Origin of the sequence: Kamptonema formosum PCC 10802, assembly GCF_000332335.1 — a bacterium.
GTDB lineage: Bacteria > Cyanobacteriota > Cyanobacteriia > Cyanobacteriales > Oscillatoriaceae > Oscillatoria.
Map to the genome: position 1 here is coordinate 6,028,644 of NZ_KB235948.1, position 53,356 is coordinate 6,081,999.

At 54.9% G+C, this 53,356-nt stretch carries 55 protein-coding genes, 1 tRNA gene and 2 pseudogenes (1 of these 58 running past the window's edge); 25 read left to right on the forward strand and 33 right to left on the reverse strand.

The window, feature by feature from the left end; all coding sequences use genetic code 11:
* The 6 genes from OSC10802_RS51145 to OSC10802_RS0126525 form a co-directional block, all read left to right on the forward strand.
* On the forward strand, nt 1-52 hold the 3' portion of the coding sequence (locus OSC10802_RS51145) for a hypothetical protein (RefSeq protein ID WP_155968407.1). It extends 149 nt beyond the left edge of the window; the window shows 52 of its 201 coding nt (coding positions 150-201); the start codon falls outside the window, past its left edge; the stop codon is at nt 50-52.
* Nucleotides 53-145: 93 nt separating this feature from the next.
* Nucleotides 146-370 carry a hypothetical protein gene (locus OSC10802_RS41915; protein WP_017719800.1) on the forward strand — a complete coding sequence of 75 codons (225 nt, stop codon included), beginning with the start codon at nt 146-148 and terminating at the stop codon, nt 368-370.
* A complete protein-coding gene (locus OSC10802_RS41920) occupies nt 363-671 on the forward strand; it encodes a hypothetical protein (protein WP_044170205.1) in 309 nt (102 codons plus the stop codon). Before OSC10802_RS41915 ends, OSC10802_RS41920 begins: the two co-directional genes overlap by 8 nt.
* Nucleotides 671-829 (forward strand): hypothetical protein, encoded by a 159-nt coding sequence (locus OSC10802_RS51150; RefSeq protein WP_155968409.1) that lies wholly within the window; start codon nt 671-673, stop codon nt 827-829. Before OSC10802_RS41920 ends, OSC10802_RS51150 begins: the two co-directional genes overlap by 1 nt.
* 586 nt (nt 830-1,415) lie before the next feature.
* Entirely contained in the window at nt 1,416-2,480 is a 1,065-nt protein-coding gene (locus OSC10802_RS0126520) for a succinate dehydrogenase/fumarate reductase iron-sulfur subunit (RefSeq protein ID WP_026098838.1), read from the forward strand.
* Nucleotides 2,481-2,549: 69 nt separating this feature from the next.
* Nucleotides 2,550-2,741 carry a CAB/ELIP/HLIP family chlorophyll-binding protein gene (locus OSC10802_RS0126525; protein WP_017719803.1) on the forward strand — a complete coding sequence of 64 codons (192 nt, stop codon included), beginning with the start codon at nt 2,550-2,552 and terminating at the stop codon, nt 2,739-2,741.
* 94 nt (nt 2,742-2,835) lie between these two features.
* Here OSC10802_RS0126525 and OSC10802_RS0126530 read toward each other — a convergent pair whose 3' ends face one another.
* From OSC10802_RS0126530 to psbX, 6 genes are all read right to left on the reverse strand, one after another.
* Nucleotides 2,836-4,281: a trypsin-like peptidase domain-containing protein gene (locus tag OSC10802_RS0126530; protein ID WP_017719804.1), complete on the reverse strand. Its 1,446-nt coding sequence runs from the start codon at nt 4,279-4,281 to the stop codon at nt 2,836-2,838.
* 333 nt (nt 4,282-4,614) lie between these two features.
* Complete coding sequence (locus tag OSC10802_RS55880; RefSeq protein WP_255349177.1) at nt 4,615-4,746, reverse strand: hypothetical protein; 132 nt, start codon at nt 4,744-4,746, stop codon at nt 4,615-4,617.
* Between the two features lie 105 nt (nt 4,747-4,851).
* Complete coding sequence (locus OSC10802_RS0126535) at nt 4,852-5,370, reverse strand: TolB family protein (RefSeq protein WP_017719805.1); 519 nt, start codon at nt 5,368-5,370, stop codon at nt 4,852-4,854.
* A 402-nt stretch (nt 5,371-5,772) separates the two neighbouring features.
* The gene (locus tag OSC10802_RS0126540) at nt 5,773-6,324 is read right to left on the reverse strand and encodes a TolB family protein (RefSeq protein WP_017719806.1); all 552 of its coding nucleotides are present in this window, start codon (nt 6,322-6,324) and stop codon (nt 5,773-5,775) included.
* Between the two features lie 71 nt (nt 6,325-6,395).
* The gene (locus OSC10802_RS0126545) at nt 6,396-7,196 is read right to left on the reverse strand and encodes a Ycf66 family protein (protein WP_017719807.1); all 801 of its coding nucleotides are present in this window, start codon (nt 7,194-7,196) and stop codon (nt 6,396-6,398) included.
* 233 nt (nt 7,197-7,429) lie between these two features.
* Nucleotides 7,430-7,549 (reverse strand): photosystem II reaction center X protein, encoded by a 120-nt coding sequence (gene psbX / locus OSC10802_RS0126550; RefSeq protein ID WP_017719808.1) that lies wholly within the window; start codon nt 7,547-7,549, stop codon nt 7,430-7,432.
* A 318-nt stretch (nt 7,550-7,867) separates the two neighbouring features.
* Here psbX and OSC10802_RS0126560 point away from each other — a divergent pair, with 318 nt between their 5' ends.
* Entirely contained in the window at nt 7,868-8,155 is a 288-nt protein-coding gene (locus OSC10802_RS0126560) for a YggT family protein (protein ID WP_017719810.1), read from the forward strand.
* Nucleotides 8,156-8,323: 168 nt separating this feature from the next.
* Here the strand turns inward: OSC10802_RS0126560 and accC are convergent, their stop codons facing one another.
* Nucleotides 8,324-9,670, reverse strand: coding sequence for an acetyl-CoA carboxylase biotin carboxylase subunit (gene accC, locus OSC10802_RS0126565; RefSeq protein WP_017719811.1), 1,347 nt, complete (start codon nt 9,668-9,670; stop codon nt 8,324-8,326).
* Nucleotides 9,671-9,807: 137 nt separating this feature from the next.
* Here accC and OSC10802_RS51155 point away from each other — a divergent pair, with 137 nt between their 5' ends.
* Together OSC10802_RS51155 and OSC10802_RS0126575 are read left to right on the forward strand one after the other, a co-directional pair.
* Nucleotides 9,808-10,017 (forward strand): hypothetical protein, encoded by a 210-nt coding sequence (locus OSC10802_RS51155; protein WP_155968413.1) that lies wholly within the window; start codon nt 9,808-9,810, stop codon nt 10,015-10,017.
* A gap of 47 nt (nt 10,018-10,064) precedes the next feature.
* Nucleotides 10,065-10,144 (forward strand) — tRNA-Leu (locus OSC10802_RS0126575).
* A 172-nt stretch (nt 10,145-10,316) separates the two neighbouring features.
* On the opposite strand, the gene OSC10802_RS0126580 is transcribed toward OSC10802_RS0126575, so the two are convergent.
* A complete protein-coding gene (locus tag OSC10802_RS0126580; protein ID WP_017719812.1) occupies nt 10,317-15,716 on the reverse strand; it encodes a RecQ family ATP-dependent DNA helicase in 5,400 nt (1,799 codons plus the stop codon).
* Between the two features lie 219 nt (nt 15,717-15,935).
* On the opposite strand from OSC10802_RS0126580, the gene OSC10802_RS0126585 reads away from it, so the two are divergent.
* Together OSC10802_RS0126585 and OSC10802_RS0126590 are read left to right on the forward strand one after the other, a co-directional pair.
* Entirely contained in the window at nt 15,936-16,781 is an 846-nt protein-coding gene (locus OSC10802_RS0126585) for a DUF4351 domain-containing protein (RefSeq protein ID WP_017719813.1), read from the forward strand.
* A 141-nt stretch (nt 16,782-16,922) separates the two neighbouring features.
* Complete coding sequence (locus OSC10802_RS0126590; RefSeq protein WP_026098840.1) at nt 16,923-17,516, forward strand: chorismate lyase; 594 nt, start codon at nt 16,923-16,925, stop codon at nt 17,514-17,516.
* Nucleotides 17,517-17,717: 201 nt separating this feature from the next.
* Here the strand turns inward: OSC10802_RS0126590 and purF are convergent, their stop codons facing one another.
* Together purF and purL are read right to left on the reverse strand one after the other, a co-directional pair.
* A complete protein-coding gene (gene purF, locus OSC10802_RS0126595; protein WP_017719815.1) occupies nt 17,718-19,241 on the reverse strand; it encodes an amidophosphoribosyltransferase in 1,524 nt (507 codons plus the stop codon).
* A gap of 220 nt (nt 19,242-19,461) precedes the next feature.
* The gene (gene purL, locus OSC10802_RS0126600) at nt 19,462-21,789 is read right to left on the reverse strand and encodes a phosphoribosylformylglycinamidine synthase subunit PurL (protein WP_017719817.1); all 2,328 of its coding nucleotides are present in this window, start codon (nt 21,787-21,789) and stop codon (nt 19,462-19,464) included.
* Between the two features lie 979 nt (nt 21,790-22,768).
* Here purL and OSC10802_RS51165 point away from each other — a divergent pair.
* The gene (locus OSC10802_RS51165) at nt 22,769-22,924 is read left to right on the forward strand and encodes a hypothetical protein (protein WP_155968417.1); all 156 of its coding nucleotides are present in this window, start codon (nt 22,769-22,771) and stop codon (nt 22,922-22,924) included.
* 36 nt (nt 22,925-22,960) lie between these two features.
* Here the strand turns inward: OSC10802_RS51165 and OSC10802_RS0126605 are convergent, their stop codons facing one another.
* Nucleotides 22,961-23,335 carry a helix-turn-helix domain-containing protein gene (locus tag OSC10802_RS0126605; RefSeq protein ID WP_017719818.1) on the reverse strand — a complete coding sequence of 125 codons (375 nt, stop codon included), beginning with the start codon at nt 23,333-23,335 and terminating at the stop codon, nt 22,961-22,963.
* A gap of 132 nt (nt 23,336-23,467) precedes the next feature.
* Nucleotides 23,468-23,827 carry a helix-turn-helix domain-containing protein gene (locus tag OSC10802_RS0126610; protein ID WP_017719819.1) on the reverse strand — a complete coding sequence of 120 codons (360 nt, stop codon included), beginning with the start codon at nt 23,825-23,827 and terminating at the stop codon, nt 23,468-23,470.
* A 450-nt stretch (nt 23,828-24,277) separates the two neighbouring features.
* Between OSC10802_RS0126610 and OSC10802_RS0126615 the strand changes: the two genes are divergently transcribed.
* A complete protein-coding gene (locus tag OSC10802_RS0126615; RefSeq protein WP_017719820.1) occupies nt 24,278-24,526 on the forward strand; it encodes a DUF2281 domain-containing protein in 249 nt (82 codons plus the stop codon).
* Nucleotides 24,523-24,945 carry a type II toxin-antitoxin system VapC family toxin gene (locus OSC10802_RS0126620; RefSeq protein WP_017719821.1) on the forward strand — a complete coding sequence of 141 codons (423 nt, stop codon included), beginning with the start codon at nt 24,523-24,525 and terminating at the stop codon, nt 24,943-24,945. The genes OSC10802_RS0126615 and OSC10802_RS0126620 overlap by 4 nt, the downstream gene beginning before the upstream one ends.
* A gap of 118 nt (nt 24,946-25,063) precedes the next feature.
* Here the strand turns inward: OSC10802_RS0126620 and OSC10802_RS55885 are convergent, their stop codons facing one another.
* The 3 genes from OSC10802_RS55885 to OSC10802_RS51175 all read right to left on the reverse strand — a co-directional run bounded on the left by OSC10802_RS55885 (nt 25,064) and on the right by OSC10802_RS51175 (nt 26,134).
* Nucleotides 25,064-25,192 carry a type II toxin-antitoxin system RelE family toxin gene (locus tag OSC10802_RS55885; RefSeq protein ID WP_017719822.1) on the reverse strand — a complete coding sequence of 43 codons (129 nt, stop codon included), beginning with the start codon at nt 25,190-25,192 and terminating at the stop codon, nt 25,064-25,066.
* Nucleotides 25,185-25,346 (reverse strand): hypothetical protein, encoded by a 162-nt coding sequence (locus tag OSC10802_RS0126630; protein WP_017719823.1) that lies wholly within the window; start codon nt 25,344-25,346, stop codon nt 25,185-25,187. The genes OSC10802_RS55885 and OSC10802_RS0126630 overlap by 8 nt, the downstream gene beginning before the upstream one ends.
* Nucleotides 25,347-25,975: 629 nt before the next feature.
* Nucleotides 25,976-26,134, reverse strand: a complete 159-nt coding sequence (locus OSC10802_RS51175; RefSeq protein WP_155968421.1) for a hypothetical protein — start codon at nt 26,132-26,134, stop codon at nt 25,976-25,978.
* Between the two features lie 446 nt (nt 26,135-26,580).
* On the opposite strand from OSC10802_RS51175, the gene OSC10802_RS0126640 reads away from it, so the two are divergent.
* From OSC10802_RS0126640 to OSC10802_RS41935, 3 genes are all read left to right on the forward strand, one after another.
* Nucleotides 26,581-27,978, forward strand: coding sequence for a transporter family protein (locus OSC10802_RS0126640; RefSeq protein ID WP_198525199.1), 1,398 nt, complete (start codon nt 26,581-26,583; stop codon nt 27,976-27,978).
* 12 nt (nt 27,979-27,990) lie between these two features.
* Nucleotides 27,991-29,853: a hypothetical protein gene (locus OSC10802_RS0126645; RefSeq protein ID WP_017719826.1), complete on the forward strand. Its 1,863-nt coding sequence runs from the start codon at nt 27,991-27,993 to the stop codon at nt 29,851-29,853.
* Between the two features lie 166 nt (nt 29,854-30,019).
* Nucleotides 30,020-30,502 carry a hypothetical protein gene (locus OSC10802_RS41935; protein WP_198525200.1) on the forward strand — a complete coding sequence of 161 codons (483 nt, stop codon included), beginning with the start codon at nt 30,020-30,022 and terminating at the stop codon, nt 30,500-30,502.
* A gap of 77 nt (nt 30,503-30,579) precedes the next feature.
* On the opposite strand, the gene OSC10802_RS54880 is transcribed toward OSC10802_RS41935, so the two are convergent.
* From OSC10802_RS54880 to holA, 4 genes and pseudogenes are all read right to left on the reverse strand, one after another.
* Nucleotides 30,580-30,876, reverse strand: coding sequence for an Rpn family recombination-promoting nuclease/putative transposase (locus OSC10802_RS54880; RefSeq protein ID WP_017719828.1), 297 nt, complete (start codon nt 30,874-30,876; stop codon nt 30,580-30,582).
* Nucleotides 30,869-31,388: pseudogene (locus OSC10802_RS54885) on the reverse strand (Rpn family recombination-promoting nuclease/putative transposase). The gene OSC10802_RS54880 and the pseudogene OSC10802_RS54885 overlap by 8 nt, the downstream one beginning before the upstream one ends.
* Before the next feature lie 384 nt (nt 31,389-31,772).
* Nucleotides 31,773-32,273 (reverse strand): DUF4168 domain-containing protein, encoded by a 501-nt coding sequence (locus tag OSC10802_RS0126660; RefSeq protein WP_232731760.1) that lies wholly within the window; start codon nt 32,271-32,273, stop codon nt 31,773-31,775.
* A 386-nt stretch (nt 32,274-32,659) separates the two neighbouring features.
* Nucleotides 32,660-33,640, reverse strand: a complete 981-nt coding sequence (gene holA / locus OSC10802_RS0126665) for a DNA polymerase III subunit delta (protein ID WP_017719833.1) — start codon at nt 33,638-33,640, stop codon at nt 32,660-32,662.
* 139 nt (nt 33,641-33,779) lie between these two features.
* On the opposite strand from holA, the gene OSC10802_RS0126670 reads away from it, so the two are divergent.
* The 3 genes from OSC10802_RS0126670 (at nt 33,780) to cbiE (ending at nt 37,134) form a co-directional block, all read left to right on the forward strand.
* The gene (locus tag OSC10802_RS0126670) at nt 33,780-34,568 is read left to right on the forward strand and encodes a DUF1868 domain-containing protein (protein ID WP_026098843.1); all 789 of its coding nucleotides are present in this window, start codon (nt 33,780-33,782) and stop codon (nt 34,566-34,568) included.
* A gap of 402 nt (nt 34,569-34,970) precedes the next feature.
* Nucleotides 34,971-35,606 carry a cobalt-precorrin-8X methylmutase gene (locus OSC10802_RS0126675; protein WP_017719835.1) on the forward strand — a complete coding sequence of 212 codons (636 nt, stop codon included), beginning with the start codon at nt 34,971-34,973 and terminating at the stop codon, nt 35,604-35,606.
* Nucleotides 35,607-35,850: 244 nt separating this feature from the next.
* The gene (cbiE, locus tag OSC10802_RS0126680) at nt 35,851-37,134 is read left to right on the forward strand and encodes a precorrin-6y C5,15-methyltransferase (decarboxylating) subunit CbiE (protein ID WP_017719836.1); all 1,284 of its coding nucleotides are present in this window, start codon (nt 35,851-35,853) and stop codon (nt 37,132-37,134) included.
* A gap of 322 nt (nt 37,135-37,456) precedes the next feature.
* Here cbiE and OSC10802_RS0126685 read toward each other — a convergent pair whose 3' ends face one another.
* From OSC10802_RS0126685 to OSC10802_RS51190, 4 genes are all read right to left on the reverse strand, one after another.
* Nucleotides 37,457-38,317, reverse strand: coding sequence for a CPBP family intramembrane glutamic endopeptidase (locus tag OSC10802_RS0126685; RefSeq protein WP_017719837.1), 861 nt, complete (start codon nt 38,315-38,317; stop codon nt 37,457-37,459).
* A 123-nt stretch (nt 38,318-38,440) separates the two neighbouring features.
* Complete coding sequence (locus OSC10802_RS0126695; protein ID WP_017719838.1) at nt 38,441-38,902, reverse strand: AbrB/MazE/SpoVT family DNA-binding domain-containing protein; 462 nt, start codon at nt 38,900-38,902, stop codon at nt 38,441-38,443.
* Nucleotides 38,903-39,595: 693 nt separating this feature from the next.
* A complete protein-coding gene (gene lpxD / locus OSC10802_RS0126710) occupies nt 39,596-40,654 on the reverse strand; it encodes a UDP-3-O-(3-hydroxymyristoyl)glucosamine N-acyltransferase (RefSeq protein WP_017719841.1) in 1,059 nt (352 codons plus the stop codon).
* Nucleotides 40,651-40,788 carry a hypothetical protein gene (locus OSC10802_RS51190; RefSeq protein WP_017719842.1) on the reverse strand — a complete coding sequence of 46 codons (138 nt, stop codon included), beginning with the start codon at nt 40,786-40,788 and terminating at the stop codon, nt 40,651-40,653. Before OSC10802_RS51190 ends, lpxD begins: the two co-directional genes overlap by 4 nt.
* Nucleotides 40,789-40,817: 29 nt before the next feature.
* Between OSC10802_RS51190 and OSC10802_RS51195 the strand changes: the two genes are divergently transcribed.
* Complete coding sequence (locus OSC10802_RS51195; protein ID WP_155968425.1) at nt 40,818-41,030, forward strand: hypothetical protein; 213 nt, start codon at nt 40,818-40,820, stop codon at nt 41,028-41,030.
* On the opposite strand, the gene OSC10802_RS0126720 is transcribed toward OSC10802_RS51195, so the two are convergent.
* Complete coding sequence (locus OSC10802_RS0126720; protein ID WP_017719843.1) at nt 41,023-41,340, reverse strand: YkvA family protein; 318 nt, start codon at nt 41,338-41,340, stop codon at nt 41,023-41,025. The genes OSC10802_RS51195 and OSC10802_RS0126720 overlap by 8 nt on opposite strands.
* A gap of 364 nt (nt 41,341-41,704) precedes the next feature.
* Here OSC10802_RS0126720 and OSC10802_RS51200 point away from each other — a divergent pair, with 364 nt between their 5' ends.
* Nucleotides 41,705-41,992 carry a hypothetical protein gene (locus OSC10802_RS51200; protein WP_017719844.1) on the forward strand — a complete coding sequence of 96 codons (288 nt, stop codon included), beginning with the start codon at nt 41,705-41,707 and terminating at the stop codon, nt 41,990-41,992.
* A gap of 286 nt (nt 41,993-42,278) precedes the next feature.
* Here the strand turns inward: OSC10802_RS51200 and OSC10802_RS0126735 are convergent, their stop codons facing one another.
* Both OSC10802_RS0126735 and rlmD read right to left on the reverse strand, forming a co-directional pair.
* Entirely contained in the window at nt 42,279-42,968 is a 690-nt protein-coding gene (locus OSC10802_RS0126735) for a hypothetical protein (RefSeq protein WP_017719846.1), read from the reverse strand.
* Nucleotides 42,969-43,085: 117 nt separating this feature from the next.
* Nucleotides 43,086-44,465: a 23S rRNA (uracil(1939)-C(5))-methyltransferase RlmD gene (gene rlmD, locus OSC10802_RS0126740; protein WP_017719847.1), complete on the reverse strand. Its 1,380-nt coding sequence runs from the start codon at nt 44,463-44,465 to the stop codon at nt 43,086-43,088.
* 216 nt (nt 44,466-44,681) lie between these two features.
* Here rlmD and apcD point away from each other — a divergent pair, with 216 nt between their 5' ends.
* A complete protein-coding gene (gene apcD, locus OSC10802_RS0126745; protein WP_017719848.1) occupies nt 44,682-45,167 on the forward strand; it encodes an allophycocyanin subunit alpha-B in 486 nt (161 codons plus the stop codon).
* Nucleotides 45,168-45,312: 145 nt separating this feature from the next.
* Here the strand turns inward: apcD and OSC10802_RS0126755 are convergent, their stop codons facing one another.
* Entirely contained in the window at nt 45,313-45,906 is a 594-nt protein-coding gene (locus OSC10802_RS0126755) for a tetratricopeptide repeat protein (protein ID WP_017719850.1), read from the reverse strand.
* A 281-nt stretch (nt 45,907-46,187) separates the two neighbouring features.
* Between OSC10802_RS0126755 and OSC10802_RS51205 the strand changes: the two genes are divergently transcribed.
* Nucleotides 46,188-46,382 carry a hypothetical protein gene (locus OSC10802_RS51205; protein ID WP_155968429.1) on the forward strand — a complete coding sequence of 65 codons (195 nt, stop codon included), beginning with the start codon at nt 46,188-46,190 and terminating at the stop codon, nt 46,380-46,382.
* 25 nt (nt 46,383-46,407) lie between these two features.
* On the opposite strand, the gene OSC10802_RS41945 is transcribed toward OSC10802_RS51205, so the two are convergent.
* On the reverse strand, nt 46,408-46,956 hold the full coding sequence (locus OSC10802_RS41945; protein ID WP_052334330.1) for an FHA domain-containing protein: 549 nt from the start codon (nt 46,954-46,956) through the stop codon (nt 46,408-46,410).
* Nucleotides 46,957-47,103: 147 nt separating this feature from the next.
* Here OSC10802_RS41945 and OSC10802_RS0126765 point away from each other — a divergent pair, with 147 nt between their 5' ends.
* Nucleotides 47,104-47,439 (forward strand): hypothetical protein, encoded by a 336-nt coding sequence (locus tag OSC10802_RS0126765; RefSeq protein ID WP_155968431.1) that lies wholly within the window; start codon nt 47,104-47,106, stop codon nt 47,437-47,439.
* Nucleotides 47,440-47,512: 73 nt separating this feature from the next.
* Here OSC10802_RS0126765 and OSC10802_RS54895 read toward each other — a convergent pair whose 3' ends face one another.
* The 5 genes and pseudogenes from OSC10802_RS54895 to OSC10802_RS41960 form a co-directional block, all read right to left on the reverse strand.
* Complete coding sequence (locus tag OSC10802_RS54895) at nt 47,513-47,686, reverse strand: hypothetical protein (RefSeq protein ID WP_155968433.1); 174 nt, start codon at nt 47,684-47,686, stop codon at nt 47,513-47,515.
* 541 nt (nt 47,687-48,227) lie between these two features.
* Complete coding sequence (locus OSC10802_RS44850) at nt 48,228-48,926, reverse strand: Sll1247 family protein (protein ID WP_017719854.1); 699 nt, start codon at nt 48,924-48,926, stop codon at nt 48,228-48,230.
* Nucleotide 48,927: 1 nt separating this feature from the next.
* Entirely contained in the window at nt 48,928-49,362 is a 435-nt protein-coding gene (locus OSC10802_RS57225) for a hypothetical protein (protein ID WP_512699234.1), read from the reverse strand.
* Nucleotides 49,363-49,378: 16 nt separating this feature from the next.
* Nucleotides 49,379-51,169 (reverse strand): annotated as a pseudogene (locus OSC10802_RS41955) (AAA-like domain-containing protein); the annotation flags it as partial.
* Between the two features lie 346 nt (nt 51,170-51,515).
* The coding region (locus OSC10802_RS41960) for a WD40 repeat domain-containing protein (RefSeq protein WP_017719857.1) at nt 51,516-53,356 on the reverse strand (1,841 nt) is incomplete at its 5' end.

The following is a 53,356-nucleotide window of genomic DNA, read 5'->3' on the forward strand; positions in this document are numbered from 1 at the left end:
CGAGCTTAATTGTGGGGTGGGTTACGCTAGCGCTAACCCACCCTACAGATAGTGGCGCAAGCGTAAGTCCTGCAGATAACATCTCTGTTTTGCTGTGAAAGTCCCTTCAGGGAGATAAAATAGTGATGTGATTGGGTAAACAAACGTGGCCAAGGAAAAAGAAACGACGCTCGTTAGGGCAGGAGTATATATGGAACCGGCACTCAAGGAGGCGGCAGAGAGATTGGCTAAGCGCCAGCGTCGCTCCCTGTCGGCGCTGATTTGCGTCCTTCTTGAGAAGGCAATCGCAGAAGCTGAGGCGCGGGGAGAGATTGAGGCGAGCTTGCCGGTGGGTGTTAGGGCAAGTCATGGGGGTGCCGGTGATGAGTGACGGTGACACAGAAGCCCACTTAGAGGCGTTGGAAGGGGAAATAGAGCAGATCAAGTCCCAGTTGGGCCAGTTGAGCGTGCACGGCAAGGCTATAGAATCGTTAGCGGGGCTGGCGTCGGACTTACTGCGGCTGACGCGGCTAAGCCAGCGCAGCGCTGACGAAGACCGGGCCATCATGCGGGAGATGCAAAGCGAGATGCGAGAGATGCAAACCGAGATTCGGGGGCTGCAGGCGGAAAATCGCCAGATTTTGGAGTACCTGTTTGGCCAGCAACGCAACAATGGGGGTGGGAGCCGGTGATGGCAGAGGAGTGGAACCTGCCAGCAGCTGACAGCGCTCGGCGGCTCAATCCTTGCAGCCGGTTGAAAGTCAGTCTTTTTCTAGCACTAGCCACATTGGGAACGCACATCAGACTTTGGGGTCACAAAGAATGCCTGCCCTACGGATATAAGGCGTAGGACAGGCGTCCCGCCTGTCCCAGTGCTCTAATTAAAGTGGCTACAGCTATACCAGCAAACAGAAAGCCGGTCTGATTGAAGAAAGGGGCTGGGGTCCCTTTCCCGTTCAGGACTTACGCAGCGACACTTAATGTGGTTTGGGGTGGGTTACGCTTCGCTAACCCACCCTACGGATAGAGGGTTTGCGTAAGATTTGCCGGTTTCGGGGTGCCGGTGGTTGAGACTGGACCTCTGAGCTCGAACGATGGACCTCTGAGCTCGAACGATGGAGCTCTGAGCTCGAACGATGGACCTCTGAGCTCGAACGATGGACCTCTGAGCTCGAACGATGGACCTCTGAGCTCGAACGATGGACCTCCGAGCTCGAACGATGGACCTCAGAGCTCGACTGATGGACCTCAGAGCTCGAACGATGGACCTCAGAGCTCGAACGATGGAGCTCAGAGCTCGAACGATGGAGCTCATCCACCGGCAGCCTCCCAAAAACCCACCCCCGAAAGGGTTGGGGGCAGGGGTTCAGCACCGGCACCCCCAAAATCGGCCTAAAATGGTTTATGCACTCCCTGTAGGGGAATCGGTAGCACGCATGCAAGTCCGTTTTAAGGTCATTCGACAAAATCAAGGCGCAGCGCCTCGGGTGCAAACCTACACCCTAGACGCCGAACCGGGCAACACCATCCTGGATTGCCTCAACCGCATCAAGTGGGAGCAAGACGGCACCCTGGCATTCCGCAAAAATTGCCGCAATACCATCTGCGGCAGCTGTTCCATGCGCATTAATGGCCGGTCCGCGCTAGCCTGTAAGGAAAATATCGGCAGCGAAATCGCCAGACTGCAACAGATCGCCGCCCAAGCTGCAGAAACCCAGCTCGCACAGGGCGGACAAAACGCCCCGCCGCCGGCACCGGCAGACTCTATCCCAGAAATCACCATCGCCCCAATGGGCAACATGCCGGTGATTAAAGACCTGGTAGTGGAGATGGCCAGTTTCTGGGACAATCTGCAAGCCGTTGATCCCTATGTGAGCACCGGCGCGCGAAACATCCCCGAACGCGAATTCCTCCAAACCCCACAAGAGCGAGAGAAGCTCAATCAAACCGGCAATTGCATCCTCTGCGGCGCATGCTATTCCGAATGCAACGCCCGCGAAGTCAATCCCGATTTTGTCGGTCCGCACGCCCTCGCCAAAGCTTACCGCACGATTGCAGACTCCCGCGACGCCGAAACCGAAAGCCGGCTGGAAAAATACAACCAAATCTCCTCCGGCGTTTGGGGCTGCACCCGCTGCTACTACTGCAATTCCGTCTGTCCGATGGGCGTCGCCCCCATGGATCAAATTGGCAAAATCAAAGAGGAAATTCTCGAACGCAAGGATGCCAGTTCCAGCCAGCCGGTGCGCCACCGCAAGCTCTTGCTCGATATCGTCAAAGAAGGGGGCTGGATTAATGAGCGCCAGTTCGCTCTCCGCTTATTTAACCACTCTTTCAAGGGATGGAAAGAGCTAGCCAAGATGGGCCCGCTAGGCTTGCGCATGCTGATGCGAGGGAAGGTTCCTATGGACTTTGAGCCTTCGGAAGGCACTGAGCAAGTTCGCGCGCTGATTGAAGCGGTGCAAAAGTTAGAGCATCCCTCTGCCGGCAAAAATAAGTAAGCAACAGCCTTGACAGAGCCCTTATATTGTGATATAATGGCGCGTTCTTCACGGAGGTAAAATAAAACAGTGAAACCAGAAACTCCCGCCTCACCGGCACCCCCAGAAACCCAACCTTACACCCCGCCAGAACCGGCCTTTGGCTGGACTCCCTACGCCGAACAAATCAACGGGCGATTTGCCATGCTCGGATTTGTGGCGCTGCTGGTTCTGGAATTTTTCACCCGTCAGGATTTCTTCACCTGGCTGGGTTTGCGCTAAATTTTCCCTCGGAATGCCTCGTTCCCAGTATGAGCGTTGCGTATTCCCTCGTTCCCAGGCAGAGCCTGGGAACGAGGGAATTTTGTCTCTCTCCCTAGCGGATAGTCAGAGTGTACCGGCCACGCCCATCCCTGTCAGAGGCGTTGACAATCACCCGGTAAACGCCGCTGCGGGGCAGTGTGGCTGTGATAGCAGAATCTGTGGTATTATTACTAGAATTGTTATTTTCTTTGAACACCTTGCCATCGGGAGATAGGAGCACTAAATAAGTGTCAAAATCCGGACTTTCGAGGGTAATGGTAACCGTCTGGCCGGCACGCCCTGTAAAGGCAGTCATGCGGTACAGACTGCCGTCTGAGGGAAGCACAGAGGCACCGGGACCCAAAACGCTCTGAATGGTGACGTTCATGGTTCCCTCCGGGCCAGGGTCGATGCCGGCACCGGCAGCGCTACCGGCAAACGCTCTCAAGCTGTAAGCCCCGGATTCCCCCGCCTGAGAGGAGTTGGCAATCACCGTGTACTTGCCGGTGGCGGGCAGTGTGGCCACAATGCGGGCGCTGTTGCCACCGCCGCCGTCGTTATCTTGCGCCACATCCCGCCCGCGAGGGTTGAGCAAAATCAGAAATGGGTCAATTTCCTGGCTGGTCATTTCCAGCGTCACCCGCTGTCCCGCCCGCCCTTCAAAGGTGTAAATGTCGAAAAAGCTGCTGTCCGCCCGCAAGGTCAGGGAACCGGGACCGAGTTTGCCGGCCACCGGCTGTCCGTTGAGGGAGAGAGGTTTGGGGGCGAAGGTCCGCGCTGCCGGTGCGGAACTCCGCGATGCGGTGCGGGGGGCGCGACCCTCTCGCACTGCACTCAGGAAAGGTCGCACCCGATCGGTTGATATGGCAAAACCGATGCCAATGTTCCCTCCCTGGCGAGCGGTAAAAATGGCTGTGTTGACGCCAATCAGCTCGCCCTGGCTGTTTAAAAGCGGTCCGCCGGAGTTGCCGGGATTGATGGCGGCGTCTGTTTGGATTAAGCCGCGCTGCCGGTCGATGCGGCTGACGATTCCCACGGTGAAGGTTCCCTGAAACCGTCCGAAGGGGTTGCCGATGGCAAAGGCTCGCTGGCCCACTTGTGCGGAACTCGCCGCGATCGGAAGCGCCGGCAGGTTGCTCTGGTTGGGAATCCGCAGCATGGCGAGGTCTAGACCCCTCTCCCCAAAGGCAATCACTTCTGCAGGCAGGCGTCTGCCGTCGGCGAGGGTGACGCTGACGCTGCCGGTGGCGCTGGCTACGACGTGGGCGTTGGTTAGGACTAGACCGTCGGAGCTTACAATGCTACCACTGCCGGTTTCCTTGCCGGCGCTGACGGACACGACAGCGGGGCTTGCCTTCTGGTAGACGCGAATGTTGATTTGCTCATCGGCATCCTGGGCTATTGCGCGGCTGTTGTGCGGCACACCGGCAGGGGTGAGGGCGTCTCCCACTACCGTGCCGGTGACTGTTCCCACCGTGAGAATCCCTGATGCTGCCAGACGCAAGAGCTTAGTATTCATCTTTTAACTCCTAAGATTTACGCTAAATAAATGACTTTATTTATTGACGCAAAGTTCAGGGGAGCAAGATATAGCAGTAGCCACTTAGATTAAGACATTAGACCTTCAGGGCAGCCAGACGCTGGCCTACGTCTATAGTGCATACTGCTATAACCCATATGACTGCTGCTATAAAAGCTACGCAAAAGGTCAGTTTACAATCCAATTACAGGCTTGCCCCCAGGAATAGTTTACATAAGCTTTCATGTGGATAAGATCCTGGGCTTTCTTTTCGGGGCTCGCAGAACCGCCAATGACTCGTTCCCAGCCCCACCAGACAATTGAGTAAAGCCTCTATCTGTAGTGCCGGTTAGCGCAAGCGTAACCAGAATTGTTTGCTTTCGGAACGGGTTGGCTGCCAGCAGCACCGGCAGCAAGCCGGCGGGATTGGAACGCCAGATATCGCCCATCTCCACTAACGATCATACCGCGCACCGGCGTCAAGAAACCGAGTTTATTTGAGAAACCGGGGTTCTGGGGGGGAGTTCACCTGCGCCCGTCGGGGGTGAAAAATCCCGACATCCCGGCAGTTCAGGGAAAGCCGGCAGGCAGGTTGAGCGGTCGCCCAGAGGTGTCTGTTACCATAATATTCCACTTGCCATTGAAACCGGCTTCAAAAGCAATCGTGCTGCCATCGGCGCTGATGGTGGGGTTGCGCACTTCTGCCCTGAGGTTTTCCGTCAGGTTGCGCAGCTGGCGAGTGGGCTGGTTGTAGAGGTAGATGTCCGCGCGCCCCTGCCGGCTGCCGGCGAACACAATGTAGCGCCCGTCTTCAGCGATCGCAGGGTCAGAGGCGATCGCATCGAGGGAGTTGAGTCCCGGCAAGTCAACCATGCGCCGGGCGGCGGCGTCGTAGAGGTAAACGTCTTGACGCCCCTGCCGGTCGGAGACAAAGACAATATAGCGACCGGCAACTTGAGGGTTCATTTCCGCTGCGGGGCTGTTTAAACTCCGCCCCCCCGGATCGAAGGGAAAGTTGAGGATGCGGGGGTAGCCGGTGCAGCCGGTGAGGGTGAGGGCAATAGCGGAGAGAATGATAGAGCGCTTCACAGACTGAGAAATCCCTGGCAGGTATAGATTATATAGCAGTATTCACTTGGGTTAAAACATTAGACCTTCAGGGCAGCCAGACGCTGGCCTACGTCTATATCCCAGTAGTAATATGGGTTAGGACAATAGGAGCCGGAGTGCGGGGGTGCAAAAGAGGCCGAAATGTACGAACCTAAGTGCCTACTGCTATAATTATACCTTATGGGGCCAGGGATTGCGGTTTGCAGTAGGGCTTTAGCCCAACCTGTGACCCGACTTGTTAGAGATAAAAATTGCGCTTTCCCCAACAAGCCGGTTAAAAACCTAACAGCTTATTCCCATGAGTGGGGTGAGTTCGCCAAGGGAAACGCACCCTACTTTCTAGGCGTCCCTTCACGGGGGCGGTTTATCACCACCCATCTTCTAAGGTGCCGGTGCGGGAGAGGAACCGGCAGGCGGGCCATCAAGCCGGTCCAATTCAATCAGCGGTCCCCGGTCGATGACTTCAATGTCCCACTGACCGCGCCGGCCCGTTTCAAAGGCAATATACCGGCCATCGGGACTGATGCTGGGGTTGCGCACCCAGCCCATATACCCGCGCGTCAGGATTTGCGACTGTCCGCTAATCCGGTCATAGAGTTCAACTTCGGGCCTGCCGGTGTCGCTGGCGATGTAGACAATGTAGCGGGCGGTGTTGCTGATGCTGGGGCTGTCGGCGACGGCATCGCGCCGGTTCAAGTAGGGCAAATTGACAAACTGGCGCTGCTGCAAGTCGTAGAGGAGAATATTGCGGCTGCCTTCCCGGTTGGAGACAAACGCCAAAAAGCGACCGTTGCCACTCAAGGCCGGCTTTTCGTCAGTGTAGCGGCTGTTGATGGCAACGGGCTGTGTGGGGAGATTGGCAGGGCTGCAGGCGACAGTAAAGCTAGCTGCACCGGCAGCCAGCCAGGGATAAATTGACCTTATGGGAGACAATCTGTTCACCGGGAGGCAAAGCAACTGGGCGTGGGGAAATCGGGAACGGGTTAGCCGGCACTGCTGAGTGACTAGCGGTCGAAATTGCCTGAATTGTCTTCTTCCTCATCGGGATCGCCGACCGGCTTGTACTCCACATAGTCAGCTGGGGTAGCTTCTTGGTCATAGGAACTGGGCCGGCTAGGGGCCTCTTGCGGCGGACGAGTCCGTTTCGGTCTGGAGGGATCAGCGGGTTTGCGACCGGCACTACCTCTGGCAGAGCTCGGGCGCGGGGGCGCTTCTTCTTCAGGAGCCGGTGAGTCCCACTGATCGGACGGCGCAGTTGGGCGCTCGCTGGCGGGGCGGGGGCGGCGCTTGCGCGGCCCTTCTTCTGGCCCGTAGCTGTCCTCACTGCGGTTGCGGCTGCTGGGGGGACGCCGGCGCACTTCTTCCTCATAGCCCTGGGTTCTAGAATAGCGCGATTCCTGAGTTCCCCGAATCCGCCTTCTCGGAGGCAATTCCTCTTCTGGCTCTAGTGAGTTGTCGAGTTCAGCTTCCACGTAGTCATAGACTCTGCTGACCGGTCGCTCATCATCGACAATGGGCGCGCTCCGCTTCGCTTGCACTGCAGTGACGCCCCGCAGGCGGACGCTCTCCACCGCGAAAAAGATAGAGGTGCCGGTGAGCAAGAACTGGCCGAACTGCAAGATTGGGTCTTGCCGCCAGCCTTGGAAAAATAATATACCGCCGCAGAGTAAACCCACTGCTGCGAAGAAAATATCGTGGTCGCGGGCGAGGCGGGGCTGCACTGAGCGCAAAAAGTAAAGTGCCGCTCCCGCCACCACCAGCACAATGCCCAGCAAACTGCTCCAGCTAAATCCGACGTTTACCATTTCTTCTCTCCTGTGTCAGTCCTATTTTAGCGACTGGCGCTTCAAATCTCAAAGTCCTGCATTAGAGCACGGGCACAGAAGGAGCGCAACCGGAGGCGTGCGGCTTAAAGCTTACTGAGTTGTGTCTGTGAGGCGAAGTTGGTTTGATATAGCGAAACCCCAGTTGAGCGCAACGGGGCAATTTTCAGTGCTGCCCCTTGCTTTAACTGAGGTTTTCCTGGAGCGTTAAGGCTCTAGGAGCGCTGGATCTTGTCCTTCTGGCTGATAAAGATCAGACCCACGGTGGCGGGGATGAGGACAATTACAGCACCCCACAGCAGGCTCCACAGAAAGTTCGCGAGTGATGGCGTCATAGTTCCCGGTTCCTTTTTTACAACAATTTGTTGAGTTAATTTTAATATTCTGTCACACCGTTGAAAAGTGGGGGCGGTCAGCACCGGCACCTTCTGGCGAAACTGGGCAGGCGTTACTGGGCAGGCGTTACTGGGCAGGCGTTACTGGGCTCGCCAAACTGGGCTCGCCAAACTGGGCTCGCCAAACTGGGCTCGCCGGGCAGCCCCACGAATGGGGGGAGCGGGGCGCAGCCGTGCCGGCAGCTACAGCCCCGCTCCTCTGCCACTGTACAATAAAAATGAGTGTTTTTTACAAAAAATTACATTTCTTAACAAGCCATGACAGCTGCGACGCTCGCCACCTGGATTTTGGGCCCCGCCCTGGGGGTGATGACCTTTTTGTTTATCTTCCGGATTGTCCTGACCTGGTATCCGCAGGTGAATCTCAACCAGCTGCCGTTCAATCTGGTGGCTTGGCCAACTGAGCCGTTTTTGGTGCCGGCGAGGAAGTTCGTCCCTCCCCTGGGCGGCGTGGACATCACTCCGATTATCTGGGTGGGGATTTTCAGTCTGCTGCGGGAAATTCTCCTCGGACAGCAGGGCCTGCTGACCATGCTGAGGGGGTAATGGGGCACGCTTGCATTGGGCATTGGGGATTGGGCACGATCGCATTGCTGTTAATCTTCTCCATACCCCATGCGCCATGCGCTATGCCCCATGCGCCATGCGCCATGCGCTATGCCCCATGCCCCATGCGCCACGCCCCACGCCCCACGCCCCATGCCCCATGCCAAGTTATTTGCGCATCATTTGCTCGACGAAATTAGTGTAGACATCCCCCTGCAAAAATGCCGGTGTCTCCAGAATCTTTTGATGAAAACTAATAGTTGTGGGCAAGCCGGTTATTGCGCACTCGCGCAGCGCCCGCTTCATGCGGCGGATCGCACCGGCACGGTCGGGAGCCCATACAATTAATTTGCCTATTAAAGAATCGTAATAGGGGGGGATTTCGTAATCGGTGTAGACGTGGGAGTCCATGCGGACGCCGGTGCCGCCGGGGGGGAGGTAGCCGCTGATGCGCCCGGGACTGGGGCGGAAGTTGTGGTCGGGATCTTCGGCGTTGATGCGGCACTCTATAGAATGACCGTGCAGCTTTACTTGGTCTTGGGTGAGGTGGAGTTTTTCCCCCTGGGCGACTCGGATTTGCTCGGCAATCAGGTCCAGGCCGGTGATCATTTCCGTGACCGGGTGCTCGACTTGAATGCGGGTGTTCATTTCCATAAAGTAGAAATGGCCGGATTTGTCGAGGAGGAATTCCACGGTGCCGGCACCGGTGTATTTGATGGATTTGGCCGCTTTGACGGCAGCTGTGCCCATCTTTTTCCGCAGGTCCGGCGTCAGGGCGGGGCTGGGGGCTTCTTCGAGCAGCTTTTGGTGCCGGCGCTGGATGGAACACTCGCGCTCGCCGAGGTGGATGACGTTACCGTGACTGTCGGCGAGGATTTGGAATTCAATGTGGCGGGGGCGCTCGATGAATTTTTCCATATAGACACCGCCATTGCCAAAGGCCGCTTCGGCCTCGCCTTGGGCCGCTTGGAACAGTTTGGGCAGTTCGCTTTCTTCCCGCACCAGGCGCATCCCCCGCCCCCCGCCACCGGCGGTGGCCTTAATCATCACGGGGTAGCCAATTTTGCGGGCGGTGGCCAGAGCTTGGCTCTCGTCGGTGAGCAATCCGTCGCTTCCGGGTACGGTGGGCACACCGGCACGCTGCATGGTTTCCTTGGCGGTGGATTTATCCCCCATTGCCCGGATGGCGTCTGGGGTTGGGCCAATGAAGGTAATCTGGTGATCGGCGCAGATTTCCGCAAACCGGGCGTTTTCTGCCAAAAAGCCATATCCTGGGTGAATGGCGGTGGCGTTGCGCGTCAGGGCGGCGGCGATGATATTGGGGATGTTGAGATAGCTTTTGCCGCTGGGGGGTTCGCCAATGCAAACCGCTTCGTCCGCGAGCTGGACGTGGAGGGCGTGCCGGTCGATAGTAGAGTGGACTGCCACCGTGGCAATCCCCATCTCCTCGCAGGTGCGGAGAATGCGCAGGGCGATTTCGCCTCGGTTGGCAATTAGAATTTTGGAAAACCGCATTGGGCAGCTTTGGGTGGTAGTTGGGGTGGGCTGTGCTCAGTCGCTCTGAGGGGTTCAGGGTGACTGTGGGGATGCGCTCGGTATGCAGGTTGTTGATTTTATCATGTTGGGGAGGGCTGCAGCGCAGGGGGGCCGGTGTGCTTTTTTTGGGGAAACCCCGCCCCCGTTCCCCCGTTCCCCAGGAAGGGAAAGGGGCACTGTTGCTCGCTGCCGGTGGGGACTTTGGGGGTGAGGGGGGAGGGGGAAAAATTTTTGGCGGGAGTGGGAAGGGCTGGAGTGCCGGTGGTACAAGGGTTTGGGGGCACCGGCACTCCTGTGAGAAAAAAAATTTTTTCAGCCTGCTGTGAAAACTCTTGCCAAGTCGGGGGGAATTGTGTATTATGTAAATCTGCAAGCGGATGTGGCGGAATTGGTATACGCGCACGTTTGAGGGGCGTGTGGGCAACCTTGCGAGTTCGAGTCTCGCCATCCGCATTGAGAGAGTGGTGTCCTGGGCGTAGGACAGGCGTCTCGCCTGTCCCTGTCCAGAAGGCGTAGGACAGGCGTCTCGCCTGTCCCTATCCCCGCCCTCCTCACTAATATGAGGAGTAGGGTGCGTTCCCTTTGGGAACGCACCCTATTGGGCTAAAGCCCAACTACAAACCTATCACCGGCACACGCGAATTTGCGGAATAACCACAAACCAGTCTTCTGGGATTTCCCCCGTAATCTCGTCTGTCTTCAGGTGCCGGTAAATGCTCCCGACTGTCACCTCACCCTGCTGAAACTGGAATTGATTCACCTGAATCCCCTTGCGGCGCAATGTCTCAGTACATTTCTTTGATAAGTTTCCAATTTCCCACCCCTGCTGTGTTATAATCACCCAACCCCAATTTTTTCCAAACTGTTTGGCTTTTATCTGGAGAGGATCTCCTTCGCGTAGAGTTTTAATAATTGGCTGGCTGTTACGGGTAGCGGGATAACCCAGGTTCACGTCGCTTGGCTCCAAATCCAAATAAAGCATCCACTGTGGCAGTTGCCCACCGGCCCACTCTATCTTTTGGCTGCTGACGCCAGTCTCCCGCACGAACTGGCTGGATTGAGTCGAGCACAGCACCAGTTCATCCTTAGCCCTGGTCATAGAAACGTAGAAAAGCCGGCGCTTAGACTCAATCTCATTATAAGCTGCGCTGAAGTTATCTGTCAAGAGGATTACCTTGCGAAACTCCAGTCCCTTTGCGCCGTGACAGCTAGTCACCAGGACAGCATTTTCCTCCAGAAAGACCTCGCTCTTATTGAACTCCAGCAAAGCCCTAACAATTTCACCGGCACTCACCGGCAATCCCCAGTTTTCCGAACCGCATCCCCGTTCCAAATCCAAATCACCGGCAATCTTGAGCAGAGTTTTGACGGTGGGTTCGTCCAAGCTGCGGTTCCAGCGTTTAAACTGGCGGACAAACCAGTCCTTTACCGGCTCAGTGGCTGAGAAATCAAGGGATTGGGCGTTCAACTCGTCAATCAGCTGACAGGTAACGCGATTCCGAACCAGCTTAATCTCCCCTCCCTTAAGGGCGTAAGTAGGAATCCCCTGTCTTTCCAAAAGCAGGCGAATGGGGCTGAGGTTATCCCACTGACGGGCTAAAACCGCAATATCGTTCGCGGGAATTCCCTGACTGCGCCAATCCTGAATTTTCTGGACAATCCAGCCGGCTTGAGAGGAAGTATCGAGAAAGGTAAAGGCGGTTACAGGGAATCCGCCGCTACCTTCCCGCGCGGAGTCGATGCGAACTTGCTCCTCAGGTTTCTGCTTGCACCGGATCTTGTTGTTGCGGATGAGATTGTTCGCCGCCCCGATAATCGGTTCAGTCGAGCGGTAATTCTCAGTTAGCAGAAAGCGCCTAGCCTTATACTCCTCTTCAAACTGCTGGATGTATTTAGGGCTAGTTTTTCTGAACTCGTACAAATTCTGGTCATCATCCCCGATAACGCAGAGGTTAATCTGCACTGAGCGAGACTCATCCCCAGAATACCCCAAACCGGCAATCAGTTTAATCAGGCGGTACTCGTCCTCAGCCACATCTTGATATTCATCCACAAAGATGTACTCAACATTGCCGAGTAGCTCAATGCGGCGAGCCTGAGTGTCCCCATCATCTGACTCCTCTCCCAGCTCAATCAAATCGCAAGCTTCCTTGAGCAGCTTTGTAAATTCCTCATCATTTGAGAGCCTTTCGGAACCCTGCGCCCAGCCCAAAAGCGCCAGTGCGAGTCCGTGAAAAGTGTAGACACGCAGCCCCGATGCGGCGGAGCCAATTATATCTTGCAATCGCAATCGCAGTTCCCGCACAGCATTGCGGTTATAAGCGAGAACCAAAATGCGATCTGGATCTATCCGCTTCACCTTAACCAGGTGAGCGATGCGGCGCACAATCGTGCGAGTTTTGCCAGAACCCGGACCGGCAATCACTAGCAGTGCCGGGTTTTCAGCCCGGACAATCTCTCTCTGCGCCGAGTTCAAATCGCCCATGATGCGCTCGTAATCATCCTCAGTGACGGGGCGCTTCACCGCTTCCGTAGAGAGGTTGGGGTACGCCCGCGCAAATTCCTTTTCCGACAGGTGAAAGTAATCGGATATCAGCTTCTGGCGAGCCGCCGGCTCTTCGAGCTTGCCGTATTCTAGCATAATGTGCGTGCGCCGCGCCTGCTCCTCATAGTAAGCCTTGATTTTTTTGTAGCCACTGCTGATAGCAGACTCTTTTCGCCCCTTAATCACTCGGAGTTTGAACGCCTGATGCCACAGATTCAATCCCTCAGCGAGCCGCACCAGCTTGCGGTAGTGCAGCCACAGCAGCACATCTGACAGTTCCCTCTCAGTCGCCTGGAGGGGATGCGTTTTCTGATTCACGCTGTCAAGCAGTTGCTCTAGCTCGCACTCCACGCGCAGCCGAGCCCCGTCTTTGCTGGACAGTTTCTCGTATAAAACCTCCAGCACCGCAGCGGCTAAACCCTGCCGGCGCTCCAGGTGTTCCGCAACCTCCATTTCCTTAAGAATCACCACCTCTCGGCTTTTTTTAGTCAGGCGAACCCACTTCTGAGCGCGCCAGCCCTCTAAAATATCCATCAGGTAGGCGGCGCGGATTTTTTTACTCCTGTCTGGATCTAAGCGAGAAGCTAAATTGCGCAGGTTCACCTGAACTCCCCCTCTCTCTTCTTGGGAGGAAGAGTTAGCGCATGAGGTCTGGATTTCCAAAAGTTCGTCCAGCAGTTTCTCTTCCCACTCGCGAATGCGCTCGTATTGGCTGCGAGCATCCCCTTTGACGCCCTTTGTCAAGCGGAAAGTCAGGGGGATATTCGCTGAGCAAACTCCCGCTCGCTGCAGTTGCCGAATTCGCGGCGTCAGCTTCGCAGGATCGATGCCAGACTCGTCACTCAAATGGTCAAGAGGAACAGGCTGCTCCTGCTGGGTGTAATGAGCTTTAACCCGGTACATCGCTGCAATCAGCTGTTCGAACTCTCTCACCTCAGAAGGTAAAAAGTTCTTCGACCGGCTCCACTCGTCAAACCGGCTCACCGACTCTTCCTTAGACTTGTCAGCCAGTTTAAAATTAACGTGTGCGGAGAGATTTTCCGCCCGTTCGATTAAGCCAAACTTCTCCAGATGTTGCAGGGCTGCCTTAATCTTGATGTCCCGCACTTCTGGATTTTCCGCAAAGTCCTTATCCAGCTCGCCGGTATGGAAAATTTCCCCAGCCGTCGCCCAGAACCAGTCCTCTGATACCCTTTCCTTTCCGTAGGTGCGATCTCGGATGCCCTTCAGCGAGGCAAAAATATTTCGCAGTTCATCCTCGGTGAGCTGATTTCGGCTTTGCAGGTAAAAGATGGTTTCCGCATCCTCTCCATCAAACAGGAGAGTGCACGATGCCGGCATCCCGTCGCGCCCAGCCCTTCCTGTTTCTTGCACATAGCCTTCCAAGTTGGCGCTCATTGCGTGGTGAATCACCGCCCGCACATCGGCGCGGTTAATTCCCATCCCGAAAGCGCAAGTCGCCACCACGGCGTTTAACTCGCCCGACTTGAACGCCTGCAAAACTTCATCTTTGTCGTTTTTGTCTAGCTTCCCGTGGTAGGACCTCGCCTCGATATTTGCGCCGGCAAGCAAGTTGGCTAATCTTTCCGCATTCTTTCGCGCTGTCGTGTACACGAGAGCGCACCCTTCCCCACTCAAGGATTCCTGAACTTCCTGAATCAGGATTTGCTCTGTGTTGCCACTGACAGGAATAACTCGATACTCCAGATTGTCTCTGGTGCTGGATTCCGCAATGATTTTGCTGGCAATTTCCAGCCCCTGTTCCGCAAACAGGCTTTTGATTCCCTCCCGGACTTTTACCGTTGCTGTCGCTGTCGTCAGCGCCATTAGAGGAACTGGCAATTCCAGTTCTTGATACAGCTCCCGGATGAATTTTGGGATATAATAGTAATCCGGTCGGAAATCGTGCCCCCACTCACTGATGCAGTGGGCTTCGTCAATCGCCCACAGTGCCGGTGGGCGCTCCTGTAGCAGTGTCCGGATGCTGCGCGACCTCAGTTGCTCTGGACTGATATACAGCAATCCCTTTGAGCTTGTGGGTTTCCGCAGTTGCTGCAACCGCTCCGATCGCTCCTTCACCGGCAAATTGCCATTGATAAACGTGGAGAAGCCGATCCCTATCTCTTCCAAGTCCGCCACCTGATCCGCCATCAGCGCTTGCAGGGGAGAAATCACCACAGTCAGAGCGCCCTGTCTTTCAAACAGCATCAAAGCGGGAATCTGGTAGCACAGAGATTTTCCCCCTCCTGTTGCCATGATAACCAAAGGCCGGTCGCCGCCCAAAATCGCTTGTACCGCTTCTTCCTGTTTGCCCCTCCATTCCTTAATGCCAAACCGTTCCAGGTAAGCGGGATACTCGGGAAGATGTCCCACTGCGCCCCATATTTCCTGAAATGCCGGCAAGTGGGTTAGCCAGCGGGAGCCTCCAAAAACCGGTCTGCCCTCTTGCCAATCCTCAGGCAAAATGCTATTATTGAAGTGATGCTCAAAGTTCCAGGCAATCAGAGCCGCCACACACAAGCGGCTGTCAAAATCCCTGCCGGCTGCACTTTCCCAGAATCTTTGCAGATAAGCCGTGTCAAAACCGGCAAGCGCCTCTTCTGGAAGTTCCCCCAACTCAGGAGCTTTTTTCATCTCCGCTCCCAACAGCCTGAAAAATTGCCGGTACGCGCTGTCTGCTTCGGAAGTCCCGCACGCCAGCAGCCAGCTGTAGGTTTGCACCAGTGCTTTGGGCTTCTGTTGCAATTCCCCTACACGCCGGTGCAGCAGCCGCCTGGTTTCCCGAGCGTCTTCCAAAGGATTGTTTCGGTCGCTCTCACTCTGCTTGTACTCTTTTTCCAGTTTGTGCGATAGCTTCAGCGGAAAGGCCAAAATTGACAGTTCCAGCGTGTCAATCACCAGCCAGGGTTCCAATTCCCGCCTTTTTTTGATAAGATAGGGATAGTCGAACCGCCGGAAATTGTGACCGCATACCGAGAGCCCGCCTTGCTTCAATTCATGCAGCTGGTGGTACGCCGGCTCTAAATCTCCTTGACAAATCTCTTCCCCTGTGGTGCTCTCCCACCCCAGACTGTATATACGCCCCTCATAAGTGACTTCTAGATCCAGATACAAATAAGCTGAATCCAGTTTTGTTTCGAGAGAGGCGCTGCTCTCTGGGGTAATTTCCTCCGCCGGCTGTACCTGCGCTTCTAGCTCAACTTCCTGCTGCCAAGCATAGTCGAAACTCCCCGACTGTTTTCCTAAAACCTTGACTGTCCTGATGGAGGGCATTCCTAAGCCAATTATCTCCTGTCGGATAAAGTCAACCAGAGTTTGTTGCTCTAGAGTGCCGGCTGACTCCAGCACCACTTTCAGGCCATCTTGCTTCAGGGAAACTTTGGCAGTGATGCCTTGGGGTTCCAGGGAGCGTTCCAGCAGGCCGGCGAGCGCCTGTGCGTCAACCTGCCTAGCTTTTTCCAGAAAATTGTCCTCAGCCATAACTCAAACTCCCTGAACGCGAACAGTCTGAACGTAGCACTTTCTTGAGAATAGCGCCAGCCGCACCTCTGCGCAATCCCCCCGATGTAAATAAATGTAAAATTTTCTCAAGGGTGCCGCCTCACCGGCTCTAGGATTTTTGAGCCTTCCCCCCTGCGGCTCGCTCGCACTCCCAGCACCCAGTAAGATAAAAAAGAAGTCATTCAACACAGCATACCATTGACTTACGACAATACCTGTAAATATCTCGCTGAAAAGTACCCAGCCCAGTTTATTCGCTGGCTGCGCTCAATTGACACTGCCGGCATCCGAGTTCTCAAAACCGAACTCAGCCCAGAACCGGTTCGCGCCGATTCCGTCACCTTCCTGCAAATTGCCGGTGAAATCCAGCACCTGGAATTTCAAACCCTGCCGCAATCGGCTCCCCCGATAGACTTCCGGATGCTCGATTACTATACGCGACTGAAGCGGCAATACGGGTGCCCCATCTATCAGGCAGTCATCTTCTTGCAGGAGACAAGCTCAGAACTTGTCTTTAGAGACGGCTACCAAGATACCAACACCCGGCATCAATATGAAGTCATCCGGATGTGGGAGCAAGACCCCGCGCCGCTTCTGGCTGACCCAGCTTTGCTGCCACTCGCTACTCTAGCGCGAAGCGACTCACCGCGAGCCCTGCTCGAACAAGTCGCTGAACGAGTCGCTAGCATTGAGGCAAGTGACGAGCGGCGGAATCTCTCCGCTTGTGCGGGAGTTCTTGCCGGCTTGCGGTTTGACAAAGATTTAATTCGCCCACTGTTCAGGAACGAAACTATGCGCGAGTCTGTAATTTTTCAAGAAATCCTCGAAGAAGGACGCCAGGAAGGGATCAAACAAGGAGTCAAACAAGGAGAGGTGGCCTTGCTCGTGCGCCTGCTCAACCGGCGGCTGGGTGCCGTTGAGCCACAATCCCTAGACAGGATTCGGGACTTATCCCTCCCTCAGCTTGAGGAACTGGGCGAGGCGCTGCTCGATTTCTCAGAAGTCTCTGACTTAACCGCCTGGCTCGACCGGCACCAGCAATAGCCCTCTCCCCCCTCACCCCCTCCGCCGGCGGGTGAGCTTCCCACCGGCTGCAGGGGCAGCAGGCAAGGGGCGGTATGATAAAAAAGATGTTAACTTCTGTGAAGAGCCGTGACTGCAACTGTCCCACCGGCAAAAAGCGGGCTGACACAAAACCCGCCCCAAAACAAATCCTGGCACGCGCTCACCCCCCTGTGGCAGGGGGGAGAAGAAATCGTGCACAGGGGATTGCCCCACAGCCAGCTTTCCCCGGCGTGGCAAATCCTGCTCCTCGGAGATGGCTCCCCCACCCGCCACCTGCAACTGCTCACCGGCGAACCAACGGAAGTTGATATCATAGACATGTCGCCGGTGGGGATGGATTCTGACAGAGCGCCCGATCTAATTGAGCTCGTTCCCGGACCGAGACTGCGCCGGCAAGTGTGGCTGCGCAAAGCTTCAGGACAGCGTTTAGCCTACGCCACCTCTTGGTGGGAAGCCAGCCACGTCGATGAGTATTTGCAGAATAAATCTATCCCCATTTGGGCGAGTCTGGCGAACCTGCGCACAGAATTATATCGCGACGTGCAAGGCATTCACTACGGCAACTCAGCCGTCTTAGAACAAGCATTTGGCTATCCAGGGCCATTTTGGGGCCGGCATTACCTGTTCTGGCACCACAAAAAGCCCCTGACAGTAATTTACGAAGTGTTCTCCCCCTACTTAACCAAATACCTCGGGCCGGCGCAAACAGATTAGATGAGGACGTAGGACAGGCGTCTCGCCTGTCCTTTTCCCTGCTAGCAAGTGAGAGCCGTACCAAATACCTCGGGCCGGCGCAAACAGATTAGGTGAGGACGTAGGACAGGCGTCTCGCCTGTCCTTTTCCCTGCCAGCAAGTGAGAGACGCTGTCCTAAACTGAAGCTGCCTGGAAACGAAGATTATTCCCGTTGCCAGCCTCACACTGTAACTGCTTTTTCCAGCATCAGCTTAGAGCGTTTCACCGGCTCGGGAACAGCAATCGGGTAGTCCCCAGTAAAGCAAGCGGTGCAGAAGCTCTTAGGATCTTCACCCGTCGCCTTAACCATCCCATCCCAACTCAGAAAAGCCAGCGAGTCAACCCCAATTTGATCTGCAATCTCCTGAACCGACTTAGTAGCAGCAATCAGCTGGTCTTGGTTATCCGTATCAATGCCGTAGAAGCACGGGTGAGTCACCGGCGGCGACGATATACGCATGTGAACTTCCACAGCACCGGCATCCCGCAGCGCTTTAACAATTTTGCGGCTAGTCGTTCCCCGCACAATCGAATCATCCACAATCACCACCCGCTTGCCCTCCAAAACATCTTTGAGCGGGTTCAATTTCATGCGAATCCCCGACTCGCGCATATGTTGAGTGGGCTGGATAAACGTGCGCCCCACATAGCGATTTTTAATCAGCCCCTCAGCGTAAGGAATGCCAGAACCTTGGGAGAAGCCAATCGCCGCCGGTATGCCAGAATCGGGGACGCCAATGATGATATCCACATCCGCCGGCGCTTCTTTAGCCAGCTGGCGACCGATCCGCAGCCGGTAGGTGTACAAACTTTCGTCGTGCATGACGCTATCCGGGCGGGCGAAGTAAATCATTTCAAAGATGCAGAGCTTGCGTTGCGGCTGCTTGCTCCAGTGGAAAGAAGCCATACCTTCTTCCGTAATCCACACTAACTCCCCAGGCTCGACATCCCGCAAATATTGAGCACCAATAATATCCAGCCCGCAGGTTTCTGAGGCGAGAACATAGCGCACAGGGTTACTGTCCAGAGTGCCAATCACCAGGGGGCGGACGCCGTTGGGATCTCGCGCGCCCATCAAACCTGCCGGTGTGCCGATCGTCAGGCTGAAGGCTCCCGAACAGCGGTGGAAAGCGCTGATGGCTGCTTCTAACCAGTTTTTGCCGGCATTGACCTCCAGGGCGATCGCAACCGCAATCATTTCTGAATCGGTGGTGCTGACTAAGTTGCAGTTCCGCTGCAGCAACTCATCTCGCAGTTCTGCAGTGTTGACAAGATTGCCATTATGTGCTAAGGCAACAGGCCCCAAACGGGTTTCCACCACAGCGGGCTGGGCGTTGACGACGCGGCTGGAGCCGGTGGTCGAGTAGCGGGTGTGGCCAACGGCCAGGTTTCCGGGCAAGTCGTGCAAAATCGATTCGCTGAACACATGGGACACCAGCCCCATGTCTTTGTGCAGGCGCACCTGCTCTCCGTCGAAGGTGGCGATTCCTGCGGATTCTTGACCCCGGTGCTGCAGCGCGTACAGACCGAAGTAGGTCAGCTTGGCAACATCTTCCTCGGGGGCGTAGATGCCAAAAACGCCGCAGGCTTCTTGTGGCTTGTCAGATGCGGGCGCGACGCCAAGGGTGGCATCCGCACTGTCTGCGTGCCAATCTCGGGAATCAGCGGGACGCACTTCAGAGGAGAGGGGATGGTTAGGAATCATGGTTCAGCTCCTACTACTGATCGAGATGGGGGTGAGTGGGATCGAGATCAAGCCTGCCGCTATTAACCGAAGTAGAAGGGCAGCTTAAATATTTCTTAACATTCCACCATAACGGTAGCGCAATAGGGATCGGCGATGCTACTGATTTTTTCAAGAATGAGCTTGTGGGGTGCGTTCCCCTGGGGGGAAGGCACCCCACTCCTTGCTGGGGAAAGCGGTGTTACGCCGAGAGCCGGCGCTCAATGGCGTTAAGCCAGCGGTCGCTCATGTCGGCGATGCTAGCCTCAATTAAGGGGGCGCTATCATCCGTAAAAACGCGCAAACTGGTATCGGCAACCTGACCAATTTTTTGCCAGTCCTCTCCAAGGCTGTCCTTTAAGTGGGATTCCCAAACAGCGGACATCTCTGGGGCGGCGGAAACCACAATGCGAGCACCGCCCTCTCCGAAGAGGAGTTCATCCCAGCGAACGCCCGGATTGGGCAGGTGAATTTCGGCTCCCAGATTGCCGGTGATGCAGGATTCGGCGAGGGCGACTGCGATTCCTCCCTCGGCGCAGTCGTGGGCGGACCGCACCCAGCCCTGGCGGATTCCGTCGCGGCAAGCGGCTTGCACCCGCCGCTCCAGGTTAAAATCGACGCGCGGGGGAATGCCGGCAACTGTGCCGTGAATGGCTGCTAAATATTCAGAAGCGCCCAGGGTGACTGTAGATGCCCCATGCCCCAACAGGTAAATGATATCACCCCCTTTCTGCCAGCCCTGACCGCAGATGCGGCTCAAATCGGGGATTAAGCCCACCATGCCAACCACCGGCGTGGGGTAGATGGGGGTGGGATTGCCGGCGGAGTCGAGGGTTTCGTTGTACAGGGAAACATTGCCGCCGGTGACTGGGGTGCCGAATTCGCTGCACGCTTCTGCAATCCCCCGGCAAGAGGACGCCAGCTGCCAGTAACCCACCGGCTTTTCGGGGGAGCCGAAATTGAGGTTGTCTGTGACGGCGAGGGGTTCTGCGCCCACGCAGCTGAGGTTGCGGGCGGCTTCTGCGACGACTGCTTTGGCTCCTTCGTATGGCTCGAGGTAGACGTAGCGGGAATTGCAGTCTACTGTGGCGGCTACCCCGCGCCCAGACGCCGCCGTTGGGGGGAGGGGGGGTTCGGCGGGGCGCAGCCGCACGACAGAGGCGTCCGCGCCGCCGGGGAGGAGGACGGTGTTGTTCTGGACTTGATGGTCGTACTGCCGGTACACCCAGCGTTTGCTGGCAATGGTTGGCGTGTCTAGGAGTTGCAGCAGGATGTCATTCCAGGTTTTGTGGCTTTCTTGGATTTGGATGCCGGCTGGCGTGCTTTCGGGGAGGGCGTCTGCTGTCCACTTCCAGGCTTGCTTAGCATAGTCTGGCGGTTCTGTCAAGAGCTGCCGGTGATAAATTGGGGTGTTGTCGGCGAGGGCTGTGGCGGGTATTTCCGCGGCTACTTTGCCTTGGAAGAGAATGCGCACAATGGGTTCGTCAATAACGTGGCCGGCGATTACGGCGTGAAGCCCCCATTTGTGGAATATGTCGATTAGTTGCTGTTCGCGACCTTTGTGGGCGACAAAGAGCATGCGCTCTTGGGATTCGGAGAGGAGGTATTCGTAGGGCACCATGCCGGTTTCGCGGACGGGGATTTTGTCGAGGTCGAATTCGATTCCGACGCCGCCTTTGGCTGCCATTTCGGAGGTGGAGCAGGTGATGCCGGCTGCGCCCATGTCTTGTGCGGCGACGACTGCGCCGGTTTTGAAGGCTTCTAAGCAGGCTTCGATGAGGGATTTTTCTAGGAAGGGATCGCCGACTTGGACGGCGGGGCGATCGTCCATTGAGGCGTCGCTGAGTTCGGCGCTGGCGAAGCTGGCTCCTCCCATGCCGTCTCTGCCGGTGGTGGAACCGACGTAGAGTACGGGGTTGCCGGTGCCGGCTGCGCCGGATTTGACGATTTCGGGGGTTTCCATCAGGCCGAGGGCCATGACGTTGACCAGGGGGTTGCCGGTGTAGGCGGGGTCGAAGTAGACTTCGCCGCCAACGGTGGGAACCCCAACCGCATTACCATAGTGGGAAATTCCTTCGACGACACCGGCAAACAGGCGGCGGGTGCGGGCGTCTTGTAGGGAGCCGAAGCGGAGGGAGTTGAGGACGGCGATTGGGCGAGCGCCCATTGTGAAGATGTCTCGCAGGATGCCTCCAACGCCGGTGGCTGCTCCTTGGAAGGGTTCGACGGCGGAGGGGTGGTTGTGGGATTCGATTTTGAAGGCCAGTCGCAGTCCGTCTCCTAAGTCTACCACACCGGCGTTCTCTCCGGGGCCGACGAGGATGCGATCGCCCTGGGTGGGGAATTGTTTGAGGAGGGGGCGGGAGTTTTTGTAGCAGCAGTGTTCTGACCACATGACGCCGAACATGCCCAGCTCGGCTTTGTTGGGGTGGCGACCGAGCCGGTGGACAATTTCTTCGTACTCTTCGGGCTTTAGACCCTCGTCGGCGATTTCTTCAGGGGAGAATGGGGCTTCGGAAATAATAGACATGTAACCCTTGCGCAAACGGCACAGGGTTTATTGTATCGGGATTCACCGGCAATTGGAAGTGGGTGCCGCGCACCTGTGGGGGCGGGTTTACCCAAGATATAGCAGTAGGCACTTAGGGAACGGACTTGGGGTTTAACATGATGTAGGGGCGGGTTCACCGACAAAGAGTGCCACACAGCTACAACACCGATAAACCCGCTCCTAACCTCTGATATAGCAGCCGGCAATTGGGCCATAGCGTGGCCCAATTGCCGGCTGCTGCTATAGGTGCCGGTGTCAGAAGATTTTGATAAACCCGCCCCCTCTCGCCGGCTGCCGGTTGAGGGCTAAAGTCTGAATCTGCGCACTGAGAAGACATTTTGAGCTGTGGCAAAGAAACCGGGTTTCTTTGGATCTCCTGATCGTTGAGAAAAGCTATATCTTATTGGTTGAGTAATTGGCGCAATTGCTGCTCGGCTTGTTCGATTAATGTCATCTGTTCCTGTTCCGTATCCATCCTAATGTCCGGCTGTTTAGTGATGGTTTTTGCTATATGCTGTGAATCTGTTTTGCTGCTATTTATAGTTGAACACGCGCTCGTGAACGGCTCACAGGAAATGGGGAGATGCCGGCTTGTGAGCCCGCTGATTGCTACTCGCCGGGAGGACAGGTATCTTGCCTGCCATTATGGCGACAAATGCTGCCTTATATCAAGTTTTGATTTGAGATTTTGGATTTGGGATTTTTTAAAACAGGCATCAACTGTTTTTGGTTGCGGGTTGAAAATACTATGTAACTCAAGTGGCTACTTACCAGTGAGTCAGGTGAGATCCCCCCCTAGCCCCCCCTTAAAAAGGGGGGGAAATACTCAAAGCCCCCCAATGCAAGTGTCGGTGCGGCACACGGAGATCGCCCCCTTTGGGGGAATCCAGAGGCTTCGACTTGTAGGCAGCAATTTGGGTTATGTATCTCAACTTGGTATTATGGGTTGTGCCGGCAGGTGGGACTCCTGCCCTACGGGTTGTGCCGGCAGGTGGGACTCCTGCCCTACGGGTTGTGCCGGCAGGTGGGACCCCTGCCCTACGGGCTATGCCGGCAGGCGGGACGCCTGCCTTACGAATTGCACATATTTATACAGCATGAAAAGCCCAATTAAAGTTTTATAAATTGTTTTTAATATTACCTATTTTAGCTAGCTTTCCAGCAAAACGTTTTGAATTAGTTGGACTGCTAGCTCTAGTTTATCGCGCTGAGTTAGGGCTTCCATATCAATGGTGACTGCAGACCGGCTTTTGGGGATGGGGGGTGCGGATTTCGCCGCCGGAAAGGGTGCCGGCGGTAAGTGCCAGGAGTCGTAAAAATAATCGATTGGTTTGCCGTAGACGGCTGCGATCGCTGGCAGCTCTCTCTCGGCGTCTACTTTGCGTTTGCCGTTCTCGATACATGACAGCGCTTGCTGGCTGAGGCTGACGCCGTAGCGAATCTCTAGCTGTTCGATGACTTGTTCTTGAGTCATGCCAAGTGACTCGCGGGTAGCCTTGAAGCGCTTGCCAAGGGAGAAGGCCATATTATCAGGAAATCTTGTGAGTTACAATAAAATCTTATTTTCTGACTGTGGCAGTCGCTATCCGATAAAATTGTGAATTTAGGATAATAGCGTAAGAAAAGGCCGGCGGGTGCCGGTTGCGCCCCCGTGGGGCTAGGTTTCGGGCAAGAGACTTTGAATGAGTTCTGCGGCGAGGTGGAGTTTGTCGCGCTGGGTGAGAGTTTGAAAGTCAGCAGTAGCGGCAGAGCTGGCTTTGGGGACGGGTGGGGTGGGGGGTGCCGGTGGCATCTCCCAGGAATCATAAAAGTAATGGATGGGCTTGCCGTAGGCGGCTGCCAGCGCCGGCAGCTCTCTCTCTGCGTCTAATTTGCGCTTTCCGTTCTCGATACATGACAGTGCTTGCTGGCTCAGGTTGACTCCGTAGTTGGTTTTTAGCTGTTTGATGACTTGCTCCTGAGTTAAGCCAAGCAGTTCGCGAGTGGTGCGCAGACGCTGACCGAGGGAAAATGCCATGTCTGTTATCGATTAATCATGTATTTACTTAAATCTGATGTACAAGCGGAGAAAAGTCTAGATTTGAGGGCAAACTTAAAAAAATTGAATTGACTTTTGATAATCGTGTAAAGCCGGCAAGAGCAAGGACAGCGTGTGGACAGGGTGCCGGCTTGCCCGGCTGCGGAGAAATGGACAGGGATGTGTTAGGGAGGGGTTAAGCGATGCGATGGCCTTGCGGTTGGGGGGCTGTGGGGCTGGCACCCCTTGGCTGCCTGCCGGTGTCGGGTCGTGGCGCAGGGGGTCTTGTCGGGGCCAGGGGCCAGGGGGTCTTGTAAGGGCAGAAGGGCCTACCCCTAGCCCCAGGGGCGATGCTTGCGAACCGCACTCCTGAATGTGAAAACTCCCATATACTCTATTAATCGCTAGACTAAAGCTAAAGTTGAAGTAATCTCGCTGGAGAAAAGACTCATGAGTCAAACTGTGGAAATTACCCAAACAATTGTGGAAAAGTTGAAAACCTTGCCGCCGGAAAAACAGCATGTGGTGCTGGAATTTGTGGAGTTTTTGCAAAGCAAGACGCTAAAGCAGGAGTTGCTAAGAGTTGATGGGGAGCCGGTGTCTGCTCTAACTCTCGCCGGCAATTTGGTTGGCTGTCTGGAAGGCCCGGGCGATCTGTCTATTAAAAAAAGGGAACTGAAAGGACATAAAGCGGAATGAGACAGCGGGTACTGTTAGATGCGGGCCCGTTGGTGGCTCTTCTCGATCGCCGAGATCGATTTCATTCCTGGGTAACAGGGGAGTGGGCTAACATTGCGCCGCCCCTGCTCACTTGTGAGGCAGTGATAACAGAGGCTTGTTTTCTGTTGCGAAATGTTTACGCCGGCAAACAAGCCGTTATCTCTTTAGTCAATACTGGAGTAATCCAGATCCCGTTTCGCCTGAGTGAAGAATCTGCGTCTATTGCAGAGCTGCTCACCCGTTACCAGTCGGTGCCGATGTCTTTGGCTGATGCCTGTCTGGTTAGAATGGCTGAGCTGTATTCGGGAAGTCTGCTGTTCACTCTGGACAGTGATTTTAGAATCTACCGGAAGAATAGGAATGAAATGATTGCGGTGATTATGCCTGAGGATGTGTGAGGTAGGGCTGGGTGAACTGGACGGGAAGTTGTCGATTTGGGTGCGGCTTACTGGCCATATCAGTCGCAGTAGAAGACCTGCACCGGCTTGCCGGCACTCCTAGGTGCCGGCAATTCTGTTAGAGGTTGGGATGTTCGCAAGGATTCTGGCGCAGTTGCTCAAAGCAGCGGTTCAACCGGCGAGCTAAAGATGGGTCTGCCTCTTGATAAAACCTCTGCGCTTTGCGAGTCAGCACCAGTTCATACATCGCGGCGGATACTCTCAAACGAGACGACTTCCCCTGCATCCGCCTGCTGTACAGCTTCGCGGAAGTCTTCCTCAAAACCAGGGATGCTCAAGAGTTCCTCTGTGGCTTCGTTTTCCTCTCTTTCCTCTAGATAAGCCAGGAACTCTTCTGCCACCCGCAGCCGGTCGGGGGAAAGTCGCCGCTTTCCGACGCTCTGCTTTTTCCAGCAAGCCGATATCCTCTTGTTTGTGTTCCACTGCTACCTTCCCTACGCTGCTAGTCTCCTGGAAAACATTATGAATCAGTTCTGGGGGTTGCAGCTAGTGATCCCGCTGGGGCTGCGCCCAGGGTTGACGGCAGACCGGCATCGTGGGGGTGCCGGTGGGTGGTGCTGCAGCGGGGGGCTGCGGTCGGTGTTGGCCATTCCAGTTCGATGTCTAGTTTGGATTTGCCCTTCTATATATAGAGGGATTTTTCCCAGGGCTGTGGCCCGCTGTCCCGCCGGCAACCCCTTGAGGGGCCCAACACCCCGCTCTCCCCATCTGTATTGCATGTCCATGAGAGCCGGAATTGGGGTGCCGGCTGGCTGAGAATCGTTAGGAGTGCGGTATCTTGCGCCGTAGCGATGAGGGCCTATCAGTGTAATTACATAGGTAGCCGGTGGTTTTCAGATGCCGGCTGGGGGAAAATGTTTTGTTTTGTGTGATAACCCTGAGGATTTACTTAGAAAACAATAATTTTTGTAAACAAACGGTAAATGTCGCAGTTTTATAAGAGAATCGGATTGACTGAAGATAATTGTGTTTAAGGAGGGATGGGAGGGCAGTTTGGGGAGTGTTGGGAGAGCGTCTGCTGGCTCATGGTGATGTCGGAGTGGATCGACCCGTGCTCCATGACCTGTTCTTGGGTCAAGCCCACGGACTCGCGGACAGCCTTGAGGGGCTTGCCGAGGGAGAGGGCCATATCAGGCAATCGTGTAGGGTATACGAAAATCCTATAATATTTGTTAAGAAGGCTGCACAAGAGAATCCCGCTGTCTTAAGATAATCGAGTAGAGGTTCAGATAATCGTGTAAGCGCCGGCGCGGCAAAACACGATATTGGGCTGCTTTGCACAGTCGAAAGGCATCCGGGCTGCAGCGAACCAAGTTTGACAGAAAAACCAGAATCAGAGGTGTGAGGAGAGTGCTTCCAGAATCGACTGCTATAGAGAATCGAGAGATTTTCGCACCGGCGAAGGTGGCGAAGGTAAAGAGCTCAGCAAGTCACTATTCCTGTGGTGCTTGGATAATCACTTCTTTGCTGGTGTGGCCGAGTTTTTTCAGCTATCCAGCCTCTGCGCTTCCAATTCCAGAAACAGATGATACGCGAGTTGTTCAAAGTGTTGAGCGGGTGGGAAGTCCCACTGCTATGCCAGCTGCTGGTGTTTCAGAAACTTCCGATGCTGCTCAGCTTTTGAAACCCGTTGCGCCTAAAAAAGCCGGCAGTCCGATTCTTCTGAACAACAAGGAATTTTGGCAGCGATTGGCGGCGGCGGCTTCCGATAACCCAGCAGATGCCGGTGGGACTTACGCCCAACAACCGGCTGCGCCTGCAACTCCAGATATAACTGCGCCGCCGACACCGCCGGTGACACCAAATCCTGAGCCCCCACCGGATGTGGATCAGCCGAGGGAACCGGCTTCACTGTCGTTTTATGACAGGTTGTTCAAGGACAAACTGTCGATTAACGTCGAGCAATATTACTACAACTGGAATGACGATCTGGGAAATAATGGATCTCAAAGCGTCACCCCCCTAACGCTGACTTATACCTCTGGTAACTTTGATTTTGGTGCTCGCATCGCCTATATCGATTCCCAGTTGAATGGGGTGATTACCCTGGATGGGGTCAAGGTCGGGTCGCGCCGGGGTCAGGTGGGAACGTTGAGCGATACTTCGGTGAGTTTGGCTTATACTTTTAAGGAGCTATCCTGGCCTATCCGACTCACTGTGGATTTGAACCTTCCCACCGGCAAGGCAACGCTGACTGGAAATGAAAAAAATGCTATCATGGATGGGGCGCTGGTGCAGCAAACCCGCTTTGGGGAAGGCTTCAATATCGCTCCCGGTATCAGTGTGTCGCATGCTTTTGGGGAGAAAGATGTTGTAGGTGCCGGTGTGAGTTATATCTTTCGCGGAGAGTTTGACCCGAATGGGGATGTCGTCAATGATGAAATCAATCCGGGTGACGAACTGGTTGGGACTTTGCAGTACCAGCACGCCGAGAGGAACTGGCTGTTCATTGGCGGTTTGATTTACACAAACTCTGGCGTCACCCAGCGGGATGGGAAAGACTACTATAGGAAGGGACAGCGCCTGGATGCCAACGCAACCCTTGTGGTCGCGCCCTTTGAGGGACATACAATCCAACTTAGCGGGCGCTACTACACTCAAGGAAATGATGATGTTCTCAACTTCTTTAGCGGGAATCTGGAAGAAGAATCTGCCAATAGCAATGGCAATGCGCTGTTCCTTGGCGTTGACTGGAGCATGGCCCTCGACAAGGAGCGGAGGCACACCATTCACCTGTTAGGTGACTTGCTAAAAGTTAATGCTAACAGCTATGATAGAATCAACGACCTGTTTGTCGGTGATAGGAGCAAGGTGAGTGTGGGTGCCGGTTACGAATATGCTTTTTCACCCCGAAGCCGGCTTTTTATCCAGGCCAAGCTTTTTAGCCTGAACGATGAGGCCAATCCGCGCACTCTGAGAGATATATCCTACGAGGGATATAGTATTTACGCGATCCTGAATTATAATTTTTAACTCGCCAAAACCATGAAAAAAATTTTGCCGTATGTGGCGGCTGTACTGGGAGCCGCAATCTTTACCACTCAGGTGAAAGCTGAAGAACCTCTCACCGTGGATGTAGAGGGGAATCTCTCTCTTTACCAAGTCCCTCTCAATGCCATAGATACGATTTCAGGCTTCCTTGGGAACAAACAGGAGCCAAAGTATATTTACCTCACAAAAGATAGTTTACTGATAGAAGATTATCAGGAAAACCAAAATGAAGATGGCTCTGTGACCGTCAAGATGAAGGTGTACAATCGCTCTGGTATAGATGGACTTGTAGAAATTTATGATAAAAAGAACACCTTAGTAGGATTTGCTTCTCAACCCATAGAAGGGAGCAAAGCTCCAGAGAGCTTTTTAGAAAGCGGTGAGCGTGCGTTCAGTGAATTACCCTACCTTCTAACACGCAATATCTTAGATATAAGAAACAGGGCAGCAAGTTCAGAAATTGAATTCACTCTCCGGCCAGGAGATCGGGCAAAAATAACATTAGGTGGTGAGCGGGTATTGTTTTACAATGTGACAGTTGCAGTGCTGCAAATTGCGGACTATCTGAAGGATGGCAATCAATCTCATTCACCGAATGGAAAGGAAGTATTGTTGGATTTTGTAAAAGATATGGAATTCAAAACGGGTTCCAATATTTTAAAAGATGAGGCACTTCAAGTATTGGCGTCAGACAGATCGCTGGAAGAAAAATTTCAAAGTCAAGGCTTTATAAATTTAGCAAGGCAGCTCTCTCAATACTTGGACAAAAAAAGTGCTGAAGGTCTTCAAGATACTGTCAAAGATAAGCTTTCCGACGCCCTAGAAAATTATATTGCTAAATTTGGGGTTGTAGGCAAGCTAGCAGCTGCCGTATCAGGGGCAGTAAATAGTTTTAATAAACTGACTAATATAGGGGTTCGCCTGCGTGATACCGTGGCAGCTTATAACGCTAAACCTCCTGCTACTTCTATCGCTCTAAAAGCTGACTTACAGTTAGCTGCCACTCAAAGGGAAAATCAGCTGCAACCCACTCGTGATTCTAGAACTTGGTTGCAAAATGCTCCCCTGCAAAACTTTAACAGTTGCATTACTATGTATGGCTCCTCCCATATTGGCAGTGCGGCTTGCTTCATCGGTCGCTCCCCGGCTCAGGATTCAGTTTACGGTCAGCAACGTAATAGGGATGAGGCGCGTATTCCTAACTTGCAAGAAAAGTCGCACTACACCGATGGCGTAATTCTCCAGCCGCCGGTTGATATCGTTTTGACCTGGAATCAAAATACAAAGCTTGACTTAGATTCTCACCTCACTGGACCGGCAAGTGCCGATGCGAATAGTCCAGTACGCTTCCACGTTTACTGGGATGCGCGAGGCAATCTTAACGAAACACCAAATGCCTTACTCTATCGGGATACAATTCCCGATCCAGATATTGGCCTTACCCGTCCAGAACAAGCCCGCACCGGTCCAGAACAAACCCGTATCAATACACCCCTCAGACTCCAACCGGGCGTATATCGCTTCTATGTCAACAACTTCAGCAGCCTGCAAAATGGCACTGGAACCCCAACCGGCAGCGCAGCTGGCCCTACAGGGCTGTCTAATTCTGGGGCAGCAGTACAAGTGTATCAAGCTGGCACCGCTGTTCCCAACTTCGACCCCAACAACCCTTCTGTACAAGGTGTTGGAAAACCGTTTGGCGACCCAATTTTTGTCCCTACAGGTCAGCAAGGAAATGTGTGGCAGGTGTTTGAATTGGACAGCCGGACAGGAATTTTGCGCCGAGTTAACCAACCCCTTGGAAATGTCAGCGACCCGGCTCAAGTTCCCAGCGTCAATCCTGCGGAATTTCGCTAGTGCAAAAGAGCAATCACTTAAATACAGGTGAAGCTATTGACTAGGCTAGATTGAGTGCAGAAGTGTTGAATTTGCACCGGCATCCCCATTGCCCCACCGGCACCCCTGCACCACCCCAGAACCGTCACTCCATGCTAAAATAGAGGCACGCATGCAGGGAGTGGATATGCAACTTGAAACTGTCACCCTGAAAATCCCAGAAATCCTCTACCAGCGCTCAGTCAACACTGCCGGCGCGACTCAGCGCCCCCTCGAAGAAATCATCTCCCACGCCTTACAAATAGGCAGCCCACCGGCTTATGATGATGTGCCGGCAGAATTTCAGGTGGATATTGCCGGTTTGGACAAACTAGATGACACTCCCCTCTGGCAAATTGCCAAAAGCAAAAACACATCCGCCGACATGGAGCGATATAATATCTTGCTTGACAGCAACTCTAGCCGCAAACTCACTGATGCAGAACGATTAGAGTTAATGCAACTGCGACATGAAGCAGACCTCTTTATATTGCGCAAAGCCCAAGCTGTCGCCTTACTCCGCTGCCGGAGACATTTAGGTGATGTGCGAACGCCAAATATCGCGTCTCTACAAAGATTTGGCTCAACTGCGCCTGAGATTTGCCGGCGATCAACTTTCCCCAAAAATTAGTGAAAACTCCCCCAGACAAATGGAAAAGCGCTCGCCCCTAACTCCTCTACAGAAATAAAAGAGCGAGCGCCCTAAATCTAACCTTCCCCTTCAGGAGTCTTCCCAGCTTTCTGCCCCGAAGCAGCCTGCCGAACCATCTCAATATCCAACCCCAAGGCACCGGCAATCTGTTCCACACTTAAACCCAGCGCCAGCAATCCGGGCACAGATTCCAGCTTACCTTCTGCCTTGCCTTCTGCCTTGCCTTCCAGCTTGCCTTCTTCCTTAGCTTCTTGATAGACTCGCGTCTGCTTTAAATCACTCAACCCAAACATAGCTTCTATCTCCTGGCGACTTAAGTTGGTAAACTTGTAAACCAATATCGTCTCAATCAATTCCAGAACTTTCCGCTGAGAGCGCTTCCTCAGTCAGAGTCTGCTGCGCTTGCTGGATTAAACCCCTCGCCCGCTCACCGGCAGTTTCCGAGGACTCAACTATCAATTGTATCATCCCCGCACCCACCGAGCGGTCTGCCGTTTCCCCTAACTCATCCAGGCACACCCGCCTGACTCGCCGGCGGGCAAACAACTCCTGATACTGCACCGGCACCCCCGGATCTATCCCCCGTCGGGCAAAAATCGCCACCGCACGCCAATCTCGCGCCGATGGCTTCCGATAGAGGTAAAGAAAGCTTTCGCCAAAAAAGCGCGCGTAAAAATCCTCTTTTGGCTGAAACTGCACCTCAACAAAGTAAATCGGTTTGTCGGGAGCGTCTTCAGCCGGCGAAAAACTTGCCATCAATCCGGAAAGCCGTCTCCTTAATTTCCTCGGCAGTAAACTTGTAGCCCTCAGCCGCTGCTGCGCTCTCCCCCAGCAGTTCAAAGAAAGCGCGCTTGGAGAGTCTCAAACAAAACGTAGAATATAGAATCTGTTCTCACGGCACTCTTAAGATGTGGCGTTTCAACATCCAGCCTTATTATACATTAATTTTTCTCAACTCCCCTCATGTGCCGGTGTTCATTTGAGAGAGCCGTTCTAAAAATATAAAAGGGGGTGCCCCTTGACATCGCGGCTGTGCTGTGCAAATTAAACCTCGGGCGGCAGATTAGATTCGGGGTTGCCGAGCTGGCAAATAGAGCCATCGCCTCACCCTCTCAACCCAACCGGGCAGATGCTAAAGGTGGTGGGTTTTTGTGTGGGGTGCTACAATAAATAATATCCTCTCCCCCTCGCCCCATCCCCCTCCTTATCTGTCGAGGACTACCCCCATGCTTTCGACTCTGCCACTTCCTTATCGAGAGCTGCCATTTTTTTGCTGGCGGAGCAGCTCATCTTGAATCCGCTTTTGCAAAGCCGAATCACTTTGCTGGAGCGCCGTAATTTCGTTAAATCGGGCTATATTTAGACCGTTATTCTCTACAATAGCCTTAGACTGGTTACAAAAAATAACCGCAATGTTCCGGACAGAGCCGGGAAGCTTGTTGATACTTGTGGAATCGCTGCAAACAATAGGGGGAATAGAAGCAGAGCCGCTTTTGCTCTGAATCTCCTGGTAAGCCGCCTGACGCTTTGGCTCAATCGCCAGCACAGCGCGAGCGTAGTTCACAACCTCCGCATCAGTTATCGTTTGAGCGCGGGCGATATCGCCGGTGACAAACACCGGCAGCCGTCCAGACAAACCGGGAACCAGTCCGGAAAGCAAGCCCACTGCAGAGAGAGCACCGACAATCAGGGATTGTGACAGTACCCCCTTCAGGTCAATTCGACAGCCGTAACGAAAACGATTCATCATTGTGCCACAATAAACTAAATACTAAAGGGTTCAAGACTTCTGAACTTTTTTCCCAGACATAAGTTCCAGCCTTTCAATTCCTTTGAGCCAGGAACGTTTGGACCGGCACTAGGGAGGGCCCGCACCCCGAATGCGCGTACCGCCAGAGCTCCCAAGGCTCTGCCACAGTTAGCAAAACCCACCCAAAACACTAAAAAGCAGGGCAGAAAACGCTCTCTCTCCAGACTACCGCCTTTTGCTACAGAATCCAACCGCAAATTTGAGTGTGAGCGCTTTTCTCAAACCCCTCACACAGAAAGCGTTTTCAGAGTTTTTCCCAATCTAAAATATTCTTTTTTTCATGTCGGGCGGGCCGCATGCTGGAGAAGGCGGCTCCTGTTAAATCTTTATGACATAATGTGGCAGAGCTCTATCACCATGATTTGCAGGGCTGATAGGTCCTGGGCACCCCGCTTCAGGCTGACTTCCAACTCCAGCAGCACCGGCAGCGCTTTCTGCAGCCGGTCCAAACTCACCGAACTCACCTCTTTGCGCAGGTGGTAAATCCGCTTGGGGTTGCCAACTTCCGCAGCTTGTGCTATAATCTGCTCATCGCGCTCTCCCGCAACAGCCATCAGCTTCACCCACAGCCAAGTGCGAAACTGCCCAGTCAGCACCGCCACAATCCGCAGCGCCGGCTCGTTGCGATTCAGCAAATCTGCCACCAGCTCCAGCGCCGCAGCCGTATTCCCCTCTCGGATCGCCGCCGCCAGCTGAAAGCTGTTTTGCGCAGTCGCCGTCACCAGCCGCCCCACCGCCGCCTCATCCAACGGCGTCTTCCCCTCACCGGCATACAGCCGCAACTTGTCGAGCTCAGCAAAAAGTTGCCGCGTGTCATTCCCCACCGATTCCGCCAGCAGCTCCACCGCCCCAGGAGTCAGCCTCACCCCCCTCTCACCGGCAGCCTCTCTCACCCTAGCAGCAAGCTCATCCGTTTTCCAAGCCGGAATCAGAGAAAATTCCCTCACAGTCGCCCACTTTTGCAGCAGCTTCACCGACTTCAGACGCCCATCAGGCTTTCCGCTCGCCGTCAGCAGCAGCGTCGCCCGCTCCGGGACAGCCGGCAGAGTCCGCTCCAGCTCAGCCAGCAGCTCAGCAGAGCAGTGCTGGCACAGCGTCGTGTCCGCCAGCCAAACCAGACGCCCCCCGGCACCAAACGGCGGCGTCATCGCCTGATTGAGGGCAAAGATCGCCCCATCCGCTTGTTCAGGGGGAATTTTGTCAAAATTAAAACTGGCCCAACTCTTGTCCAGCACTTTCTCCCGCAGCTCAGTCACAGCTTTGGCCATCGCAAAGTCATCTTCCCCCCAGTAGAGGTAAATTGGCATAAGTTAAATATTAGGTAAACCAATACACAGATTAGAGAGGCTAGGATTTTGGAATTTTCTCCAATCTAAAATCTACAGTCTAAAATCTAAAATGGTTGGTGCCCACAGCCCCCACACCAGAAATGCGAGGCGAGCGAGATTGGACGATACATATCAAGTCTATTTAAATCGAGTGGCGCGGACAGTCCTGCCGGCAACCTATCAGTCCGGAGTCCAGCACATCCAGGAGTCTCCCAAATACAAGCCAGATCCTGCCGGTGGGAGACGCCCAATGCCCTTTCCTGGCTTTACGGTCATTACCCCCCCGTGGGAGGAAGACGCCCAAAACACTTCCTTCTACAAAAAATTGCAGGAGTGCCAGCAGCAGCTTCTAGAGCAGCTTCCTGCCGGCATGTTCGTGCCGGTGCCCCCAGAAAGCTTTCATTTCACCTTGGCGGACTTAATTTGGGACGGTTCCTACCGGCACGCCACCAGCGAAAATCCCGAATTTAACCAGCAGCTGATCGAGCAAATCGCCACCAGCTTCAGCCACTGCAGCCCACCCCCTGAAGCCAGCTCCCCAGTGCGCTGGCAGTTGCTGGGACTGATGCTCAGAACCCGCGCCGCCGGCGTCTGTCTCATTCCCAAAGACGAACACTCCTACGAGCAAATCGTGCAATTGCGCCGAGCCATCTATCAAAATCCCGACCTCATCGGTTTGGGCATCGAGCAGCAGTACCATTTCAGCGGGCACATCACCCTCGGCTATTTTGGCGACATCCCCCCCAACTCAGACCGCAGCGAACTGGCCACCACCTTCTTCGACTTGACTCAGAAATGGATCGACTTTGAACCCCAAGAACTCTGGGTTCAGCGCGCCGAACTGCGCAAATTTGACGACATGACCCGCTACTGCCGCGAACCAGACTGGCCGGCTGTGCAATTCTGATCGGAGCGCGTATTGGGCATGGGGCATGGGGCATGGAGCATGGAGCATGGAGCATGGAGCATGGGGCATGGGGCATGGGGCATGGGGCATTGGCATGGGCTCACCCAGCTGCCAAATCTATTTTGTCTCCCAAGGGAAGATATTTCTTACTTCCGGAAGAAAGCATATATACAAAACCGGTCTAAACTCGGATATTTGTAAAAACCATTCTTTCGGATATCCCTAAATTTGAGGGAGTGGCGTCCCTAACCCACCGGGGATGGGGTATGGTGTGTCGGGCATGGGGCATGGGGCATGGGGCATTGGGTCAATTATCCCTGACCGGCTCAAGCCCAATCCCTAACACCTCACCCCTCAGCCCTAACCCCTCACTCCTCACCCCTAACCCCTGACCCCTGACCCATGCCCAACCATCCCATCACGGAGCAGAGCTTTGCCATCATCGACCGAGAAATCGGCAGCCACAATTTTACCCCGGCTGAGTACGCCATTGTCCGGCGGGTCATCCACAGCACAGCTGATTTTGACTTCAAACAGCTGATTCGCTTCAGTCCAGGAGCCATTGAAACAGCTGTGGCAGCTCTGCGCCGGCGTGTGCCGATTGTCACAGATGTCTCAATGGTCAAACAGGGCGCAGCCACTTTAGTCCGCCAGACCTTTGCCAACCCCCTGATCTCTGCGGTCGAACAGGTGCCGGTCGCCCCCCCCGGCAAAACCCGCAGCGAAACCGGCATGCTCCAATGCCTGCAACAGTGGCCAGACGCCATTTTTGCCGTCGGCAACGCCCCCACCGCCCTGCTGGCTCTGTGCTCCGAGCTTTCCGCACCCGCCGGACCGGCATCTGGGACGGCCAAAATCCCCCCCCTGATCGTTGGCGCACCCGTCGGTTTCGTCTCCGTCCTTGAGTCCAAAGCCGCCCTGGCACAGCTTCCAGTCCCCCAAATTCGCGTAGAAGGGCGCAAAGGCGGCTCGCCGGTCGCTGCTGCCATCCTTAATGCTTTAATAGTCTTGGCGTGGGAGGGCAGTGATAAAGATTAAAAATTATCCCTCTTTTGTCATTTTGGGGCAATTTGACGAATTTGCGCTATTTCAGGCAACGACAGATCCGGCTTTCACCCTTGTTTGACAAAAGAGGGTTATAGCAGCAGTCATATTGGTTAGGACGTCAGTGACCTGGGGAAAAAGACGTAGGGCAGGCGTCTCGCCGGGCCTCTCTATCTAATGTCCTAACCTAAGTGCATACTGCTATAAAACTTAAAAACTAAAAATTAACACTTATTGAATGACCGCACACGTTGTTGGAATTGGCTTAGATGGGGCACAGGGGCTGCCTGTGCCGGTGCTGGAGCTGGTGGGGAGCGCCACCCTGCTGGTGGGGAGCGATCGCCATCTCGGCTATTTCCCAGATCATCCAGCCCAGCGCCAGGTTTTAGGAGATTTGACAGAAGCTATCGCCGCCATTCGCAATGCCCTCGCCGCCGGCGGCAGCACTGTGATTTTAGTCTCCGGCGACCCCCTATTTTTTGGCTTTGGACGCCTGCTGCTCGCCGCACTGCCCCCAGAGCAGCTGACGTTTCACCCCCACCTGAGTTCTGTGCAGCTGGCGTTCAACCGGCTCAAGGTTCCCTGGCACGACGCCCGCACCATCAGCGCTCACGGGCGCTCTGCCGGCGAGTTGCTCGACGCCCTGCGCTCTGGTGCAGACAAACTTGCCGCACTCACCGATAGCAATCACACGCCGGCTGCTATCGCCCGCCTGCTGCTGTCCCTGGATTTGCCCTACACCTATGACCTCTGGGTTTGTGAGAATCTCGGCGGCGCGGACGAGCGGGTTCAGTCTTGGCCGGCACTCGACGCCGAGGATCTCCCCACACTCGAACAGCAGACCTTTCAACCTCTCAATGTCGTCGTTCTCCTGCGACGGATCGAGGAATTATATCATAAAAAGATAGATTTGTCAAGGCTGCCCCTCCTGGGATTGCCCGACCGGACATTTCTCAGTTTTAGCGACCGGCCCGGACTGATGACCAAGCGGGAAATCCGGACGCTGCTCCTGGGAGAGCTGGGGCTGGCACCGGGCCTAACTATTTGGGATGTGGGAGCCGGCACGGGTTCGGTTTCCATTGAAATTGCCCGCCTGTGCCCCAGTTCTAGGGTTTATGCCATTGAGAAAACAGCTGCCGGCACTATGTTGATAGAGAAGAACTGCCAGCGCCTGCAAGTCACTAACGTCATCTCTATTTATGGCACTGCGCCAGAGATTTTATATCGCTTGCCGCCACCCGACCGGATTGTGATTGGCGGCACCGGCGGGCAGTTGCGCCAAATTTTGGGCGTTTGCGGCGGCTTGCTCAGCCCCGGCGGGACAATCGTACTGGCATTAGCGACCGTCGAAAACCTCAACGACGCCCTCATCTGGGCCGGCGAGCGGGCGCGGCGGGAGGGCGGCTGGACCTACCGGCTCCTGCAAGTGCAGCTGTCCCGTTCCGTGCCGGTCGGTTCCCTCACCCGCTTTTCCCCCCTCAATCCCGTCACCCTGCTCACCGTGACAAAGGAATCAAAATAAACTGTAAAATTTTCCCTCTCTTTCCTTTGCGCTCTCTGCTTCTTGGCGGTTTATCCAACAAATAATTTTCATAACTCAACTCCACCCCCCCACAGCCTCTTGTCCAAATCGGCATCACCGGCAGCCCCCGCAAGGGCCACGGGCCGGTGAGAAGCAAATTTTCTAATATCCGGAAGAAAGCATACCTACAAAACAGGTCTAAATTCGGACTTTTTTGAAAATCATTTAACCGTAAACGGGGAAATAGTTTTCCGGGCAAGAACAGCGAGCGGGGGGGTTGCGTTGGGGAGTCTCGAAAAGCCGGTGGCCCCTCATACCCAGCTCAGGCAGGGAGCGAAAGAAACCGCAAACCCCACAGCAAAGCGCCGGTGGCGAGCAACAGCAGAGTGCCGGCAGCACCGGCAAGGGGTTTGCCCCCCACACCGGTCAGCCATTCTGGGGCGGTGCCGGTATAGGCAATCGCACCGGCAGTATCAAGGCTAGCGATGCCCCAAATCCAGCCGGCGTGAAGCCCTATGGCTAAACCCAGGCTGCCGCCATCGATGGCGCGCGCCAGCACCAGCACCATCCCCATCAGCCAGAGACCGGGCAGTTGGGGCAGGGTGTCTCGCACATCCCAAATCAAGTGGAGGAGGGCAAAAATTAAGCTGGAAATGGCCGCCGCCAGCAGGACCGGGCAATCCTGCCCGAGCTCGGAAAGCAGGAAGCCGCGAAAGACCAACTCTTCGGTGCCGGCAACCGGCAGCGCTATCAGCGCGGTTAACAGCAAGACAGACGCCAGCGGAGTGTTGGGAGTTGCCTGCAGCCGGTTTATCCAGCCCAGACGCAAAAACAGGCCAAACATAACGGCCAAGCTGAGAATCGCCAAGCCGGTGCCCCCCGCCAGGGAAAGGAACAGATCCGGGTGCCAAGCTAAGCCGTAATGGGAGAGGGGCAGGTTTTGGGTGCGGGCGAAACCCCATACCAGCAACGGGGAGATCGGGTAAAGGGAAGCCAGGAAAGCCAGCTTTTGACCCGCCGGCAGGGGCTTGAGGGGCTGCCACTTGAGAGCGAGAGCGAGGGGAATGGCAACCGGCAGCCACAAAGCCGCCCAGGTGAGGAAAAAAGCAATCGCCTTAACAAAAGCGGGTGCCTGCGCCAGCCATTCGAGACTGGTAGCGGGCTGGAAGTATGCCATCAGCATCACAGAGGATTGAGTGAGATTGCGCGGGTGCCGGTGCGGCGGGAAGCTGTGGGGTTAGGGGTGCGGGTGAGCAATGCCAGCAGGAAACAGGCGCTCATAAACCTCACCCCGCCTAACAGGTGGCTAATCCTCCATCCGCTCATCCTCGTCCATCAGATCCTCTTCCTCCTCGAATTCCTCAGCCTCGTCTAGCCCACCTTTACGGGTGAGGTTTTTGGTGCTTCCCAAGTAGATCAGGTGGATGTGCTTGTAGCCCAGCTTAATTTCAAATTCATCGCCAGGCTTTAATCCCATCGCTTCCGTGTAGGTTGAACCGATGACAATTTGACCGTTCTTGTGGACAGTCACCCGATAGGTCGCTTCTCGACCCCGACCGTCTTTGGACGATTCTGGGCTGAGGGGAATCCCCCTCGCCGCCAGCAAGGCGTCATAGAAATCTGTGAGATTGACGCGGACTTGACTATTTTTTGCGACCGTGTAGTACCCGCAGCGCTTTGCGGTTTCTCTCCGGGGCAAGCTGGAGAGCTCTTTTACCTTTTGAAGCAGCGCTTTCCCCGTAAGTGGGGCGGTGGCAGTTTCAGGCATCTTGCAAAATTCCCTTAGTTCTTTAGGCTATTAGATAGAATATCACGCCTGTCTTCGCCGTTCTTAAGAAGATATCCTTAAATTTTTGTGGCGTTATAAGAAGTTTTCCCAATCGCGCAGCGCGCCAAAAGCCTAGGGTGAAGTGGCGCTTCTTCCCCCTCTAATAACCTCTGCTTATATCCCGGCCTGCCAGCCAAACAGACCTCCCAGGTGGGGTGCCTTTTATCTGCCGGTCTGGGGCTGTGCCGGCTCTCCCGGAATTCTGGCGATATCGCGGCTCTCCGCTGCAGCGAGGACGCCCCAGAAACCCAGTTGCTTGAAGAAACCGGGTTTCTGGGCACCTCACTAATATCAAAAGCGCTATAAGCAAAAGTTATCATTTGTCGGCAAAGGTTGCTGGATAAGGCATTTCCTGCGCCCCACTCCCGCTCCAACTGTGGTAAAAAAGGAGGTTGGGCGCACTGCGCACCGCAATTTTTGCACGGGGCGAATCGCCACAGGCGGCACAGATGAATTCCCGGATCTGCCAGCAGCTGTGGCGCTGGGCTTGTAAAATTTTCTCACTCGCCGCCGACTTGGGCGCGCCCCAGTCTCGCCCAAGTCAAAAAGCCACCATCCGCAGCTAAAACCGGCAGGTGAGTGTTAAGTTCCCTGTAGCGGTTGCGGTTGAGCCTGATATGGCTGTGTGCTGCCTCAGGAATCGGGGGGCTCGTTTTTGAACCGGCGCTGGAGTTGTTTGAGAGACTGATAGATTTCACCGAGGCGACTGTAGGCGGCGGAGACTTTCAAAAATTGTTTGTGCGGCAGGGCGGGGGTGCCAGAGACAATTTCTCCGGGCGGCACATCGCTGTGAATGCCGGCTTTCGCTGAGGCGATAGCGCCATCTCCAATTTTGGCCTGGTTGGCAATCCCCACCTGGCCGGCGAGAATTACATTATTGCCAATTTTCACCCCACCGGCAAGCCCCACCTGACCGGCAAATGCGCAGTTACTGCCAATTTGGCAGCCGTGACCGATATGCACCAAATTGTCAAGTTTTGTGTTGCGCCCAATCCGGGTTTCCCCAACAGCGGGCCGGTCAATCGTGCTGTTGCTGCCCACTTCGACGCCATCTTCGAGCACCGCGCACCCTGATTGCTCCATTTTCAACCACCCCGCCTTGGTGGGCACAAAGCCAAACCCCTCCGCACCAATCACTGCGCCGCTGTGAATCACGCAACCGGCACCGGTGCGGGTGCGTTCGTGAATGGTGCAGTTGGCGTGCAAAACGGTGCCCTCGCCAATTTCGGCATCGGGGTAAATTGTCACATTCGGGTGAATGCAGGCACTGTCGCCAATCCTCACCCCAGCACCGATCGCCGCATGCGGGCCGATATAGACATTTTTGCCAATCTGTGCTGTCGGGTGAATCACCGCTGTGGGGTGGATTTCCGGTGCCGGTCGGAACGGCTGGTAAAACAGGGCGATAGCGCGGGCAAACAGCAATCGCGGCTCCGAAGCGGCAATCCAGGCCATCGAGCGCCCGGTTGCTTGCGCCTGCAATTGCTCATTGTTGGGCAGAATCAGAGCGCTGGCACCCGTCACAGCCAGATAAGCCGCAAATTTCCCACCTTCTATATAGCTGAGAGTGCCTGCCGGAGCCTCATCCACCGGCGAGCAGCCAGTAATTTCTGGATCTGCCGCGATGTTAAATGTGAGGCTAGTGCCACAGGCTGCACTTTCCAGTTTTTGTACCACTTCGCTAAACTTCATTGCCCCGTCGCCCCTTGCCCCTGCCCCAGCGCCACAATACTTCCGACCCACCATTGCACTGCCTGCCGGCATTGCGGTTTTGACCGCACAATATTGCCGGTGTCCAGTTGATTGGGATTTTCTTTTATTTCCACTCTCAGGACAATATCTCAAAGGCGGCGATATGTCAAGGCTTTTTTTTAAAATTTTCTGGATTCTCCCAGTTGGGTGCGCTGCCCCCCACACCAGTGGGGTGGGGAAGACAAGCCGGCGCAGCGCAGCCGGTAGCCCCACCGGCATCCAGCAAAGAAACCCGTCTTCTCCTGGGAAAACGGGTTTCTCGTTGAACCGGCTTGGGCGTCTTGCCGGCTTTGAAGTCTGTTGGGCGGCTATTTAACAGAAGATGCTTTGACCTCAACGGTCTGGTCAGCTGGATTGTAGCCATCACTCACGGCACCGGCAGCCACCTCAGAACTGTTACCCTGGCGCGCTTTGAAGTATTCGATGCCCATCTGGGAGAGTTCCGCCACCAGCAGCGTCACAATGGCAATATCGTCAATTTGCCCGACTGCCGGCAGGAAGTCTGGGGCAATGTCAAAGGGGCTGAGCAAATAGGCCAGCGTACCGAGAATAACCCACCAGCGATACTTGGGATTGCGCAGGGTGTTGCGATACCAGTTGTAAACCGATTGGATTGAGAAGCTCATCAGGTAACCCTCCACTTACATCTCAATACTGGCAAACCAGCCGCCAGAATGCCGGTGGAGAAAACCCCCCTAAATTTATCCAGAGAGTTCTACTCGGTAATTGGGGATGGGGGATGGGGCATTGAGCATGGGGCATTGAGCATGGGGCATTGAGCATGGGGCATGGGGCATTGGGAATGGGGCATTGGGAATGGGGCATTGGAAATGGGGCATTGGGCATGGCCCATTGGGTATGGGGCGTGGGGCATAGGGCATGGGGCAGATTTTCAGCAGTGCCCAGTGCCCCACTCCCGCCGCAATGCCCAATTATGGCTGAAGTCGCATGCCTACAATGAAGGTAGAGCGACACGGGGAACAAACAGGCATGTTATTTATTTTTGCGCTCGCGTCCAATATTCTGGCGCTGCTGGCAGCGCTGATTGTTGTTTTGCTCCTCGCATTTCTTGCAAATTGCGGGGCAAGCCGTCGCGACCGGGCAGTGATGGCAGCGGTTTCGGCGGTCAGCTTAGCCATTCCTGTAGCGGGGCTGTGGCTGTGTTTCAATCCAGATGCTCTGGCCATCGCTTTGGGTGCCGGACTGCTCTCCCTGCCCTGTTATGCGGCTGGAGCGCAATATGCAATTAAGGTGATAGAAGTTGCAGTCCGGCCCTAATCTCGACCGCCGGTCAAAACGCTTCGCCATGCCGGGGGACAGATAGATGACAGCGCGGCTGCTGGCTGTCTCCCGCCAGCAAAAAACAATAAAACTGCAATATAAAATGCCGCACTATCTCGCAGTAACCGGCAAGATGCAGGGCCCAATATCCCCAAGTGCATAAGAAAACCGGTTTCTTTAAGAAACCGGGTTTCTCAGTACCTGACTAATATGACCAACGCTCTATATTTTTGCCGGTTCATAATCCCACCTGTTGGTGGCGCTGTTGAGGCATTGATCGCTTTTATTGCGTTATTTTCGGGGGCTTCTTTTGCTCCAGCAACCCCGTTACTTTCGGCCACAATCTCTCGATAATTTGTGTCATATTCTGCCAAAGCAATCTAGCTTTCTCCCACAAAAATGCGCTTGCCTCACCGGCCATTTGTTTGGCCTTCTGCGCGTGAGCGGCTCTGTTGGGATAGCGCTTGTCTATCTCAGCTCCCGTGCGCTGGGCAAATTTCTTAACTGCGGGAATCTCACCAATGGCACTGAAAATAGGCGAAACTAAATCAAAGATATTTTTGAAAAATGTGTTATACTCTTTGGCGACTTGCTTGCCATAATACACCAATTCCTTGCCCTCCTGCGCCTCCGGAAAAAGGTCAGGATAGCGCTCAGCTAAATCGGCTAGGGTGCCAGTCGCCCACTCCTTAACTTTGACATTCTTGCTTTCCGCAAGGTTTTGACAGAGCGGCTTGGCTTTCAGGATTTCGCCATTGCGGATGTAGGCGAGCGCTAAATTAATCTGCGCCTTGTAGAGTGTGGGTTGGTGCAGTTCTAAGTCGCAGACATATTCCAGATAGCCGATTGCCGATGCCCAGTCGCCCCTCTTCAGCGCTGCTAGCCCAGCTTCAAGCTCTACATTTATCTGAGAGCTCTCGCTATCGGAACTATTGCCTTTTTGGCTAGAATGCCGGCTGTTTTGGCGTGCCATGAATCGCTGTTTCTCCTCGCTCTGTTGAGCTTATAATGGTATTTATAAGGAACCGCAAAGACGCGCCTGAGCGCCAAGAAGAGTGAAACAGTGAGATGCGCTCCGGCGAATTCTTGTTCAGCGCATGAGGAAGGCGGCGCACTCGACGTGGGAGGTTTGGGGGAAGAAATCTGCCGGCTGAACGAGGGTGAGCCGGTAGGTGCCGTCTTGACAGAGAATTTTTAAGTCGCGGGCGAGGGTTGCCGGTTTGCAGCTAATGCAGACGATGCGACTGGGTTGGATTTGCAGCAGGGTTTGCAAGACGGCTTTTTCGCAACCTTTGCGCGGCGGATCGATGAGGGCAATATCCGGCGTGACGCCTAAGTGCGGCAGCAATTTCTCCACCTCCCCTGCATGAAATGTGACGTTTGTCAAGTTATTGAGCTGCGCGTTGAGTTTGGCTTGCTCAACCGCTGCCGGCTGCACTTCTAGGCCGGTGGCTTGCCGCACCCGTTTGGCCAGGGGCAGGGTAAAGGTGCCAATGCCGCAGTAGGCATCGAGCAATTCTTCGCTGCCTTGCAAGTTGAGCTGTTCTATAATTACCCCCAGCAGGGCTTCGGCTGCCTCTGTATTTACTTGGAAAAATGTGTCCGCCCGCAGCTGGAACTGCAAACCGGCAAACTCCTCGCGCAGGTAGGGGCGACCGGCAAGGCAGCGGGTTTGTTCCCCAAAAATAGCATTCCCTTTGGCTGGGTTGATGTTGAGGCAGACACCGGCAAGCTGGGGGTAGCGCTTCAGCCACTCCCCGGCGGCAGCTTCGATTCCGGGCAGTTTTCCGGTCCTGACTGCTAAGGTTAGCAGGATCTCGCCGGTGCGGCGACCGATGCGCAGGGAGAGGTGGCGCACTTCTCCCCCGTGCCGGTGTTCGTCATAGATTTTCCAGCCAAGCTGCTGGATGTCTTGCTTGACTTCTGCCAGCAGGGGATTCAACCGGCTGTCCTGTACGGGACACTGGTTGAGGTTCACCAGCTGGTGGCTGCCTTTTTGGTAGTAGCCGGCTCGCACAGCGCCTGCCGGTGAGGCACCCAGGGGATAGGTAGCTTTGTTGCGATAGCCGAAGGGCGAGCCGGTGGACAGCACCGGCAGCACCGGCGGTGACTCGAATCCCCCAATCCGCTGCAGCGCTTGGATAACCTGATTGCGCTTAGCTTCCAGCTGGTAGGGGTAGCCCACATGCTGCCACTGACACCCGCCGCACTTGTCCGCCACAATGCAGCTGGGGCGGATGCGGTGAGGGGAGGGTTCTAGCAGCTGCTGCGCTTTGCCTTGGGCGTACTGCGGTTTGACTTGTACCAGTCGGGCAATCAGCCGGTCGCCCGGAACCGTATCCGGCACAAACACGGCACGCCCCTCAAACCGGCCCACACCCAGGCCGGTGTCACTTAAATCTGTGATGGCCACCTCAACCAGCTGGCCCTGCTGCCAGCGATTTTCCACGATCTGCTGTCCTTTTTCCATTGTCCATTGCCAATTGATAGTCCGGAGGAGTGATGGCCAGGAGCGAGGAGCCGGGATTGGGGGATTGGGGGATTGGGGGATTCATAATTCTTAATGTTCAAATCCCCAAATCCCGGCCCCCATTTTCCCAGGCTCATTCCCCACCACCTCCCTTTCTTTGTGTCGCTCAGAATCGTTAAACTACTTAATGTTCTTTAAAAGAGCGTGACGGTAACCATGAGCGTAGTTAGCCAAGTAATTCTCAAAGCAGACGACGAGCTGCGATATCCCAGCAGCGGTGAGCTAAAGGGCGTGGCAGATTTCTTTAAGACCGGCGAGCAGCGGGTGCGCATTGCCGGCACCCTGGCTGAAAATGAGAAAAAAATTGTGGAAGAAGCGAGCAAAAGGCTGTGGCAGAAACGCCCTGACTTTATTCAGCCGGGCGGCAATGCCTATGGCCAGCGGCAGCGGGCGCAATGCTTGCGGGACTACGGCTGGTACTTGCGTCTGGCAACCTATGGCGTGCTTGCCGGTGACAAAGAACCCATTGAAACTATTGGTCTGATTGGGGCGCGGGAGATGTACAACTCTCTGGGCGTCCCTTTGCCCGGCATGGCGGAAGCCATCCGCTGTTTGAAGGAGGCTTCCCTGGCACTGCTCAGCGATGATGACGCCGCTGAGGCTGCCCCTTACTTTGACTATATGGCTCAGGCCATGTCGTAGGCCCTGCAGCATTGATTGTACTGCATAACGTTCAGCAGTGCCGGCTGCAGCTCTGCTGAGAAACCCGGTTTCTGAAAAAAACCGGGTTATTGATGCCTGCACCCTGCTGCCGCTCAATCCCCCAATCCCCAAATCCCGGCATCCCTCACTCCCTGAACATCTGCTTGAGCTGTTCGGGGGTGAAGGGATTCTCGCCCCGGCGCAGGGCGTTAATCCAGGCAAGCCGCTGCAATTTTCGGAATTCATCCTTTGTGGCGCTGACAAATGCCTGAAAATCTGCTATTGCGCCGTCCCGATTGCCGGTGAGCGCTCTGGCCACACCCCGGCTGTCGCGAAAATCTTCAACGTCAGGGGCTTTGGCCACAGCCAAGTCACAGGCGTGCAGGACTTCTGCGGCATAGCCCCACAGGCTTCCGAACCAGCAGAGGGTGTTCCATGAGCCGGCAGGAATGTCCACCAGGGAGCTCAGGGTCTGGGCTTCGGCGAAAGCGGCGAGGGCTCCCTTGATTTGGCCGCGCTCAGCCAGCTTTTCTCCCTCTTCTACCAGTTGGGGCACCGGCATGCGCCGCGCGGTGAGCTGCGTGCCTGGGGTTGGCGGCAGGGCACCGGCGCAGGAAAGGCCACTCAGGGCTGTGCCGGCACAGGCGAGGGCAGCTGCTGTCAGGAGTGGGAGGAAGGCCGGTGTAAAGGGCGTGGTGCGAGTTGTTTGTTTTGCTTGCAGTTGCGTTTTGCCCCTCATCCTGAGATTAAATTATTATAGCGGTTTTCCCCGAGAGTAGCGCACACCCCCTGTTGGGGAATGTATTTTATGTATATAAAAAATGCGGACATCCTTTGGGTGATGCCTAGTATAAGCAGATCCGGTCAATTGCCCACCATTAATTTTTCCATCCCACCAGATATTTCTCCTTCCTCCTTGGCGTCCTACCCTGCGGGTAGGCCGCAAGGCCGTGCGCTCTTAGCGCTAGCCGCTTGCGCGTCTATGGCGTCTTGTCGGTTCATGATTGAAACCCCACATCAATGAGCCAGCAGTGTTATCCCAGTCGGGTGCGGATAGAAATTATAGCCGGTTTTGGCACACCGGCAATTCTTGGGGTTCATGGCCCAGTCTTGGCTTGTGGGAGAGAGGATAGCGCACGAGAGCGGCTTTTGCTTTTCTTGGATGGAACTCGTGTGAGTCGCGAAACGCCTCACACGAGAGATACCCGAGTTTAATTCCGGAAATCATGACAGGTGATATTTATTCCTCTGATTTCTTTTCATTCCTGAGTTTTTCCGCCTTTTCTTGCAACCTGTGGAAGTAATCGGAAGAGATCACTTCGGCGACTTCGCGCTCTTTTTTTTGGCGGTCTATGCTGATATCCGGCAGGGTTCTCGGCGCTTCTACCGTTGTGCACTCCGTTCCAGGCAAGGGTTCGGCGCAGATCCGGCATTCCAGCTGGGGTCCGGAGAAGGCGAGACGAACCACCGCCCCATCCGCAACGCGCTCTTTTGTCACCGGCTTGTTGTCTACAAATGTGCCGTTTGTCCCCAGGCTGGACACCTCCCAGTAGGAGCCGGTAAATTGCAATTCTGCATGGTGGCGCGAGACGACAGGGCTTTCCAGCACTAGCTCGTTATCGGGAGCCCGACCTATGCGAATCAGCGATATATTTTTAAATGCCCAACTCTTGATGGGGGTTCCTTGAGTTGGGTGAAGCAGGGTTAAGGTAATCTCGTCGGAAATGTTTGCCGGTGTGGGATTTTCTGCCATAGCAGTAACCGTCTCCTCTATTTTTAAGTTGACCATATCAACTCGGAATCTCAAATTATTAAGACTAACTCATCCTTCTATTTCTAGTGTGCGATGGCACGGAGCGACTTGATGCTGGGAAGGGTTTTTAGCCGGCATAGTTATGATAATCTTATCCTGGAAAGTAGACTTGAAGGGGCCAAATTGGCAAGACTTTACTTGGCGCGCATTAAAGGTGTCGCCTGCCTGGCGCTAGAAGTTCCAACTCGCGTCGCTCCGTCCCACTCCAGTGAGAAGCCATCAGATTTACAAGTGGCCTCAGTAGTAACCCGGACACCCACCATTTCATTTTTACCAGACTTTGACTGGCTGCGACCAGAGTTTGTTGCCAAAGTTGACGCCACAGGTTCCCGGGAATGGGGCACCGGCACCGGCACCGGCATCCCTGTGCCAACAACTCACCCCTCCTGGGCCCGCCCCGCCCCATCCCCACTCCCTAATCCGGATGATTATAAATTATTTTTAGCCGAGGGCGGATGACTCTCAGCGCTTTAGAATAGCCTCCTTTTCCGACTTGAGATGAGAAAAAGCAATCAAACGTAAGTTAAGAAAATTATCGGGGTTCCGCCCTTGCTGCTGAGTGCCGGTAAGATCCCAGGGGTGGCGGTTGGTGGGACAGAGGGGTTATTTTTCGGGGAGCCGGCGAGCCAATCGCCGCCGATAGCGAGCGAGCTCCTTGAGAAGCGGGCGATCGAGATCGGGCACAAGCTGGTATAGCAGTATGCACTTAGATTAGGACATGGGCATGCATGGCATCACGCATGCATCTGTGAGTCTTCCCCATGCGCCATGCCCCATGCGCCATGCCCCAGACGCCATGCCATTAGTGTCCTAACCAATATGACTGCTGCTATATAGCAGTAGCCAGTTAGGTTAGGACGTAGGACAGGCGTCTCGCCTGTGCCTATCCCTACTAGCAAGTGAGATGCCCTGTCCTTAACTGACTGTCCATTGCTATATAGCGATGTCTCCCCCACCGGCTAGCCGGCAAAAAGCCCTAATTTATGAGAATCCAGTTTAGGAGATAGGGGCTGTGAGGGGCGAGCCCAGTAGTGGGGGGGTGAGTCGAATGCGGGGTGCGCCAGCAATCGGGCGAGCCGTCACTAATAGCGTGCGGCAAAGTTGACACATCCGGCAACATGAGCGGCGGGGGGTGGGGGGAGGTTGGCGAGTTGGCCAAAACCCGGTAGAAATGGGCGCATTGCGCGTCTCTACAGGACAGAGAGTAATTTTATCAGGAAATATTATAGCATATACCGGCATATTTGTCAAGAAACATTCTGTTTAATGGAGGAGAGGTCCACAGAGCCGAAATTGACAACCAAAGCGACATTTAAGTTTTCCAGGGACTGGACAAACCAGAGAATCTCATCGATGGCTTGACGCTCGTAGTGACTGAACAAGATGGAAAACCGCTTTTCCAGATAAGGTCTGACGTGGCGGGAGAGGAGGACAATTTTGAGCAACAGGCCGGTGGTGCGGACGGGGCCCATATTAGAAATCAAATCGATAAACAGATAGTGATTGGGATTTTGCGGGCTGTCCACCACGAGGAAGTTGAACAGCTGGCTGCAAGTTCGCATAATTAAGAAGTCGGTCAATTTCTGGTAATCGCTTTGAGGGAAGGTATTTTTCAGCAGCTTGTACAAGCGCTCGTTAAAGGTGCGCTTCCCGTATTCTGGCTCGATGGCAGAAATCAGGTATTCGTACAAATCGGCTTTAAAAGAGCGGTAAGATTTGCTCTGGCTCGTGCGGCTGAGGAAGCCTTGAGCTAAGTCCCGGTAGGTGTGGGCTCCTTCGACTTTTCCCACAAACTGCTTGAGCGCCAAGTACAGCTCTCGGTCGCTCAATAGGGTGGGGTTTTGCACCGGATGTATAATTCGCGACACCGCCGAGCCAGCCGGTGAGGAATTTTTGGCCTGTTGAGATCGCCGCACTAGGTACGCCACATATTGCGACAGATTCATTTCAAATTCCCACTGTTTTTGAGTTTGCAGGTGCCGGATGGTTTGCTGGTGTTCGTAAGAGCTTTCCTGAGAGAGCAGGCTGGTACAAGTAGGGATACCTGACAATCAGACGGCTCAGTTCGGGATTTTCCTGTTTCACTGCGGGCGGTTCTGGCTCCACCACTCGCACTAAGCGCTGCAGGGTGAGATACTCCTCACTTTTGGTAAACAGGCACACCAGTTCTTGCAAGCGCGACACAGGCTTATAATAAGGAGCAACTTTCTCGGCTGTGGGGGGGAGTGTCTGGAATAAACCCAGCAAACCGGCAATCGCGGAGCGCTGCTGGGAGTGCATTTGCCAGCGGTTGATCAGGATGTGGCAGCAGCGGTTGAGCATGTGCTGAAATTCCTGAGGGCTGCAATTCGCGGCGACAATCCTGTTGATAGCTCCGGCGATTTCCGCTCAATTGCTCGACTTGGGCTGAGTGCCAGTTGAGTCCGTGCCGGTGCGCCAAGTCCAGCACTTGAGCGGGGGTGAATTCGGGCAATTCCACCGGCAGCCCTACGTTAAAGGGGGACTGGTTGATGTTCAGCGGCACGTAGACTTCTGTAGAGTGTACCACGATGAGGCGGAGTTTTTTCCAGATATCGCGATTTTTGGCTTCTTCATGCCAGGCGCGCAGCAGGCCAAAAAAATCGGCGGCTATTTCGGGATATTGGAAGACTCTATCGACTTCATCCAATCCTAGGGCGAGGGGACTGTCATTAGCCGGCAGCAAATATCGCTCAAAATAGGACTTGCAGGCGACTTTACTGCCAAAAATGGCTTTCCAGTTTTCAGCGAGCCGGTCTGGCATGTCCAGTTCTAGGGCGATATTAGCGCAGAACCACTGCAGGAATTTGTCCAGGTCTTTGAATATTTTGCTGTCGGCGAGCTGAAAGTTTAAAGGCACGGCGCGATAGCCTTGCGTGCCGGCGTAATGCAGGATTCTCGCCAGCAGGGATGTTTTGCCCATCTGTGTGGGCGCTTTTATCCGGATTAGGGAGCCTGGTTTCTTGATTTCCTCATAACAGCGCTCCTCAATTGGGTGCCGGCTCACATAAAAAGCTGAAGCCAACTCTACCTGACCTCCGGGCAATTCTGGCGCGGCGACAGGTAAAGGCAAGTCGGAAGGTAGAGTTTGATAAATTGACTGTTTAGCCTCAATTCGCCACTGTTCGTTTTGTTCTCCACCGTCGAGAATGCTGAGGACTTCTCGCACAATCACGGGGGTGTCGTCGGGAGAGCGCCACTGGCGCTGCTGGATGGAGTCGAGATAGCCGCGCAGGTTGTAACTGACCGGCGCATCCATCGCAAAATCCAAGCGAACAGGCAATATTACCGGCTTGCTCTCGGGGTGCGACTCGCGCAACTCTCTGACGCGCCGCACTTCTTCTGCCACCATTTCACTGGTTGCGGATTTAGCAGATAACAGCAGCAGGAAATAGTCGCAGCGCTCCAATTCTTCGTCAATGCGCTGGGGCCAACCCTCTCCGAGACGGATGCTGTGCCCCGCCATAAAAACGTGATGTCCGGCGGCGCTCAACTGTTCGTAAAACATCTGCGCCAGACTGAGGTCTGGGTCTTGGGCGCGGTAGGATATAAAAACTCTGGCGGTTTGACCGGCAACCGGCAGCCCGCATGCGGAATCCGCTTCCAGACCGGCTTTTTGTCCCTGGGAAATTGGGGGAATTCTGTACACCGGCACGGGATCTTTTATCCCTTTTAGCTCCCGCCGCCCTGCGTAAGTTGCTTGCAGGGGCAGGCAATTTTTCACCACGTCATAGACGGTTTGGGAGAGGCAAATGCCGCCCGGTTGCGCTTCGGCTTCCAGACGCTTGGCAACATTCACGCCATGTCCGATGACGTCTTTTTCGCTATCGCTGAAGAAGACTTCGCCGAGATGAATGCCGATGCGGTGGCGCAGCACGTCTTCTGGGGGGAGGTTTGCTGCCGCGTCCGCTAGGGCTTTTTGGATTTCCAGGGCGCAGCAGATCGCCTGGTAGGCGCTCTCAAAGCACATCAGGGACCCGTCGCCGGTGAATTTGAACAGCAAACCCTCAAACTGCTGGCACAGCGCTTTCAGCAGCTGAATGTCGCGCTGGACCAGACCCAGCGCGTGGACTTCGTTTTTTTCGGCTTTGGGAGTGAATTTCTCCACATCCGTGAACACGATAGCAGCGAGGGTTCGCTTGAAATCTCGGGGCAGTGCTTCGGTGTCCATAAGGCACCCTGTTGGAAATCCGGAGGTCAGCAAAAGTCTCCTGCATACCAGTCTACTAACTGGCGGATGGTGCCGGTGGAAATATCCGGATTTTTTTTAGGGGCGTGAGCATTGGGCATTGGGCATTGGGCATTGCTCGCAGTCTGATACGCTATGGCCCATGCGCCAGGGGCCATGCGCCATGCCATTAATGTCCGTTCCCAATATGACTGCTGCTATATCACACAAAGCTACTTTTGTCAATAGGCAGCAGCCGGTTTTCCTCGCTCAACCCAGACATCTCCGGGCAAACCCTCTGCTCTTTCCTCTTCCTTCTTGGCGTCCTTGGCGTCTTGGCGGTTAATTATTAATCTATCCTACTCTCATTTAAAAGACTCTCAAGTTCTTTATCAGTGAAAGGATTCTTCCCTGCTTTCAGGGCGTCAACCCAGCCCTGCACTCGCGATTTCTTCTCCGCAATTTTAGCAAATTCTTTGATATATATCTGAAAGTCTTCAATGGCTCCTTGAGTGTTGCCGGCGAGCGCCCTAGCCAGCCCCCGGTACCCCCGAACCCATCCATATTCAGGTGCGAGCGCCACGGCTTTCTCGCAGGCGTACATGACTTCAGCAGCGTGCCGGTGCAAACTGCCAAACCAGCAGATAGTAACCCAATATGTAGCATCAATTTCCAGAGCAGGGTCGAGCTTTTGCGCTTGTTCGTAAGCGGCTATAGCTTCTTTGACCTCACCCTTCCTGACGAGGTTTTTTCCCCTCTCAACGAGAGAGGGTGCCCAAAGCCGGCGGGCATGTTTTTCTGGGTCAAGCTTTAAGTTGGGATTCCACTTTAAAGCTTTGCGGAAAGTAGCGACAGCCCCCTCAACATTGCCGGCTTTGGCTTGCTCCTCACCTTGCTTGACTAAAGCTTGAGCCTCTGCCAGCCGGCGGGCTTCTTTTTCAGGGTCAAGCTTTAAGTTGGGATTCCACTTTAACGCTGTGCGGAAGGTAGCAGCTGCCTTCTCAACATTGCCGGCAATAGCTTGCTCCTCACCTTCCTTGACCAGAAAAGGCACAGCTGCCATCACGCTAGATTTATCTTGGCACACCGGCAGTTTTTCCAACTCGAAGGGATGGGAGATCAGGTAATCTTTCAGCCAGTCGCAGCCCCGCGCCAGCTGTCCGTCCAATCCCTCCACTCGCCACAGCTTGGCGGTGCCGTCATATGAGCCGGTGGCCAGCCGTTGGCCGTCCGGACTGAACGCCACGCTTGTGACTGTGCCCTGATGTCCTTTCAGGGAGGCGAGCGCTTTCCCCTGCAAGTCCCACAGCTGGGCGGTGCCGTCTATTGAGCCGGTGGCCAGCCGTTTGCCGTCCGGGCTGAACGCCACGCTATTGACCTCGCCCTGATGCCCTTTCAGGGAGGCGAGCTCTTTCCCTTGCAAGTCCCACAGCTTGGCCGTGCCGTCTATTGAGCCGGTGGCCAGCCGTTTGCCGTCCGGGCTGAACGCCACGCTATTGACCGGCTTCTGATGCCCTTTCAGGGACGCGAGCTGTTTCCCCTGCAAGTCCCACAGCTTGGCCGTGCCGTCATATGAGCCGGTGGCCAGCCGTTTGCCGTCCGGGCTGAACGCCACGCTATTGACCGGCACCTGATCCCCTTTCAGGGAGACGAGCGGTTTCCCCTGCAAGTCCCACAGCTTGGCCGTGCCGTCCATTGAGCCGATGGCCAGCAGTTTGCCGTCTGGGCTGAACGCCACGCTGCTGACCACGTTCTGATGCCCTTTCAGGGAGGCGAGCTCTTTCCCTTGCAAGTCCCACAGCTTGGCCGTGCCGTCTATTGAGCCGGTGGCCAGCCGTTGGCCGTCCGGGCTGAACGCCACGCTTGTGACCCGCTCCTGGTGCCCTTTCAGGGAGGCGAGCTCATTGCCCTGCAAGTCCCACAGCTTGGCGGTGCCGTCAGATGAGCCGGTGGCCAGCAGTTTGCCGTCCGGGCTGAACGCCACGCTATAGACCGGCACCTGATCCCCTTTCAGGGAGACGAGCGGTTTCCCCTGCAAGTCCCACAGCTTGGCCGTGCCGTCCATTGAGCCGATGGCCAGCAGTTTGCCGTCTGGGCTGAACGCCACGCTGCTGACCACGTTCTGATGCCCTTTCAGGGAGGCGAGCTCTTTCCCTTGCAAGTCCCACAGCTTGGCCGTGCCGTCTATTG

Coding starts and splice junctions, on each gene's coding strand:
- OSC10802_RS41920 (WP_044170205.1), top strand. CDS start 363: ATGAGTGACGGTGACACAGAAGCCCACTTAGAGGCGTTGGAAGGGGAA.
- OSC10802_RS51150 (WP_155968409.1), top strand. CDS start 671: ATGGCAGAGGAGTGGAACCTGCCAGCAGCTGACAGCGCTCGGCGGCTC.
- OSC10802_RS0126520 (WP_026098838.1), top strand. CDS start 1,416: ATGCAAGTCCGTTTTAAGGTCATTCGACAAAATCAAGGCGCAGCGCCT.
- OSC10802_RS0126530 (WP_017719804.1), bottom strand. CDS start 4,281: ATGAATACTAAGCTCTTGCGTCTGGCAGCATCAGGGATTCTCACGGTG.
- OSC10802_RS55880 (WP_255349177.1), bottom strand. CDS start 4,746: ATGATCGTTAGTGGAGATGGGCGATATCTGGCGTTCCAATCCCGCCGG.
- OSC10802_RS0126545 (WP_017719807.1), bottom strand. CDS start 7,196: ATGGTAAACGTCGGATTTAGCTGGAGCAGTTTGCTGGGCATTGTGCTG.
- psbX (WP_017719808.1), bottom strand. CDS start 7,549: ATGACGCCATCACTCGCGAACTTTCTGTGGAGCCTGCTGTGGGGTGCT.
- OSC10802_RS0126560 (WP_017719810.1), top strand. CDS start 7,868: ATGACAGCTGCGACGCTCGCCACCTGGATTTTGGGCCCCGCCCTGGGG.
- accC (WP_017719811.1), bottom strand. CDS start 9,670: ATGCGGTTTTCCAAAATTCTAATTGCCAACCGAGGCGAAATCGCCCTG.
- OSC10802_RS0126580 (WP_017719812.1), bottom strand. CDS start 15,716: ATGGCTGAGGACAATTTTCTGGAAAAAGCTAGGCAGGTTGACGCACAG.
- purF (WP_017719815.1), bottom strand. CDS start 19,241: ATGATTCCTAACCATCCCCTCTCCTCTGAAGTGCGTCCCGCTGATTCC.
- purL (WP_017719817.1), bottom strand. CDS start 21,789: ATGTCTATTATTTCCGAAGCCCCATTCTCCCCTGAAGAAATCGCCGAC.
- OSC10802_RS0126605 (WP_017719818.1), bottom strand. CDS start 23,335: ATGGCCTTCTCCCTTGGCAAGCGCTTCAAGGCTACCCGCGAGTCACTT.
- OSC10802_RS0126610 (WP_017719819.1), bottom strand. CDS start 23,827: ATGGCATTTTCCCTCGGTCAGCGTCTGCGCACCACTCGCGAACTGCTT.
- OSC10802_RS0126615 (WP_017719820.1), top strand. CDS start 24,278: ATGAGTCAAACTGTGGAAATTACCCAAACAATTGTGGAAAAGTTGAAA.
- OSC10802_RS0126620 (WP_017719821.1), top strand. CDS start 24,523: ATGAGACAGCGGGTACTGTTAGATGCGGGCCCGTTGGTGGCTCTTCTC.
- OSC10802_RS55885 (WP_017719822.1), bottom strand. CDS start 25,192: ATGTATGAACTGGTGCTGACTCGCAAAGCGCAGAGGTTTTATCAAGAG.
- OSC10802_RS51175 (WP_155968421.1), bottom strand. CDS start 26,134: ATGGCCCTCTCCCTCGGCAAGCCCCTCAAGGCTGTCCGCGAGTCCGTG.
- OSC10802_RS0126640 (WP_198525199.1), top strand. CDS start 26,581: ATGCCAGCTGCTGGTGTTTCAGAAACTTCCGATGCTGCTCAGCTTTTG.
- OSC10802_RS0126645 (WP_017719826.1), top strand. CDS start 27,991: ATGAAAAAAATTTTGCCGTATGTGGCGGCTGTACTGGGAGCCGCAATC.
- OSC10802_RS41935 (WP_198525200.1), top strand. CDS start 30,020: ATGCAACTTGAAACTGTCACCCTGAAAATCCCAGAAATCCTCTACCAG.
- OSC10802_RS0126660 (WP_232731760.1), bottom strand. CDS start 32,273: ATGATGAATCGTTTTCGTTACGGCTGTCGAATTGACCTGAAGGGGGTA.
- holA (WP_017719833.1), bottom strand. CDS start 33,640: ATGCCAATTTACCTCTACTGGGGGGAAGATGACTTTGCGATGGCCAAA.
- OSC10802_RS0126675 (WP_017719835.1), top strand. CDS start 34,971: ATGCCCAACCATCCCATCACGGAGCAGAGCTTTGCCATCATCGACCGA.
- cbiE (WP_017719836.1), top strand. CDS start 35,851: ATGACCGCACACGTTGTTGGAATTGGCTTAGATGGGGCACAGGGGCTG.
- OSC10802_RS0126685 (WP_017719837.1), bottom strand. CDS start 38,317: ATGCTGATGGCATACTTCCAGCCCGCTACCAGTCTCGAATGGCTGGCG.
- OSC10802_RS0126695 (WP_017719838.1), bottom strand. CDS start 38,902: ATGCCTGAAACTGCCACCGCCCCACTTACGGGGAAAGCGCTGCTTCAA.
- lpxD (WP_017719841.1), bottom strand. CDS start 40,654: ATGAAGTTTAGCGAAGTGGTACAAAAACTGGAAAGTGCAGCCTGTGGC.
- OSC10802_RS51195 (WP_155968425.1), top strand. CDS start 40,818: ATGTCAAGGCTTTTTTTTAAAATTTTCTGGATTCTCCCAGTTGGGTGC.
- OSC10802_RS0126720 (WP_017719843.1), bottom strand. CDS start 41,340: ATGAGCTTCTCAATCCAATCGGTTTACAACTGGTATCGCAACACCCTG.
- OSC10802_RS51200 (WP_017719844.1), top strand. CDS start 41,705: ATGTTATTTATTTTTGCGCTCGCGTCCAATATTCTGGCGCTGCTGGCA.
- OSC10802_RS0126735 (WP_017719846.1), bottom strand. CDS start 42,968: ATGGCACGCCAAAACAGCCGGCATTCTAGCCAAAAAGGCAATAGTTCC.
- rlmD (WP_017719847.1), bottom strand. CDS start 44,465: ATGGAAAAAGGACAGCAGATCGTGGAAAATCGCTGGCAGCAGGGCCAG.
- apcD (WP_017719848.1), top strand. CDS start 44,682: ATGAGCGTAGTTAGCCAAGTAATTCTCAAAGCAGACGACGAGCTGCGA.
- OSC10802_RS0126755 (WP_017719850.1), bottom strand. CDS start 45,906: ATGAGGGGCAAAACGCAACTGCAAGCAAAACAAACAACTCGCACCACG.
- OSC10802_RS51205 (WP_155968429.1), top strand. CDS start 46,188: ATGAGCCAGCAGTGTTATCCCAGTCGGGTGCGGATAGAAATTATAGCC.
- OSC10802_RS41945 (WP_052334330.1), bottom strand. CDS start 46,956: ATGGTCAACTTAAAAATAGAGGAGACGGTTACTGCTATGGCAGAAAAT.
- OSC10802_RS44850 (WP_017719854.1), bottom strand. CDS start 48,926: ATGAATCTGTCGCAATATGTGGCGTACCTAGTGCGGCGATCTCAACAG.